The organism is Dickeya sp. Secpp 1600 (assembly GCF_003049805.1).
GTDB classification, from domain to species: domain Bacteria; phylum Pseudomonadota; class Gammaproteobacteria; order Enterobacterales; family Enterobacteriaceae; genus Dickeya; species Dickeya fangzhongdai.
Genome location: NZ_CP023484.1, coordinates 402,342 through 460,012, shown reverse-complemented (window position 1 = coordinate 460,012; position 57,671 = coordinate 402,342). Strand labels below are relative to the sequence as shown.

Genomic DNA, 57,671 nt, shown 5'->3' with positions numbered 1-57,671 from the left:
ACGAACTGCTGGGCGCGTCGGAACAAGCGGGCGACCGCGCCTGGCGCCTGCCGCTGGGCGATGAGTACCAGGAACAGTTGGACTCCAACTTCGCCGACATGGCCAATATCGGCGGCCGTCCGGGCGGGGCAATCACCGCCGCCTGTTTCCTGTCGCGCTTTACCCGCAAGTACAGTTGGGCGCATCTGGATATCGCCGGCACCGCCTGGCGTTCCGGCAAAGCTAAAGGCGCGACCGGTCGCCCGGTGGCGCTGCTGTCGCAGTTCCTGCTGAACCGCGCCGGGTTGAATGACGCCGAGTAATCATCGGCAATCGCCACCGTCGGCCGGTGGCGCATTCATCCCTTTCCGGCCTGATCCCCGCGCTTGCGGGGATTTGTTATTCTGTCTGTGACCCTCATCGGTATGCGGAGCACCATGAAAAACGCGACCTTCTATCTTATTGATCACGAAAGCCTTATTGATCACGACCGCCCCGGCGGCGAACTGAACGCCTGCGAGGCGCTGGCCTGCTCCCTGGCGGCGGCGCGCTGGCGTGCCGGCCAGCGCGTGCTGATCGCCTGCGAGGACGAGCAGCAGGCATTAAGGCTGGACGAGGCGTTGTGGCAACGCGAACCTCACGCGTTCGTGCCGCATAATCTGGCGGGAGAAGGGCCGCGCCAAGGCGCGCCGGTGGAACTGGCATGGCCGCAGAAGCGTGGCAACGCGCCGCGCGACGTGCTGATCAGCCTGCAGCCGCAGTTCGCAGATTTTGCCACCGCTTTCCATGAAGTGATAGACTTCGTCCCTTACGAAGAATCTCTGAAACAGTTGGCGCGCGACCGCTACAAGTCCTATCGCAGCGTCGGCTTCCAATTGACCACGGCGACGCCGCCAACTCACTGACTTTTTGAGCATAATGGAAAAGACATACAACCCGCACGACATTGAGCAGCCGCTGTACGAGCACTGGGAAAAACAGGGCTACTTCAAGCCCAACGGCGACACCAGCCAGGAAAGCTTCAGCATCATGATCCCGCCGCCCAACGTCACCGGCAGCCTGCACATGGGTCATGCTTTCCAGCAAACCATTATGGATACGATGATCCGCTACCAGCGCATGCAGGGTAAAAACACCCTGTGGCAGGCCGGGACCGACCACGCCGGTATCGCCACCCAGATGGTAGTGGAGCGCAAGATCGCCGCCGAAGAGGGCAAAACCCGCCACGATTACGGCCGTGAAGCGTTCATCGATAAAATCTGGCAGTGGAAGGCGGAATCCGGCGGCACCATTACCCGCCAGATGCGCCGTCTGGGCAACTCGGTAGACTGGGATCGCGAGCGTTTCACCATGGACGACGGCTTGTCCAACGCGGTGAAGGAAGTGTTCGTCCGTCTGTATAAAGAAGACCTGATCTACCGCGGCAAACGCCTGGTGAACTGGGACCCGAAACTGCGCACCGCCATTTCCGATCTGGAAGTGGAAAACCGCGACGTCAAAGGCTCAATGTGGCACCTGCGCTACCCGCTGGCGGACGGCGCCAAAACCGCTGACGGCAACGACTATCTGGTGGTCGCCACCACCCGTCCGGAAACCGTGCTGGGCGATACCGGCGTGGCGGTCAACCCGGAAGATCCGCGCTACAAGGATCTGATCGGCAAATTCCTGATCCTGCCGCTGGTCGGCCGCCGCATTCCGATCGTCGGCGACGAACACGCCGATATGGAAAAAGGCACCGGCTGCGTGAAGATCACCCCGGCGCACGATTTCAACGACTACGAAGTCGGTAAGCGTCATCAGTTGCCGATGATCAACATCCTGACCTTTGACGGCGATATCCGTCAGGAAGCGGAAGTCTTCAGCACCAACGGTGAAGCCAGCAGCGCCTACAGCAGCGAAATTCCGGACGCTTTCCGCGGGCTGGAACGTTTTGCCGCCCGTAAAGCAGTCGTGACCGCCTTTGACGAACTGGGCCTGCTGGAAGAAATCAAAGCGCACGACCTGACGGTGCCGTACGGCGACCGCGGCGGCGTGGTTATCGAACCGATGCTGACCGACCAGTGGTACGTGCGCGCCGGCGTGCTGGCTAAGCCGGCCGTCGAAGCGGTGGAAGACGGCCGTATCCAGTTCGTGCCGAAACAGTACGAAAACATGTACTTCAGTTGGATGCGCGATATTCAGGACTGGTGTATCTCCCGCCAGCTGTGGTGGGGTCACCGTATCCCGGCGTGGTACGACGACAACGGCAAGGTGTATGTCGGCCGCGATGAAGCCGAAGTGCGCCGCGACAACAACCTGAGCGCCGATGTAGCGCTGCGTCAGGACGAAGACGTGCTGGACACCTGGTTCTCTTCCGGGCTGTGGACCTTCTCCACCCTGGGCTGGCCGGAGCAGACGCCGGAGCTGAAAGCCTTCCATCCGAGCAGCGTGATGGTCAGCGGCTTCGACATCATTTTCTTCTGGATTGCCCGCATGATCATGCTGACCATGCACTTCATCAAGGATGAAGACGGCAAGCCGCAGGTGCCGTTCCACACCGTGTACATGACCGGCCTGATCCGCGACGAGGAAGGCCAGAAGATGTCCAAATCCAAGGGCAACGTGATTGACCCGCTGGATATGGTGGACGGTATTTCGCTGGAAGCGTTGCTGGAAAAACGCACCGGCAACATGATGCAGCCGCAGTTGGCGGAAAAAATCCGCAAGCGCACCGAAAAACAGTTCCCGAACGGCATCGAGCCGCACGGCACCGATGCGCTGCGCTTTACGCTGGCGGCGCTGGCTTCCACCGGCCGCGACATCAACTGGGACATGAAACGTCTGGAAGGTTACCGCAACTTCTGCAACAAGCTGTGGAACGCCAGCCGCTTCGTACTGATGAATACCGAAGAACAAGATTGCGGTTTCAATGGCGGGGAGAAAGTACTGTCGCTGGCAGACCGCTGGATTCTGGCGGAATTCAACCGCACGGTGAAAACCTACCGCGAAGCGCTGGACGGCTACCGTTTCGACTTGGCCGCCAACGTGCTGTACGAGTTCACCTGGAACCAGTTCTGCGACTGGTATCTGGAACTGACCAAACCGGTGATGACCGGCGGCAGCGAAGCCGAACTGCGCGGCACCCGCCATACGCTGGTCACCGTGCTGGAAGCGCTGCTGCGTCTGGCGCACCCGATCATCCCGTTCATTACCGAAACCATCTGGCAACGGGTGAAAGTGCTGAAAGGCGTGACTGCCGACACCATTATGCTGCAGCCGTTCCCGGCCTTTGACGCTGCGCTGGACGACGAGCAGGCGTTCAACGATCTGGAGTGGATCAAACAGGCGATCGTCGCGGTGCGCAACATCCGTGCCGAAATGAACATCGCGCCCAGCAAGCCGCTGACGCTGCTGCTGCGTGATGCCTCCGCCGATGCCGCCCGCCGCGTACAGGACAACCTCGGCTTTATTCAGACGCTGGCGCGTCTGGAGAGCATCACGCTGCTGCCGGCTGGCGACAAAGGCCCGGTGTCCGTTACCAAACTGGTGGATGGCGCCGAGTTGCTGATCCCGATGGCGGGTCTGATCGACAAAGTGGCCGAGCTGGATCGCCTGGCAAAAGAAGTGGCGAAGCTCGAACTGGAAATCAGCCGCATCGACAGCAAGCTGTCCAACGAGGGTTTTGTCGCGCGCGCGCCGGAAGCGGTTGTCGCCAAAGAGCGCGAAAAACGCGACGGTTACGCGGTCGCCAAAGCCAAGCTGCTGGAACAACAGGCCACCATCGCCGCGCTGTAATCAGGTCATTGGCCGGCGCAGATAAACGCGGCGTCGGTCTTGATTGATTCAATAATCAGCCTCTCCCCAGTGGAGTTTAACGCTGACAGTAAAAAGCCCCGCTTTTCATCGCGGGGCTTTTTCATTGATGTTGATCCGTCCTGAATAGCGTTGACACGTTCCTGACTTAAATCTGGAGAACGTGATGATGACTGAGTTCAAACGTACCCAACGTGATTATCCTCTATCCTTTAAAATAGCCGTCGTTGAGCAAGTCGAAAAAGGCGAAATGACCTACAAACAGGCTCAGCAACGATACGGTATTCAGGGGCGCTCCACTGTCCTTGTCTGGCTGCGTAAATACGGCCGGCTTGACTGGAGCCCCGGACTTCCGAATTTGGTGAAGAGGAAATTGCTTGTGGCTCAGACAAATACCCCACTCACCCCCGAGCAAAGAATCAAAGAGCTTGAAGAACAGCTTGAGCTGGCGAACCAGAAGGCTGAGTTTTTTGAGTCGGTTATCAATGTCCTGAAAAATGATTACGGGGTGAGTGTCGTAAAAAAGCGGCCCGGCAAGTCCTTGCTCAAGGTCAGACCTCAAAAATAACCGTTACGCGCGCCTGCCAATTTCTGGGTCACAGCAGACAGGCATGGTATCAGTACAATGCCCGCTGCAATCAACGACATGCACACCATAGTAAGGTCCTTGATGTTATTGCCCGGATCCGGTGCCGCCAGCCGAGGATCGGCACACGTAAACTGCACCATCTATTGAACAGTCACCCGGACAAGACACTGAATATCGGTCGGGATAGCCTGTTCAGCCTGCTGGGTGAGCACCGGCTTCTGGTGCCCGTAAAACGGGGATACCACAAAACCACCAACAGCCACCATCGTTTTTACCGGCACCCGAACCTGCTGAAACCGGGTCCTGGACAGGTTACCGCTCTTGAGCCGGAACAGGTATGGGTGGCAGATATTACTTACCTGCCGATACGCAACGGCACGGTTTATCTGAGTCTGGTCACTGATGCCTGCTCAAGAAAAATCATGGGTTATCATGTGGATGAAAACCTGCACACTGAAAATGTAGTAAAAGCGTTCAAACAGGCACTGCGGCAAAGGCAAACAGAAGGCCCTCTGATACATCACTCAGACAGGGGGATACAATACTGTTCAGCACTTTATCAGTCAGTGCATAAAGAATACGGAATAACCTGTTCGATGACAGATGGTTACGACTGCTACCAGAATGCACTGGCGGAACGAATAAACGGGATCCTGAAGAGTGAATTTTTACTCTCACGTCCGGCCGATCTGGCACAGGCAAGGAAAATGGTGAAAGAGTCTGTAGCAATTTATAACCATGAACGGCCACATCTGGCCCTGAAATACAAAACGCCTGATGAAATTCATCAGGCGTTTTGCGGGCAAACAACTGTCAACCTATATCAGGACTAGTCATGTGATTCGACTTTATATCCAGCGTGGGTTACTGCGCGCCGACCAGCGCCACGCGCGGCTGCGCATTGAGGCTGCCGCCCAGCACCGGCTGCGTCTCATTGTCGAGACGGAAGCTGGCGATCGACTGTTGCAGATGCGTCACCTGCGCCTGCAGCGAACTGGCGGCGGTCGCCACTTCCGCCACCAGGCTGGCGTTCTGCTGGGTCACCCCGTCCATCTGGCTGATGGCGATATTGATCTGCGAAATGCCCCGGCTCTGCTCGCCGGAAGACAGCATGATTTCGCCCATAATATCCACCACCTTGCGGACATCCGACAGGATCTCATCCATCGTCTTGCCGGCCACTTCCACCAGCCCGGCGCCTTTTTCGATACGGCTCAGCGAGTTATCGATCATGTTGCCGATCTCTTTGGCGGCCGTGGCGCTGCGCTGCGCCAGCGTGCGCACTTCGGACGCCACCACCGCGAACCCTTTGCCCTGCTCACCCGCCCGCGCCGCTTCCACCGCCGCGTTCAGCGCCAGCAGGTTGGTCTGGAAAGCGATGCCGTCGATGACGCCCACGATGTCGGAAATGCGGGACGAACTCTGCTGGATAGAACGCATGGTATCCACCACTTCTGTCACCACATCGCCGCCGCGGGATGCGGAATCCGACGCTTTCTTCGCCAGATCGTTGGCCTTGCGGGTGTTGTCTTCGTTATTGCTCACCGTCGCCAGAATCTGTTCCATACTGGCGGCGGTTTCATCCAGCGATGCGGCCTGCTGCTCAGTACGACTGGACAGATCGATGTTGCCGGACGCGATCTCCTCGACGCCGACGCTGATGGCGTCGGTGCCGTTACGCACCGCAAGCACCATATCTTCCAGCCCGTCGCGCATATGCTGTACCGCGCCAAACAGCTGGGCGATTTCATTATTGCCGCGAATCTCAATTTTCGCGCGCAGGTCGCCTTCGGCAATCCGGTCAAACACGGTAATCGCCTGATTGAGCGGTTTTACCACCAGATTGGTCAGAATCGACCAGGCCAACGCCGCCAGCACCAGCGCGCACACAATCACCACGGTCAGAATGACCTGCATACGGCTAACGCGCGCATTAGAATCACTGTACGCCTCATCAATGCTCTGACGTTTGTACTGCACCAGCTTTTTCGCCGCGCCGTCAAAATTGGCGTACAGCGAAGTGGATTTACCCGCCCGCTGGCGATACTCATCCAGATTACCGGCTTCCAGCGCGATAAACGCCGGGTTGATGAATTCATTCATCAGGGTGTCGCGTTTGGTCGCCATATCGGAAGAAATGGCCTTTTCCTGTTCGAACTGCGGATACGTCAGATACTCCTGCCACTTCTTGCCGGCGTCATCGATTTTGCCTCTGGCGCGCTTGAGCGCCACCGTGGCGGCATCCTTATCTCCGTTGCTCATCAGCGACTCGTACAACCGTAAATCCAGACGGGCGCGCAATAACAATTCCGAGCTTTCATTCAGCGCCACCAGCCCCGGCAGCACCACATTATCCACATGCGCAAAAGATTTATTACCCGACTGGACGGCTACCAGCCCCAGGATGCCCACAATCAATGACAGCACCGCCAGAGAGAACACCATAATACTGAGCGTTGTGCGGATCTTTATCTTACGAAACATAATTGTCCCTGTTGTTTGGTAATGAAAACCATGAGCTTCAGCTCACACGTAAACCGCAACAAAAATGAAAAGGAAATATCATGAAAGGAAAAGGCCGGCGTTATTGTATAGACATCATTGTGTAGTAGTCGCCGGCCCAGTGTTTTCAATTTCCGTTATTTATTATGTGGCGGAACCGCCGCCAGGAATTCACCCAGCTTATTTTTGTAAAACTTCGCTGACATCATGGTGGCGTGTCCGCTGGTTTCTTTACTTGCCGGGATCAAAAACAGCTCGGCGCGCTTCACTTTTTTCAGCTCACTTTCCAGTATTCCTGTTTCAACCGGATTACGCTCATCGTCGGCGGAATTGATCACCAGCAGCGGCGCCTTGATGCGGTTTAATTCCGGCGAGGCGTTATAATCCGCCGAGGAATTCCAGATATAAATAAAGTCGTTGGCGTCGCTGGTTACCGGCGCGGCCAGACGCTCGTCCACCAGTTTGTCCGCCTGCGCGCGGGTCGGCGCTTTGCTCTGGTAGGCCAGCGTACCGCCCGTGGTGGCGATGCTGAACATGATGTTGGCGGTCTGCAACGACGGCGGCTGGCTAGTGTAATCGCCGTTTTTCCACGCCGGATCGCGCTTGATGGTCTCAATCAGCATGCGGCGTAGCATCCAGTTGCGGCCCGAGAGTTCGTTCGGCTGCGACGCCATCGGCACCAGCGCATCCATCATGTCCGGGTATTTTTCGCCCCACATCCAGGTATGCATACCGCCCATCGAATATCCCATCACCAGACGCAGATGCTTAATGCCAAGACCTTCGGTCAGCAGGCGATATTGCGCCAGCACCATGTCATCGTAGTTATATTGTGGGAATTTAGTACGCAGGCCGTCGGACGGCTTGGCGGATTTTCCGGAACCGATGCTTTCAGGAATGATGATGAAATATTTGCTGACGTCCAGCGGCTGGCCGGGGCCAAATAATTCACCGCCAAAACCGGCGGCCAATAAGGCGCTGATCGGCTGATTAGTGCCGTGCAGCAATAATACGGCCGGCTTTTTACTGTCGCCCAACGTGTAATAATGAATACGGAGATTGTTGACGGTTTCTCCGGTATGGAATCGGAATTCAGGCGCGGCCCAATTTCCTTCTTGTGGTTGTAGCGTTTGTGCAGTCGAAAAAGGGGATAAAACAAACAGAAAAACCAGACCAGCCAGTCCAGACAACAAGCGATTAACCATAGAACAACTCTTCCGTAATCATAGGCGGGGGACCCTGATGTTAATATTTCCTGTAAAATATCCCAATAATGCTCGCAGACTAATGATTGAAAAAATAATTATATGCCGCCAATTTTAGTTATCGCGGCATATAATTTAGTCCTGAACAATACTCATGAAATAATCCGTGTCCCAATTCTGTTCAGGCATACGCCGCTAACCGCAAAGGACGCCCGCCGTTACCCTCCGGTTGCCGATATTGTCGCCTGTGCGCAGCGGCAAAGAGATGAACCAAGCCGTCATTTACAGTGGCAGATGCAGGAACTGATTGAATTCGCTGGCTGTATACTCAGCGAACGCCTCGCCATTCACGAAACCCTGTTTACGATACAGCGCCAGCGCCGGTTCAAATGCCGGACCGCTACCGGTTTCCAGACTCAGGCGACGCAAGCCGCGCCGACGCGCTTCGGCCAGAATATGGGCCAGCAGACACGCGGCCACGCCCTGACGCAAACACTGCGGATGGGTGCGCATCGATTTCAGTTCTCCGCTGCCGTCCGGCAGCATTTTCAGCGCGCCGATACCGGCGATCTGCTCGCCGCGCCAGACGCTCCAGAATGTGATGTCCGGCGCCTGTAAACCGGACAAATCCAGCGCAAATACCTGCTCCGGCGGCGAATTATCGTGCATTCCAGTCAGATGCAGGGCCACCAGCGCTCGCGTGGCCTCGCCGGTCAAGTCATCGTTGCGGATCACCAGCGGATCCCGTGGGGATGTGTTTGTCATTATCATCAGCTCCGTTGCAAAAAAAGATCAGGGGGCGCAGATAGCAATCAGGTAGCGAACCGGACCCGGACCGGGATTATGGAAACCGGACGCGCCATACAGGCGATAGCGCAGGCTGTCCCGCGGGCCAAGCGTGTGCGCCACGCCTTCCAGCGTCATAACCAGTTGGCCATCGAGCACATACAGATGATGTTCCAGGCCCGCCAGCGGCGGCGCGGCGTAATCGATACGCACGCCGGCCGGCAGCTCGCCGTGGATCATTTCGGCGCGAAACCCGGCGGAAGGGGGAGAAATACTGCGCCGGACAAACCCGGTTTCCGGGTCAATCCATACCGGTTGTTGCGCTTCGCTCAGCTTCTGCGGCAACTGAGTTTCCACCTCGGCCAGCAGGCACGATAGGGTACAGCCATACACCGCACACAGGCGGCCCAGCAACGCCGCCGTTGGGCTGGACTCCATACGTTCCAGCCGGGATAAGGTTGCGCGGCTGATGCCGCTGTTCTGCGCCAGTTCGTCCAGCGACCAGCCGCGTTCACGTCGCAGCCCCGCCAGCCGCCCGGCCAACCGACGATCGGTTTCGGAAAGACGATCGGTTTCAGAAATGGAAGGTTCCATCGCGTCTCCTGAAATATCAATTTTGATAAAAAATCTCATAAATGAGAAAATAGATCAAGATATGTTCAGAGTGAAACGCAGTGGGAACGGATTATTCAGCTGTATGTTTAACGCGGGATCCACATCATTGTCGGGCAATTACCGCTGCGCTAATCCGCTGTTGCGCTTTTTGTTACGCGCCTTTATCAATAACAGGGTTTTGAGCCGGCGCGTCGGTACGTATAATCGGTGATACGTGTAAACGACGGTACGTATCACCGACAGTACGTATCATCGGGAAACGCCAGCCGATTACCGACGTTTTCGATCTGACAGGATTCTGCCGACAAGAGTGAGCAACATGACAACTTCAGCGTCCACACCACTGCTGACCCGCCCGATTACGGCCGCGGATAACGCGGCGATTGCCAGCGTGATACGCCGGGTTTCCGCTGAATTCGGCCTGACGGCCGACAAGGGATATACCGTGTCCGACCCGGATCTGGACCGGTTGTTCGAACTCTACTATCGCCCCGCCAGCGCTTACTGGGTGGTGGAATGCAACGGCGAAGTGGTGGGCGGCGGCGGTCTGGCCCCGCTGTCCGGCGGCGAGCCGGATATTTGTGAATTGCAAAAAATGTATTTTCTGCCGCTGGCGCGCGGCCAGGGCATTGCCCGGCAACTGGCGGAACTGGCGCTGACGTTTGGCCGCGAGCAGGGGTTTCGCCGCTGCTATCTGGAAACCACCGCGCACCTGACCAGCGCCATCCACCTGTATGAAAGACTCGGCTTCGAGCATATCCCGCATGCCATGGGCAACACAGGTCATGTGGACTGTGAAGTCAGAATGCTGAAAACGCTGTAAGGGCGCAGGCGCCGTCATTGCGCTGCGTAGAAAACACATCGCCCGGCGGGTGCCGGGCGATAGATAACACGAGAATCAGTGACGTTTGCCGTCGTCATCCTCATCGTAAAAGTCTTCGTCTTCCCCGAATTCGTCTTCATCCTCGCCGTCCGGGTCTTCGAAATAGGTGCCCCAGCCGTCGTAGTTGACGCCATGACGCTCGGCCAGCGACAGCAGTTGTTCCACCTGCTGATCGATCAGCTCGGCGCTCAACGCCACCTCGCTGATAGCATCACAGCACATCAGCACCACGCCGTCTTCCATTTCCATTTCTTCGGCGTCGGTAACTTCGTAACCCAGTTTGAACGCATCCACCGCCACTTTTTCCAGATCTTCAAACTTCTCGGCGGAGAAATGGTGTTCGATGGTGTAGAGCGCATCGGGATCGCTGCCGTCCTCCAGCAATTCCTCAATGATCAGACGGGTCTCTTCACGTTGTTCTTCCAGCAGTTCGCGGTTTGCCATGTCTCAGTCCTCATAAAAGCGGCAAAGATAGGGTTATTTTCCCACAGGCTAGCCTCTCTCTCCACCATAAAGTTTGAACGCGGCACTTGAATTTGAATATTTACACATATAAAGTGAATTTTAATTCAACCTTCAGTGTTGAGCCACATGGAGAAGACAACGATGAACCCGTTCTACAAACGCCATTTTTTACGGCTGATGGATTTCACGCCGGCTGAAATCAGCAGCCTTCTGGCTCTCGCCGCCACGCTCAAAACCAATAAGAAAAACGGCGCCGAAGCCCGCTACCTGCAAGGTAAAAACATCGCACTCATCTTCGAAAAAGATTCGACCCGCACTCGTTGCTCTTTCGAAGTTGCTGCATACGATCAGGGCGCGCAAGTCACCTACCTCGGCCCCAGCGGCAGCCAGATCGGTCATAAAGAATCAATGAAAGACACCGCCCGGGTGCTGGGCCGCATGTACGACGGCATCCAGTACCGCGGTTACGGTCAGGAGTTGGTGGAAACGCTGGCCGAGTTTTCCGGCGTGCCGGTCTGGAACGGCCTGACCAACGAATTTCACCCGACCCAGTTACTGGCGGACCTGCTGACCATGCAGGAGCACCTGCCGGGTAAATCGCTGTCGGGCATGAAGCTGGCCTACGTGGGCGACACCCGCAACAATATGGGCAACAGCATGCTGGAAGCCGCCGCCATCACCGGGCTGGATCTGCGATTAATCGCCCCGAAAGCCTGCTGGCCGGATGCCGGTCTGGTGGCGGAGTGTCAGGCGGCGGCAGCCAAAACCGGCGGTTCGATTACGCTGACAGAAGACGTGGCGGCCGGGGTGAACGGTGTGGACTTCATCTATACCGATGTGTGGGTTTCGATGGGGGAACCGAAAGAAGTGTGGCAGCAGCGTATCGACCTGCTGCGGCCGTATCAGGTTAACGCCGCGATGATCGCCGCTACCGGCAACCCGCAGGTGAAATTCCTCCACTGCCTGCCGGCGTTTCACGACGATCAGACTACGCTCGGCAAACAGATGGCGGAGCAATACGGCCTGCACAACGGTATGGAAGTCACCAACGATGTGTTTGAATCCGCCCACAGCATTGTGTTCGATCAGGCGGAAAACCGCATGCACACCATCAAAGCGGTGATGGTGGCGACACTGAGCCAGAGCGTCGAGATTTAAGTAGCGAGAATATGAGCCAAATCCACAGGTGATTTGGCTCAGCGTATGGGCCGGATAAACCAACGTTATCGGCCCAGTCACAAATCCCGGCGCTTCCGGCCCGGCTTACAGTTCTTCGCCGTTCGAGGTAATCACCCGCTGATACCAGTGGAAGGATTTCTTCGGCGTACGTTTTAACGTCCCGGTGCCGTCGTCATGCTTGTCGACGTGGATGAAACCGTAACGCTTCGCCATTTCACCCGTCGTGAACGACACCAGATCGATGCAGCCCCACGGCGTATAACCCATCAGGTCGACGCCATCTTCCCACACCGCCGCCTTCATGGCTTCAATATGGGAACGCAGATAATCGATACGGTAGTCATCCTGACACACGCCGCTCGCGTCCGGCTTATCGACGGCGCCCAGCCCGTTTTCCACGATAAACAGCGGCACTTCATAACGTTCATACAACGTCACCAGCGCATAGCGCAGCCCGGTCGGATCGATCTGCCAGCCCCAGTCGCTGGCTTTCAGGTGCGGGTTGGCAATCGAATGTTCGGAACTGCCGTCCATGCTGGCGTCAATATCGTTCTGCACATCGTGTTTCACCACGTTCGACATGTAATAGCTAAAGCCGATGTAGTCCGCCTTACCTTCCTGCAGAATCCGCTCGTCCTCCGGCTCCATATGGATGTGGTAGCCCTTGAGCGCCCACTCGCGTTTCGCATAGGCCGGATAGTGGCCACGCACGTGCACATCGGTGAAGTAGAAACGGTCATGCATCGAACGCGCCGCCAGCATCACGTCTTCCGGATGGCAGGAATACGGGTAGTACGGCACAAACGAGCACATGCAACCCACTTTGATATCCGGGTTGATGTCATGCGCGGTTTTCACCACCAGCGCGCTGGCGACAAACTGATGATGCACCGCCTGATACATCGCTTCTTCCGGTTTTTCCTTCTGCGGGAACTTCACCCCGGAACACATCCAGCCGAAAATCTCGGCCGACACGTTCTTCTGGTTGTTGATCTCGTTGAAGGTCATCCAGTACTTCACTTTGTGCTGATAACGTTCGATCACCGTGGCGGCGAAATGCACGAAGCAGTCCAGCGTCTTGCGGCTCATCCAACCGTCGTACTGCTGCACCAGATGCAGCGGCATCTCGAAATGGCTGAGGGTCAGCACCGGCTCGATACCGTGTTTGAGCAGTTCGTCGATCAGGTCATCGTAAAACTTCAGCCCTGCTTCGCACGGCTCCGTTTCGTCGCCGTTGGGGAAAATACGCGTCCAGGCGATGCTGGTGCGAAAACATTTGAAACCCATTTCCGCAAACAGCGCGATATCGTCCTTATAACGATGATAAAAGTCGATTGCCTCATGGTTCGGGTAGGACTCGCCAGGAATCACGCCGTCGGTAATGCGCCGCAGTTTGCCGTGCGCGCCGGCGGTCAGCACATCCACCACGCTGACGCCCTTGCCGCCTTCATTCCAGCCGCCTTCCAGCTGATGCGCAGCCACCGCGCCCCCCCATAAGAACCCTGCGGGTAATTGACTCATACTCTCCACCTCCTCTTTAAATGCCGTCATACGCCGACGGCAAGGCACTCAATATTCACAGTCATATCAAACCGATGCGCTGGTCCGGGTCGACGCCGCCTCCGCTGGCGCCGCGGCCGTTTCCTCCACCGGATCGTCAAACCCCACCACCATCACCAACCCGATAGTCAACACGATTGCCACGCCGCAGCCGGCCAGCTCGCCGATAAACGACATCGGTGCGGACGGGCTGATGGCGTTGATCACCGTCAGCACGCCCGGCAATGCGGCATAGGCGTAATACAGCGATCCGAACAGGCTGGCGACGACCGCCCCCACCGCACCGCCGATGCAGCCGCAGATAAAGGGTTTCTTGTAGCGCAGCGTCACCCCGTAAATAGCCGGTTCGGTGATGCCGAAAATCGCCGTTACCCCCGCCGACATCGAGCGCGCTTTCAGTTCACGGTTGCGCGTTTTCAAAAAACAGCCGAAAGCGGCCGCCATCTGAGCGACCACGGCGACGGTCTGGAACGCCTGAAACGAGTCGTAACCGTTCAGATCAAAGTTGGCGACCACTACCGGCGTGATGCCCCAGTGCACGCCGAAGATCACAATGATCTGCCACACGCCGCCAATAATCGCGGCCGCCAGCGCCGGGAAAGCATTGAACAACGCGTTGTAGCCGGCGGCGATCCCGGTGGCGACCCAGGTACTGGCCGGGCCGATCAACAGCAGCGTCAGCGGCACCACAATCACAAAGCAGATCAACGGGGTAAACAGCGCGCTGACGATATCCGGCAATCGCTTTTCCACCCGGCGCTCCACCCACGCCAGCACCCACACCAGAAACAGCGGCGGCAACACCGACGCGGTATACACCGTCTTCGCCAGCGGCAGCCCCAACAGAGTGATCGACTCGCCGGCGGCGATTTTCCCCGCCATCGCCGTCCATTCCGGGTTGATCAGCGCGCAGCAGCACAGCACCGCGATATAGGTATTACAGCGAAAATGACGGGAAGCCGTCAGGGCGATAAACACCGGCAGAAAGGCAAACGGCGTCCAGGACATGAAATTGAGCACACGATAGGTGCCGGTCAGCGTAAAACCGGCGGAGAACTGCTGAATAACGATCAGTATGCCCTGCAGTATCCCTGCCGCCGCCAGAATATACACAATCGGCGCGAACACCGCCGACATGGTGGCGATCACCGTATCCAGTACGCGCCGACGGGGCTCTTCGCCGCGCTTTGCGCCTTCGCCGAGCAACGCCGCCATCTGGCTGTACACTTCCGCCACATGCACGCCGATGACAACCTGAAACTGACCAGCGCTCTCCACCACCGCAATCACGCCGGGCAGGCTCTGAACGCGCGCTTTCGCGTTATCAGGCGTTTGCGCCAGTATCAGGCGTAGCCGGGTGGCGCAGCGGGAAAAATCGACAATATTCGGTTGACCACCCACTTCCTGCAGAATGCTTTGCGCTAATTTCGCGTAATCTCGAATCCCTGACATGGCGCTACCTCACGTTGATATTCGGTAACCACTTCGTTGATCGGCTACAACTGAAACCGGTTTCAGACTGCATGAAAGCCATGATTACTGCAACCGGTTTCATAAAGCCTTACGTCGGTTTTACGGGCGGGATCACATCAGATACGCTGTTAACAGAAGGGATATCAGGAGAAAAAACGAGGCCGGTCAAAATACAAAAGGCGCTGCTGCGCCTTTTGTCATGAATAGCAGATTACAGCACCAGCGAGGCGTCGATCTTCACCACCGCCTTGCGCACGTGGGCCGGGGCGCCGACCGCGCACAACGGTTTGTGCACTTCACCGGGGAAGAACACCACGAAGTCGCCTTTATGCAGCACAAACTGTTTTTCCTGTTCGCCGGCCGGCAGGAACGCGATGTCCTTGTCCGCCAGCCAGTCCACGTCCGGTTTGCCCGCCGGCAGGTTGCTGAAGGTCATGCCTTCGGTGCCGTTCAGCACAATCTGGATATCCAGGTATTTGGCGTGATACTCGGCGCGGCGTTTCTCAAACAGATCCGTGCTGTCGTTCGACACCAGCACAAACACCTTATTGCCGTCGATATCGTGCTTACCCAGCGGAGTATCGGCGTTGATATGCTGCTTCACATACTCAATCGCCTCGCGCAGTTTAATGGGCAGATAGGGAACCAGCTCCAGATGGTCGACATTACCGGTAATCATGATCGCTCCTTAAATAAATAAACTGAAACAACGTTTTGATTCCTTATACTCCTGTCGGCATCGGGTCGCCAGCCAGCGATAGTAAAAAAGTGATCCGAACGATGCGTTTCTTCTTACTGTGAAACAATCAACCGCAACCGATTGCCTATCGCGAAAAGACAGCGTTTTTCTGCTTGAATTCACCTCTTCGGCGCGTATAATTCCGGACAATTTGCCGGGAGGGAACATGTCTGACGCTGCTGTTTTTGTGAGTGCCGAACCGCAACTGCCTGTTGGCGGCATGACAGCGTTTTTCCTTCCGTTGCCTGACAGATTCGTAAAAAAAGCCCCTCGTTGAGGGGCTTTTTTTTGCCTGTCGCCGCCAGTCATACCGTTTGTTTACCGGGCCTAACCGAGGGGAGCATAGCCAAATGGTCAATCCGCTATATAAAAGACACATCATCTCAATCAACGATCTCAGCCGGGACGATCTGGAACTGACGCTCAAGGTGGCGGCCAGCCTGAAAGCCCGTCCGCAGCCGGAACTGCTGAAGCACAAAGTGATTGCCAGCTGTTTCTTTGAAGCCTCCACCCGTACCCGCCTGTCGTTTGAAACCGCCATTCACCGGCTGGGCGCGTCGGTGGTCGGGTTTGCCGACAGCAACAACACCTCGCTCGGCAAGAAAGGCGAAACCCTGGCGGACACCATTTCGGTCATCAGCAACTATGTGGACGCCATCGTGATGCGCCACCCGCAGGAAGGCGCGGCGCGACTGGCGACCGAGTTCTCCGGCGGCGTACCGGTGTTCAACGCCGGCGACGGCGCCAACCAGCACCCGTCCCAGACGCTGCTGGACCTGTTCACCATTCAGGAAACCCAGGGCCGTCTGAACAACATCAATATCGCCATGGTCGGCGACCTGAAGTACGGCCGCACCGTACACTCGCTGACCCAGGCGCTGGCCAAGTTCGACGGCAACCGCTTCTACTTCATCTCCCCGGACGCGCTGGCGATGCCGGATTACATCCTCAATATGCTGAAAGAGAAAGATATCCCCTACAGCCTGCACACCAGCATTGAGGAAGTGGCGCCGCAACTGGACATTCTGTACATGACTCGCGTGCAGAAAGAACGGCTGGACCCGTCGGAGTACATCAATATCAAGTCGCAGTTTATCCTGCGCGCCGCCGACCTCGGCAGCGCCCGCGACAATCTGAAAGTATTGCACCCGCTGCCGCGCATCGATGAAATCACCACCGACGTGGACAGCACCCCTTACGCCTACTACTTCCAGCAGGCGGGCAACGGTATTTACGCGCGCCAGGCTCTGCTGGCGCTGGTTCTGAACAGCGAACTGGTTCTGTGAGAGAGGAGCATACAGCATGACTCACGACAATAAATTGCAGGTAGAAGCCATCAAACGCGGCACCGTGATCGACCATATTCCGGCGCAGGTGGGCTTCAAGTTACTGACACTGTTCAAACTGACCGCCACCGACCAGCGCATCACCATCGGCCTGAACCTGCCGTCCAACCATCTGGGCCGCAAGGATCTGATCAAGATCGAAAACATCTTCCTGACCGAAGAACAGGCCAACCAGCTGGCGATGTACGCCCCGCAGGCCACCGTTAACCAGATCGACAATTACGAAGTGGTGCGCAAGCTGCACCCGCAATTGCCGTCGCACATCGAAGGCGTACTGACCTGCCCCAACAGCAACTGCATCAGCCGCAGCGAGCCGGTCAACTCCTCCTTCGGCGTGAAACAGCGCGGCGACGACGTGCAACTGAAATGCAAATACTGCGAGAAAGAGTTTGAACGTCAGGCGGTGCTGAACAGCCACTGATACGCGGCTGCCGTCAGGAAAACGCCGCCTATCGGATTGCGGTATTGGCCTGACGGCGGGCTTTTTGGAATAATGCGGAAGTCGCATCATTTCAGACATAATCAGGAGAAAACATGTCACGCATTATCAGTACGGAACAGGCTCCGGCCGCCATCGGCCCTTATGTTCAGGGTGTTGACCTGGGCAGCATGATCATCACCTCCGGTCAGATCCCGGTGGATCCGAAAACCGGTCTGGTGCCGGACGACGTCACCGCACAGGCCCGTCAGTCGCTGGAAAACGTGAAAGCCATCGTGGAAGCGGCCGGTCTGAAAGTGGGCAACATCGTCAAAACCACGGTGTTCGTGAAAGATCTGAACGACTTCGCCACGGTTAACGCTGCGTACGAAGCCTTCTTCACCGAGCACAACGCGCCGTTCCCGGCTCGCTCCTGCGTGGAAGTGGCCCGCCTGCCGAAAGATGTGAAAATCGAGATCGAAGCTATCGCGGTTCGGGGTTAAAAACCAACCGGCATCTCTGCAATAACGACAGATTGCGAATAGAGTTATTGTTAAATGACGAACCCCGGTTAGTACCGGGGTTTCATTTACCTGATGAGTTTTAAATCTGACTTTCTCATCCTTTTCTGTTCCTGATAAAAGTTCTCATGAGAACCCAAACTTAACAGGTGGATGATAAGCTGGTTCTGGTTCCAACTGTATCCCAGCAATATTAACTGGTTGTTCAGCTTGAACTTATGAACTCTTAAATAACTCAAGTCGCCTTTCTTGAGCTCACCCAGTTCAGGGTTTTCAACAATCAAATCAATCTCATCTTCAACAACGGTTCTGAACTGCTGCGGCAATTTGTCCAATGCTTTTTCAAACCGGTTGGTCTGATAAACCTCAATCTCTGCTCGGTTTTGTTCTTCGGACATAACGAGAAACCTTACCATTCTCTGCTTCGCTTCGGGCGAGCAAAGTTTCCATAATAAATTCGTATGTCAGATCGGGATTATCCTCAGCAATCCTGCCGATTCTGGCCCAGTGTTCTATCTGCTTGGGCACACTACGGCTGGATGCTTCTGCATACACCTTTACTTCGGTGACAAAATCTTCATCCAATCGAATGCTGATAGCCATACTGTTGATACCTATATGAATTCGTAGTGTTCGTAGTGTTCGTAGTGTTCGTAGTGTTCGTAGTGTTCGTAGTGTTCGTAGTGTTCGTAGTGTTCGTAGTGTTCGTAGTGTTCACTGTAGCCGCAGGCATTTTGCTATAGCGTATTAAGATACTAGGACATTAAATCGCAATACGCAACATTTTGTCGCATCGAAGTATCTATCCAATATTAATGGTGCTTACCCAAATAGGTGCGCCCGCCTCCGCTATCGCACCATTCTCTCTCGTTATTTTCGCTGCATCACCCCGCTATAGCGCACCGTTCGTCGTCATTTGCACCAGCGAAGTGCAGTTTTTCCTCGCCGCCAGCAATAAGCAGCTCATTTACCACGCTGGCATGTTTTCTGCATTTTTCTCAGTATCTTCCATCAAGCGGAATGCAGGGGACGACAATGATAAAAATGACGCTTCCGACCGCGCCTTACTACGATGAGATGCTCAACGCAGAAGGCGGGCAACGCCAGCACTACGACGCCTACTGGCAATGGTTGCAACAGACCGACCAGCACGCTATCCGCCAGAAGAAAGAACAGGCGGAATTGCTGTTCCACCGGGTGGGGATTACCTTTAACGTGTATGGCGAAGAAGGCGGTACCGAGCGCCTGATTCCTTTTGACAGCGTGCCGCGCATCATTCCGGCCCATGAATGGCGCATGCTTGACCTTGGCATCCGCCAGCGCGTCAAAGCCCTCAATGCTTTCCTCTACGACATCTACCATCAGCAACACATTCTCAACGCCGGCATCGTGCCCCGCGAACAGGTGCTCGCCAACGAGCAGTATCAGCCGTGCATGCAGGGCGTCGACTTGCACAACAATATCTACGCCCACATCACCGGCATCGACATGGTGCGCAACAGCGACGGCCACTATTACGTGCTGGAAGACAATCTGCGCACGCCATCCGGCGTGTCGTATATGCTGGAAAACCGCAAGATGATGATGCGGCTCTACCCGGACCTGTTCGCCAGCCAGCACATCGCGCCGGTGGAGCGTTACCCCAGCTACCTGTTGCAGACGCTGCGGGAAAGTACCCATGTCGACGACCCGACGGTGGTGGTAATGACGCCGGGCCGCTTCAACAGCGCCTATTTCGAGCACAGTTTCCTCGCCCAGCAAATGGGGGTGGAACTGGTGGAAAGCGCCGATCTGTTTGTCAAAGAAGGCGCGGTGTATATGCGCACCACCGAAGGCCCGTGCCGGGTGGATGTGATCTACCGCCGCATCGACGACGCCTTTCTTGACCCGCTGGCGTTCCGCGCCGATTCGATGCTCGGCGTGCCGGGGCTGCTGTCGGTGTACCGCAGCGGCGGCGTGGTGCTGGCGAACGCCATCGGTACCGGCGTGGCGGACGACAAATCCATCTACCCTTACGTGCCGGAGATGATCCGCTTTTACCTGTCCGAAGAGCCGATTCTCGGCAATATTCCCACCTGGCAGTGCCGCAAGCCCGACGATCTCAGCTACGTGCTGGCTCATCTGGGCAGCATGGTTGTGAAAGAGGTTCACGGCGCGGGCGGCTACGGCATGCTGGTCGGCCCCAAATCCACCCGCCAGCAAATCGAGGATTTCCGCCAGCGATTGCTGGCTAACCCCGGCAACTATATTGCTCAGGACACGCTGGCGCTCTCCACCTGCCCGACGTTTGTCGAGGAAGGACTGGCGCCGCGCCACATCGACCTGCGCCCGTTCGTGCTGTACGGCGAGGAGATCCGGCTGGTGCCCGGCGGGCTGACCCGCGTAGCGCTGACCGAAGGCTCGCTGGTGGTGAACTCCTCGCAAGGAGGCGGCACCAAGGACACCTGGGTGATGGAGGAGGACGAATCATGCTAAGCCGTACCGCCAGCGAACTGTACTGGATGGCCCGTTATCTGGAACGGGCGGAGAGTTTTGCCCGCGTGCTGGACGTCACCTACAAGCTGTCGATGATGCCGCGTCACAACCAGCAGCAGCATGACCTGTCGCTGCCGCTCAACCTGACGTTTACTCACGAGCTGTTTCAGCAGCGCTACGCCCGCTTCACCATGAACAACCTGCTGAACTTCTTTGCGCTGGACAGCCACAACCCCAGCAGCATCTACAGTTGCATCGAAATGGCGTGGAATAACGCCCACGCGGTGCGCGGCAGTCTGTCGTCCGAAGTGTGGGAATGCATCAACACCACCCGCATCGACATCCGTAATCTACGGCAGTCCGGGGTGGACAAGATCGGCATCGACGCCTTTTTCGACTGGGTGAAAGAGCGTGCGCACCTGTTTCGCGGCGCCATGTTCGGCACCCTGCTGCGCAACGACGCCCAGTGTTTTATCCGCATCGGCACCCTGATCGAACGGGCGTTCGCTACCGCGCAATTGCTGGCGGTCAAGGATCAGCAGCTCAACAACGACCCGGACCCGGTGCGTGAATACTACCGGCTCGACACCCTGCTGCGCGCGGTGAGCGCCCGCGAGGCATACCACAGTATTTATCGCCAACCCATCAGCCGGGAAACCGTCACCGAATTGCTGGTGCTGCGCAACGACGTGCCGCGCTCGCTGCACGCCTGCGTGGGCGATCTGGTGCAACAGCTGGAGATGATCGGCAGCGAGCGGGCGCGCATCCCGCAGCGGCTGGCCCACCTGCTGCACGTGGAGCTGCGCTTCGGCTCGATCGACGACGTACTGGCTGACGACCTGCAACATTACCTCAGTCGTTTCCTCATCAAAATCAATGAACTGGCTGACAGTATCCGTCATACCTATCTGGAGGCGCTATGAAACTCACCATCAATCACCTGACCCACTACCGTTACGATGAAGAAGTGAAGTTCAGCACCCAGTACCTGCGGCTCACGCCGCAGAGTTCCGCCCGCCAGCGCATCCGCGACTGGAAGCTGACGCTGCCGGCCTCGGCGGTCGCCACCGTCGACGCCTACGGCAACCTGATGCACGTGCTGACGCTGGACCATCCTCATCACGACATTCTGATCCACGCTCAGGGTGTGGTGGAAATCGCCGATAATGGAGAAGAGCAGCCCGAGGAGAGCAGCGAGTCGCTGTCGCCGCTGGTGTTCCTGCGCGGCACCGAGCTGACCGAGGCGGACGAGCCGATCCGCGAGTTTGCCCGGCGCTATTACCGCGAGGCCGATCCGGCGGGCAGCCTGGAAACGCTGATGGCGGAACTGCGGCTGAAAATGCCGTATACTCCCGGCGCCACCCGGGTGCACGATACCGCGGCGGCGGCTTTTGCCAAAGGCAAAGGGGTGTGTCAGGATCACACCCACGTGTTCCTGGCCTGCTGTCGCAGCCTGCGCATTCCGGCGCGCTACGTCAGCGGCTACGTCTACAGCCGGGATACCGAGCACGTGGCGATGCACGCCTGGGCCGAAGCCTGGCTGAACGAGCGCTGGCACAGTTTTGATATCACCAACAATACTCGCCGGCTCAATCAGCACTTGCGGCTGGCGGTGGGGATGGATTATCTGGATGCCTGCCCGGTGCGCGGCAGCCGCCTCGGCGGTGGTTGTGAAGAGATGTTTTCCGAGGCTGAAGTGAGCCTGTTTGAGCGACAGCAGCAGGTGCAACAACAGCAATAGTGAGCACTGTTTAACTCAAAAGGTGTTGTATGACCTACTGTGTGGCCATGCGTCTGTCTGACGGTCTGGTTTTCGCTTCCGACTCCCGTACCAACGCGGGGGTCGACCACATCGCAACCTTCAGAAAGCTCCATGTGTTCCGTCAGGAAGGCGAACGGGTGCTGGTGCTGCAGTCCGCCGGCAATCTCGCCACCACCCAGAGCATCATCAGCCTGCTGAACGCTCGCATTCAGGACCAGCACACGCCGAACCTGATGCAGGTCAGCACGCTGTACGACGCCGCCACGCTGGTGGGCGAAACCGTGCGCGAGGTCATTCACCGCGACAGCCAGGCCCAGCAAAACGGCAGCAGCACCAATTTCGGCTGCAACCTGCTGCTGGGCGGTCAGATTGGCGACGAAACGCCGCGGCTGTTCCACATCTATCCGGAAGGCAATTTTATCGAAGCCACCGTCGACACCCCCTACTTTCAGATCGGCGAAAGCAAGTACGGCAAACCGATTATCGACCGGGTACTGACGGCGGACACCTCGCTGGAACAGGCGATGTGCTGCGCGCTGATTTCCATCGACTCCACGCTGCGCAGCAACCTGTCGGTCGGCCTGCCGCTGGACGTGATGATTTATCGCACCGGCAGCTTCGATGCCAGCGAACAGCACCGCATCACCGAAAGCGACCCTTACTTCGTCGCCATCCGCAAAGCCTGGTCGGAAGGCCTATTGAATACCTTTCGGCAACTACCGCCGTTTCCGGCGCAGGGCATGCCGCCAAAACAGTAAACGTCGGGATGTTTGATGCGAATACCGGGCCGACAACAACACGTGCCCGGTAGAAACGGATGATTCCGCCCGCGCCAATCAGTACCCCTTATCCATCACTTCCCGCAGCCAGCCGCAGCGCATTTCCGGCACCGCCAGCAGCAGTTGCTGCGTGTAGTCGTCCAGCGGCGGCGACAGCGCTTGCGCTACCGGCCCTTGCCGGACAATGCGCCCCTGGCGCAGCACCGCCACGGTATCGGCCACTTCCCGCACCACGTGTAAATCGTGGGTGATGAACAGATAGGCGACGCCGGTTTCCTGCTGGATCTGGCGCAGTAGCGAGAGCACGTCGCGCGCCACCAGCGGGTCCAACGCCGATGTCGGTTCGTCGCAGACGATAAGCGACGGCTGCGCCGCCAGCGCGCGGGCGATACATACCCGCTGTTTTTGACCGCCGGACAGCGCGGTGGGATAACGCTGCGCCATCTCCGGCGGCAATCCGACCTGATGCAGCAGGTCGTTCACGCGTGAACGTCGCGTCGCGGCGTCCAGTTGAGTCAGGCACACCATCGCCCGCTCAATCTGCACGCCGATCGGCAGACGCGGGTTGAGCGCGGTATCCGGGTGCTGGTGAATCATCTGAACAGCTTGCAACTGGGCGCGACTGCGCTGCGCCAGTCGCGGCGGCAAGGCGTCGCCATTCAGTCGAATCTCGCCGCCCGCCGGAGCCAGCAGCCCGCACAGGGTACGCCCAAGCGTCGATTTGCCGGAGCCGGATTCGCCGATCACCGCCAGTGTGCGTCCGCGCGCCAGTTGCAGCGACACGTCCTGCAATACCGGCTGTTGCTGGTAACGGGCATCAAGATGGCGGATATCCAGCAGGACGTCGCCGGTCGCCGGTTGCGGCGTTTTCGGCTCGCCGCGCGCCTGTAGCAGCGCGCGGGTGTACGCTTCGGTTGGGTTTTCCAGCAATGGCGCGGTGTCGCCGGTTTCCACCTGACGGCCGTGACGCAGCACCATGATGCGGTGGCTGATTTGCGCCACCACCGCCAGATCGTGACTGATATACAGCGCAGCCACGCCGGTCAGGCGGATAATATCATCGATGGCGTTGAGCACCCCGAGTTGGGTGGTGACGTCCAGCGCGGTGGTCGGCTCGTCAAAAATAATCAGGTCGGGGCCGGCGCACATCGCCATCGCGATCATCGCCCGCTGCAACTGCCCGCCGGAAACCTGATGCGGGTAGCGCTGGAAAAAGATCTGCGGTTCCGGCAGCGACAGCTGTGCAAACAGTTCGATCGCCCGCGTGATGGCCTGCTGACGCGACAGCACGCCGTGGCGTACCGCCGTTTCAATCACCTGCTCGCCGATGCGCTGCGCCGGGTTGAACGACGCGCTGGCCGACTGCGCCACATACGCGATGCGCGCGCCGCGCACCCGCCGTAACTGCCGCTCCGATAACGCCGCCAGGTCGCTGTTGTTATCGCCGTTCTGAAACCAGATATGCCCGCTGTCGATACGCATGCCGTGACGGCAGTGGCCGAGAATCGCCTGGCCGATGGTGGACTTGCCCGCGCCGGACTCGCCAATCAGCCCCAGCACTTCGCCTTTATTGAGGGTAAAGCTGATGTCCTGCACCAGCGCCCGACCGCCCGCCGTGACGCGCAGATGTTCAACCCGCAGCAACTCACTCATGACGGCCTCCGCGCCAGTTACGCCCATCGCGGCTCAGCAGCCAGTCGGCCACCACATTGAGCGACACCGCCAGCAGGGCGATAGCCGCCCCCGGCACCAGCGCCGCCCATACGCCAAACAGAATGCCGTCTTTGTTGTCGCGCGCCAGCCCGCCCCAGTCGGCGGTCGGCGGCTGGATCCCCAGCCCCAGAAACGACAGCGCCGACAGAAACAGCAGGATGAAGATGAAGCGCAGCGCGAACTCCGCCACCAGCGTGTTGCGCGCGTTCGGCAAAATTTCGCGCCACAGAATCCAGCCCATCGACTCGCCGCGCATGCGCGCCGCTTCGATGAACTCCTGCGTGGCGATATCCACCGCCAGCGCGCGCGAAACGCGCAGCACGCGGGTGGCCTCCAGCACGCCCAGCACCAGAATGATGATCAGCGTGCTTTTCGGCAGCATAGCCAATACCACCAACGCCAGAATCAGCGTCGGGATCGCCATCAGCACGTCGTTAACGCGGGAAATCAGTTGGTCGACCCAGCCGCCGCACACCCCGGCCAGAAACCCCAGCCCGGCGCCCAGCACAAACGCCAATGCGGCCGCCAGCGCGGTCACCGCCAGCGAAGTGCGGGTACCCCAGACTAAACGGGAGAACAGATCGCGCCCGATATTGTCGGTGCCGAGCCAGACCTGCGGCATTGGCCCCAGCCAGGCGCCGCCGACCACCTTGTCGGCCGGGTAAGGCGCAATCCAGGGCGCAAACAGCGCCACCCCAATAAACAGGCCCAGCCCCAGCAGGCCGAACGCCACGGAAGGTTTCACAGCAGGCATGTACAGATATCCATTCGGTTGACGGTATTACCGCCGGGCATGGCGCAAACGCGGATTCGCCATCAGCGATACCACGTCCGCCAGCAGATTAAGCAGGATGTAAATCGTCGCCAGCACCAGCGCGCAGCCCTGAATCACCGGCATGTCGCGCTTGCTGATGCTGTCGACCATGTACTGCCCCAGCCCTGGGTAAACAAACACGCTTTCGACGATCACTACCCCCACCATCAGATACGCCAGGTTGAGCACGATAACGTTGATGATCGGCCCCCAGGCGTTGGGCAGCACGTGGCGCAGCAGGATAGCGGAAGGCGACATCCCTTTCAGCAACGCCGTGTCGACATAGGCCGCGTTTTGCGCGCCGATCAACGCCGCGCGGGTCATGTTGCTCATGTGGCCCAGCACCGCCAGCACCAGCGTCAGGCACGGCAGCGCGATGGCGGTCAGATGCGCGCCGAGCGGCATACCATCGCTGACGCTGCTGTTGCTCGGCAGCCAGAACAGGGTGATGGAAAAAATCAGAATCAGCAGGTAGCCGGAGAAAAACTCCGGCAGCGCCACCGCGACGCGGGTAAACAGGTTCAGTAGCCTGTCCAGCCAACTGCCCTGATAACGCACCGACAGAAAGCCGATCAGCAGCGCCAGCGGCACCGCAATCACCGCCGTGCACCCGGCCAGAAACAGCGTGTTTTCCAGCCGCCAGGCCAGCACCGGCGCAATGCTCTGACGGCTGGTGAAGCTGTGGCCGAAATCGCCGCCCAGCACGCCCCACAGCCAGCCGAGATAGCGCGAAACCGCCGGCTGATCCAACCCCAGTTGGGCGTTCAGCGCCCGCACCGCTTCCGGCGTCGCCGTCTGCCCCAGAATGGCGGTGGCGGCGTTGCCCGGCAACAGTTGGATACCGGCGAAAATCAGCGCCGATACCACCGCGATCATCGCTACGCCCGCCAGCAGACGCCGCAGAATCAGCGTCAGCAGCGGGTAGCGCTCGGTCCATCGGTAAAGATCGGTCCATCGGTGAAGAATCGTCACGTTACCCGCCTCAGGCCAGCCACACTTTTTCCGCCGCGCGGTTGCCGCTCAGCGGGAAGCCCGGAATGGCGGTCAGCCCTTTCACCTTATTGCTGCAGGCATCGAGCGCGTCAGCGTATAGCGGGATGATTTCGCTGCCCTTGTCCACCAACATCACCTGAATGTCGTGGTAGATCTGACGACGCTTTTCTTCGTTCACTTCACCGCGCGCCGCCTGCACCAGTTGGTCGAAGCCGGCGTCTTTCCAGGCGGACTCGTTCCACGGCGCCTGACTGGTGAACACCAGCGACAGCAGTGCATCGGCGGTCGGACGCACCGACCAGTTGGAGGAGACGAACGGTTTTTTCATCCACACATTGTCCCAGAAAGCGTCGTCCGGCACGCGCTCCACATTCAGCGGAATACCGGCTTTCTGCGCAGACGCCTGATACAGCTGGCCGGCGTCCACCGCGCCGGGGAAACCGGCATCGGCGACCGACAGCGTCAGCGGGCCGCTGAAGCCGGCTTTCTGCCAGTGCCATTTGGCTTTTTCCGGATCGTACGGACGCTGGGGAATGTCTTTGGCGAAATAACGGTTGGACGGGAAAATCGGGTTGTCGTTGGCTACGCTGGCGTAGCCGCCCAGCACGGTGTCGATGATCTGCTGGCGATCGATGGCGTATTTCAGCGCCAGCCGGCCGTCTTCGGTGTTGAACGGCGCCACATTGCCGAGGCCGGGGAACGTGAAAATCTGGCTGTCGCGCGAGCGCAGCAGTTGCAGGGTCGGCATGTTCTGGATACGGCCGACGATGCGCGGGTTAACGCGGTTAATGATGTGCGCCGAGCCGCTCACCAGCGCCGCCACGCGGGCGGTGGAGTCGTTCATCGCCAGCGTTTCGACCGAGTCGACGTGGCCGCGTTCGCTGTTCCAGTGATTCGGGTTACGTTTCACCAGCGTGCGCACGCCCGGCTGGAAGCTCTCCAGAATAAAGGCGCCGGTGCCGATGCCCTTGTCGAAGCTCTCGTTTTCCGGGGTAATGGCAAAGTGCACGTCGCTCAGCAGCGCGACGAATTCCACGTTCGGTTCGCTCAGGCGGATAGTCACTTCATGGCTGCCGGTGGCGTCCATCGCCATCACCGGGTCCAGATAGCCTTTCACCGACGAACTGGATTTCTCGCCGCGGTGATGGTTGAGCGAGTAGATCACGTCTTTGGCGCCGAGCGCACGGCCATCGTGGAACTGCACGCCTTTGCGGATGTGCAGCACCCAGGTGCGGCCGCCGTCTTTGCTGTCCCAGGATTCGGCCAGCGATGGCGCCAGTTCGCCTTTTTCGTCCAGTTCCAGCAGGTTGTTGAACAGTTGGGAACCCACGAAGTACATATAAGTCTCGAACCAGAACGCCGGGTCGAGGCGGTCGGTGCTGGAGGCGTTGTCCACGCCGACAATCAGGTGACCGCCCTTTTTCGGTTGTTCACCGCCTTCCGCCCCCCAGGCGGCGCTCAACGGCCAGCCGGTAGCGGCCGCGGCGACAGACAGGGCACAGGCGCTCTTGATAAAATGACGACGATTCATGTTGTGTTCCCTTCGTGAGTGCTCATCCGTTACGGATGATTATTATCCCCGTCATACTTCAAGTTGCAGGTGCGTTGGCTTTCCTCGCTCACCCCAGTCACTTACTAAAGTAAGCTCCTGGGGATTCGCTGCGTCGCCGCCTTCCTGCAGCTCGAATTATTTAGGGGACATATCGTTATATTTTTCGCCGCCATCAGGACTGACGGTGAAATGCCTGCGCCAGACGGGCGATGTGCTCCGGGCCGATGCCGCAACAGCCGCCGACCAGCGACGCCCCCTGCGCCACCCATTCCTGCGCCCATTGCAGGTATCCTTCCGGGTGCGTGTCGGTACGTAAACGGCTCAGCCCTTCGTTGGCGCCGCGCTGGTTATCTTCCGGCTCGAAGGCGTTGGCATACACGCCCACGCCGATATTGGCGGACTGCGCTTGCAGCACCGCGCTCGCCTGCGCCACCGCCGGCGCCATCACTTCCGGCCGACTACAGTTAAACAGCACATTGGCGGCGTGCAGGCGGGCAGCCGTTTGCGCCGCGTCCGTCACGGTTTCGCCGGAACGCAGGCGGGCGTGGCCGTCGGCATCCAGTTCATCCTGCAACGTAAACGACAGCCACAGCTCGCGCGGATCGCTCGCCAGCAGCTCGCGCACCAGCGTCACCTCCGCCAGCGAACTCTGGGTTTCCGCCAGCCACACATCCACGTAGGGATTCAGGGCGTCGATGAGCGTTTTCAGAATCGGCGTCGCCGCGGCGGCGTCGAACAGATCCGGACGATAAGAACCCAGCACCGGCGGCAGCGAACCGGCGACGCGCACCGAATGCGCAGCGGCATCCGCTGCCTGACGGGCCAGTTGCCCGGCCAGCGCCGCCAGCGCCTGACCGCGCGCGTTGAACACCGCCTCGCTGATATGGAAAGGCACCACGGCGTAGCTATTGGTGGTAATCACCTGCGCGCCGGCGGCAATAAAGCTGTCATGCACCTGCCGCACATGCTGCGGCGACTCCATCAGCGCCAACGCCGACCACTCCGGCTGGCGAAAAGGCGCGCCGATGCGTGCCAGTTCACGCCCCATTCCCCCGTCCAGAATCAGAACGTTGTCTGCCATCGTCTTTCCTTATCGCGTAAAAAAATTTCCCGCCACCATACAAAAAACCCTATATGGATGTCTAGATGCCTTGATAGCCAAAAAGCACAGACTGTCGTCAGGCCAGTGATGACGGGGCTGCATCACGGCCGGTCACTTTTGTGCGTTATTTGTACAAGACTGATTTATCTACGATGCCGGAATTTCCTTGAGCCAGGTCAATTTCGGCGCAATAAAACCGGGTCCCCTCCCAGGCGAATTCAATATATAGTGTCTATCCTTTTACAAGAACCTACATATTGTGTTTATCCACAAGAACATCCACAGCCTCCGCATCCGTTGTCAGCCGCGGCTTCCGCCTGTGGATAACATCAACAAAGGAAGAACACCGAGGAACAACATGAAACCAGTAGTGATTAAACGGGACGGATGTCAGGTACCTTTTGACGAAAACCGAATCAATGACGCAGTCATCAAAGCGGCAAAAGCTGCCGGCGTGGATGATGCGGACTACTGTGCCACCGTCGCCGGCGCCGTCGCTCAGCAGGTGCAGGGAAAAGCGCGCGTTGATATTCGCGAGATTCAGAACGTGGTGGAAAACCTGCTGATGTCCGGCAAGTACAAGCAACTGGCGCGTACCTATATCGAATACCGCCACGACCGCGATGTGGCTCGTGAGCGTCAGGGGCGGTTGAATCAGGAAATCCGCGGACTGGTGGAGCAAAGCAACGTCGCCCTGCTCAACGAAAACGCCAACAAGGACAGCAAGGTCATCCCCACCCAGCGCGACCTGCTGGCGGGGATTGTCGCCAAACATTACGCCAAACAGCACATCCTGCCGCGCGACGTGGTGCTGGCTCACGAACGCGGCGAGATCCATTACCACGACCTCGACTACTCGCCGTTCTTCCCCATGTTCAACTGCATGCTGATCGACCTCAACGGCATGCTGACGCAGGGTTTCAAGATGGGCAACGCGGAAATCGAGCCGCCCAAGTCCATCTCCACCGCCACCGCGGTCACCGCGCAGATCATCGCGCAGGTCGCCAGCCATATCTACGGCGGCACCACCATCAACCGTATCGATGAAATTCTGGCGCCGTTCGTCACCGCCAGCCACGAGAAGCACTGCGCCGTGGCGCGCGAATGGCAGATTCCGGACGCCGAAGGCTACGCGCTCAGCCGTACCGAGAAAGAGTGCTACGACGCTTTCCAGTCGCTGGAGTACGAAGTCAACACCCTGCACACCGCCAACGGCCAGACGCCGTTCGTCACCTTCGGTTTTGGGCTTGGCACCAGTTGGCAATCGCGGCTGATTCAGCAGTCGATCCTGCGCAACCGTATCGCCGGACTGGGCAAAAACCACAAGACGGCGGTGTTCCCGAAACTGGTGTTCGCCATCCGTGACGGCGTTAACCACAAACCGGGCGACGCGAATTACGACATCAAGCAACTGGCTCTGGAGTGCGCCAGCAAGCGCATGTACCCGGATATTCTCAATTACGATCAGGTGGTGGAAGTCACCGGCTCGTTCAAGACGCCGATGGGCTGCCGCAGTTTCCTGGGGATATACGAAGAAAACGGCGAACAGATCCACGACGGCCGCAACAACCTGGGCGTCATCAGCCTGAACCTGCCGCGCATCGCGCTGGAAGCCCACGGCGACGAAGCCCGCTTCTGGCAATTGCTGGACCAGCGGCTGCTGCTGGCGAAAAAGGCGCTGATGACGCGTATCGCGCGGCTGGAAAATGTAAAAGCCCGTGTAGCGCCTATACTTTATATGGAAGGGGCATGCGGAGTACGCCTGAAGGCGGACGACAATATCGCCGAGATTTTCAAGAACGGCCGCGCTTCCATTTCGCTGGGTTATATCGGGGTGCATGAGACCATCAACGCCCTGTTCGGCAATCAGGTTCATGTGTTCGATGATGAAACCCTGCGGCAGAAAGCGGTGGCGATTATCGCCCGTTTGAAGGCCGCGACCGAAAGCTGGAAGGAAGAGACCGGTTATGGTTTCAGCCTGTACAGTACGCCAAGCGAAAACCTGTGCGACCGCTTCTGCCGTCTGGATACCGCTGAATTCGGCGTAGTGGCCGGCGTCACCGACAAAGGCTACTACACCAACAGCTTCCATCTCGACGTGGAGAAAAAGGTCAATCCGTACCAGAAGATCGATTTTGAGGCCCCTTATCCGCCGCTGGCGAATGGCGGTTTTATCTGTTACGGCGAGTATCCCAACCTGCAGCACAACCTCAGGGCGCTGGAAGACGTATGGGACTACAGCTACACCCGAGTCCCCTATTACGGCACCAACACGCCGATCGACGAGTGCTACGAGTGCGGCTTTACCGGCGAGTTCGACTGCACCAGCAAAGGCTTTACCTGCCCGCAGTGCGGTAACCACGACTCCTCGCGCGTCTCGGTGACGCGGCGGGTGTGCGGCTACCTGGGTAGCCCGGATGCGCGTCCGTTCAACGCCGGCAAGCAGGAAGAGGTCAAACGCCGGGTAAAACACCTTGCCAGCGGACAACTGGGCTGACAGTCTGCGCCGCGCTCCTTCTGGGCGCGCGGCCTCATGCACGACTGCGGCGTTAGGCTGATGCCGCCCGGTGGGCGGCCTTTTGGACGGTAATCGCTATGAACTACCATCAATACTACCCGGTGGATGTGGTCAACGGTCCGGGAACGCGCTGTACGCTGTTTGTGGCAGGCTGCGAGCACCAGTGCGCCGGCTGCTATAACCAGAGCACCTGGCGAGTGAACTCCGGGCACCCTTTCACGCAGGAAATGGAAGATCGCATCATCGCCGATCTGCAAAACACCGACGTACCGTTGCAGGGACTGTCGCTGTCGGGCGGCGACCCGCTGCACCCGCAAAACGTGCCCGATATCCTGCGGCTGGTGAAACGGGTGCATGACGAATGCCCCGGTAAGAATATCTGGATGTGGACCGGTTATCGGCTGGATGAACTGACGTCGGAACAGCGCGACATAGTGGATCTGATCAACGTGCTGGTGGACGGCCGGTTCGTGCAGGAACAGCGGGATTTGACGCTGATATGGCGCGGCAGCCGCAATCAGGTGATTCACCATCTGCGCTGAGCCGGCGGCGGGTACAGACACACCGCGTGGCGCAGGCATCGCTCCACGCGGATACCGTTAGATGAAAACGGCACATATATGGAAAACCGGCACACGGAAAACCGACGTCGGTTACATCGGTTCCGTCACCGTATCACGACGCCAAAGGTGCTTTTTTCCAAACCCCAGCGCGTTATCGGTCATTTTCATTTCTTTGAGCGACAGCTTCCAGACCGGCGCGCCGCTGCTGCGGGCAATCGGAAAGCGAACGTTATAGCGACTGCGCGCCTGCGCTTCTTCATCGCCGCTCAATCGGCTGATCTCGCCCAGAAACTGCACGCCTTTAATCAGCAGCACGCTCTTCGGCTGACCATTGACCGTGCCCGCCACCTGTGGGCATCGCCGCATAATCTCGCCATGCCTCGTATCCGGTTCCGTCATCAGATAAAAGGCGATCTGTTCATCATCAAACACATAAAAGCAGTTAGCACACCATAAATCGTCATCGTCGCTGACACACAGCGTCAGCACATGCAATTTCTTCAGATAGCGGGAAATAACTCCCAGGGTATTCTCTGCCTCCACGGCCCCTCTCCCGGTAGAACGTCGTTAATCCTTGCCTGACCGGATAGCATCAGTCCCTGTTATCACGAACTGCACATAATGCCACTTCCCGGGCAAAATACAGACCTGTTGCGCCGATATTTTGCCCGAGATTGATAGAAAAAACGGATAACGTCTTCACAGAAAGGGAAATTTTGGTGATGTTGGCGGTGGGTTGGATTGTCCGCTATGGTCACCAAGCAGACTAAATCAGGGCGTGGAATTTACTCAATTCTTTTACTGTTTGCGGTAAGCTCTGCCGGAGTAACGCATCAAGATACTCATCAACCGATTTAGGCGGTTTTCTCATGCTGTGACGCTGCCTGCTTACTGCGGATAACACAAGCGCCTGATTCAAATCGAGCAGGTCTGTGATGAAATCATCCGGGTGTAGCGCTTCAATGCCAAAGTTATCGATCTCGGGATGGGGAAAATCTTTCAGGTTAAACGTAACGATGATTTCAGCGTTACTGCGAATGGCGGCTGCAACCACATGCTGATCATCAGGATCAGGGAGCGTGATGCCTGGAATGAGCGCTTCAAACCCAGTAATCATCGCATCAGGAATAGCCTGATTCATCAGCTCGCGTGTCCGCGAGATTTGCTCCGGGGTTAAATCAGGTCTATTCAGCAGTAGATTGCGTTGCCATTCATCCTCGATGATGGCCGTCCACTTAGGCTGATACAGCCCTGTTAGTCCTAAGTGGATTAATAAATCCCGCAGGAGAGATGGATAAATTACGCACGCATCTAGCACGACAGGATAAGGTGTATGGGTCATTAGTACAATCCAAGCTCTTGGCTATGATCTGCCAACGCCTGCATTGCTCTACTGCTTTCATTATCCCTCTGGTGTTTATAGTCCATCAGGTCAGCGAAAAGCACACGGCGGTGGCGACCGGTTTTATGAAAAGGTAGTTTCCCATCCTCCAGAAGCTTCACCATGTGAGGGCGTGAAACATTCAGAATGTTGGCTGCCTCCTGTGTCGTTAATTCAGCATGAACAGGAACAACCTGAACCGCGTTACCCACAGCCAGCTCGCCTAAAATCGACATCAATAATGTCAGTGCCGACGTCGGTAATTCGACCTGACGAGTGTTGTTATCTGCGTCCTGAATCGAGATTTTTTGTGTTTCCATCTTTGTGGAGAGATAGGCAGCAAGCTCCCTTTGTCCACGAACAGCCGCCTCAATCTCCCCTGGTGCCGGAAGGCTCAGGCTATCAAGAATTGAGTTTGTCATTTTGGGTATTCCATTTTCAGTTTGAGGTCTAGTGATAACCGTAACGGTTGCAATCAGACTATACGAAATAAACGAAAAGCACAACAAACGAAATAAACGAAAAAACGCCGAGTTCGACAAGCAACCGCAGAGGTGCATGGTTTATCCCCGCTGGCGCGGGGAACACCTCGGCGGTAGGGTCGTCACGGGGGCGCTCAGCAGCCAAAGAACCCTGGCTTATTTTCAGCAGCACAGACGAGTTTAAGCCACGTGAAGTGATGAAAAATTAGCGGAGAATGTCCTGCGACACTCTCCGCTAATGTTAAGACGAACGGTGCTGAACACCGTTCTTAACCACCTCGCCAACACCTACTGGAGTATGGTGTTGGTTTATTAGCGCTGATTTTATGGGGATCCCTCAGGACCCCCGTGGGGAAAAAGAGTCAACACAAATCCGGCGAGCCTGCTGCACACCTGAGAATATCTGCTATACAAATCACTGAGCATATCCGTTACGTCGAACATAAGAAAATCTGACAAACAGCGACAGAGAAACCCAGGAGTAAAAATGAAAAACTACAACATTGGTATTCGGCTATCCATAGGGTTTGGGATACTTATCGCATTTTCGTTAACCATGCTTGCCAGCGGCATCTATCAACTCCGCCAGATTAGCCAAAACGCGGAACAGATTATGCAAATACCGCTGCGCAAAGAACGGCTGGTGGCGGACTGGGGCGCGGCTCTCGCCGCCGGCATACAACGGGCCACCGCCACCGCGCGCAGCAGTGATGCCTCACTGGCGCAGGTGTTCGCGGCGGATAACGCCAACGCCACCAAAGAGAACAATGAGCGTGCGGCGCAATTTACCGCGCTGGTGTCTTCGAGTGAAGAAAAGGCCCTGCTGGATAACTTAAACACCAACCGTCAGGCGTACATCAAAGCGCGGGATGACATTTTCGCCGCCAAGTCAGCGGGAAACTCGGAACAGGCCAAGCAATTCTTTGAACAAAGATTGCAGCCTATCGCCGTCGAGTACCAAAAAAGCATGAACATCTTGCGCGACTACCAGCGCACCAGCATTGACCGGATGCGGATGGACATTGCCGAACGCGCCAGTAACAGCTATTTCTTTCTCGGCGGGCTGGGGGTGTTGATTACCGTCATCGGTTCGCTGCTCGCCTGGATGCTGACCCGCAGCATTGTGCGCCCGCTGCAAAAAGCGGTACTGATAACGCATGCCGTCGCCAAAGGCGATCTCACCGCAGAGATCTCCCCGCAAGGCCGCGATGAACTGGCGCAGCTGCAATTCGCGCTAAAAGCCATGATCGCCCAGTTACGGACGGTGGTCGGAGAGGTGCGCGAAGGGGCGGAAGCCATCGCCGGCGCATCATCGCAGCTCTCAGCGGGCAACCTGGACCTCTCAAGCCGTACCGAAGAGCAGTCCGGCGCGCTGCAAGAAACAGCGTCCTCGATCGAACAGCTCACCTCGACCGTTCGGCACAATGCCGATAACGCCAGACAAGCCAGCCAGTTGGCGCAAGATACCGCCATTCAGGCGCAATCCGGCGGGCAACTGGTCAGCGAAGTGGTGCAAACCATGGGCGCTATCGATAGCTCTTCCAAAAAAATCGTCGATATCATCGGCGTCATCGACAGCATCGCGTTTCAGACCAATATCCTGGCGCTCAATGCAGCGGTTGAAGCGGCTCGCGCCGGCGAGCAAGGCCGGGGGTTTGCGGTGGTGGCAAGCGAAGTGCGCAGTCTGGCCCAACGCAGCGCCTCGGCCGCCAGAGAAATCAAAGAGCTTATCGGTCATTCGGTACAAACGGTGGACGCCGGGAACCAACTGGTGGAAAAAGCCGGCGCCTCAATTCAGGGAATTGTGGATGGCGTGCGCAAAGTGAGCGAGTTGGTGGGGGAAATCAGCGTCGCCAGTCAGGAGCAGTCGCTTGGCATCGAACAGGTGAATATGGCGATCAATAAGATGGAGCAAACCACCTTGCAAAATGCCTCGCTGGTCAGAGAAGGCAACACCGCCACGCAAGCCTTGCAACAGCAGGCCGAACAGTTAAAACAGGTGGTCAGCATCTTCCATCAGGAAGAAACCAGCCACCGCGCTTATAGCGCACCCGGCAACAAACCCCGGCTTTCCGCCCCACCCGCCGCGAAAACACTGGCGTTAAAACCGGCGGCATCCTCGGGCAAAGCATCAGGCAGCGAGGACGACTAGCACTCGTTTTAACCCAAGCCTGGGTAGTGGCTTTTTCCGTAACCGGTCGCCGATCAGGCTATCTTAATCAACGGGTTATCCCCGCTGGCGCGGGGAACACGCCCTGTACAACCAGGTAAACGGCCGTCGTGTCGGTTTATCCCCGCTGGCGCGGGGAACACCGATTCCCATCCACTAAAGCCCGTTTCTGCACCGGTTTATCCCCGCTCTCGCGGGGAACACTTTTTTATCGCCTGCGACCCACTCCAGCCATTCGGTTTATCCCCGCTGGCGCGGGGAACACCGGTTCGTTCCAGTGCGGTCGTCATAGACCTCCGGTTTATCCCCGCTGACGCGGGGAACACATATCGCGAGTCAGGCGATAAATCAGCGCATTCGGTTTATCCCCGCTGGCGCGGGGAACACAGAGAGTTGCCGACGCTCCCGGCGCCTATGACCGGTTTATCCCCGCTCTCGCGGGGAACACGATGTCATACCAGTCGGAGTCCATGTAGCAGACGGTTTATCCCCGCTCTCGCGGGGAACACGGATAGCGGCCATCGTTGCGATCTGCGTTGTGCGGTTTATCCCCGCTCTCGCGGGGAACACTTTGGTGGAGACGATCATCGCCAGCCCACCTGCGGTTTATCCCCGCTGGCGCGGGGAACACTGCCGCCCCGTTGATGTGACAAACTGTTGAGCCGGTTTATCCCCGCTGGCGCGGGGAACACCCGAGAGTTGCACGTAGAGTTTCGCGCTGTTTCGGTTTATCCCCGCTGGCGCGGGGAACACATGCCCTCTTCGATCAACGTGCCGGGCTGGCCCGGTTTATCCCCGCTCTCGCGGGGAACACCTTATCCAGCTTTCCCCACTCTTTAAGCGCATCGGTTTATCCCCGCTGGCGCGGGGAACACGCGCCCGACGCCGAGAAATCTAGAGGTGACGGCGGTTTATCCCCGCTGGCGCGGGGAACACATGCGCTCATTCAGTGTGTCTGTTCTCATGCGCGGTTTATCCCCGCTGGCGCGGGGAACACCTGGCATCGCATAGCCGTATGGTCCGGCCATCCGGTTTATCCCCGCTGGCGCGGGGAACACTACGAAACGCTCAGCAGCAGCCAGGCCAACAACGGTTTATCCCCGCTGGCGCGGGGAACACGTTTTCAGACGAGCCTGGTCGGCCGCGATGAGCGGTTTATCCCCGCTGGCGCGGGGAACACCCGCCTGGTCCAGTTTGCCTTTTTCGTTGACACGGTTTATCCCCGCTGGCGCGGGGAACACGGGCTTAACGCTAGGCAGCCTGGCCCGGCGCTCGGTTTATCCCCGCTGGCGCGGGGAACACAAATTTACATTGAAGACGAAATTTTTACGCAACGGTTTATCCCCGCTGGCGCGGGGAACACATCTGGCTCGGCCTCGGCACCGTCAGCCGCCTCGGTTTATCCCCGCTGGCGCGGGGAACACGGACCGGATGGCAAATGGTCTGGCCCGACAGACGGTTTATCCCCGCTGGCGCGGGGAACACGCCAGGAACGGAACGATTAGGAAAAGCGCAGACGGTTTATCCCCGCTGGCGCGGGGAACACTCCTCCGCCAGTCTGATACTGGGTCCTGTTACCGGTTTATCCCCGCTGGCGCGGGGAACACCCAAAGCCGCTTTAAATCGAAATAGTGAATGTCGGTTTATCCCCGCTGGCGCGGGGAACACTCTAAAAATATATACCTGTTTTATAAGGCATTTTAAAGGCAGGAAAATTCCACCGATTTTTTCCGGTTGTTAAAGAACATTAACCTATTGATTTTCAACAGGGTGAAATGAGACTAACCGCAGTCCGTCGAGGTCCACCGGCATCCGGCGGTTTTCACCGAAGGTTTGAAACTCAAAACCGGATTCGGTATTGGTGGCCCAGGCCATCACCACGTTGCCCTGCTCCGCCAGTTCCACCACCTGCTGCCAGATCATTTCCCGCACCCGACGCGAGGTGTCGCCCACATATACGCCGGCGCGCACCTCCAGCAGCCAGATCGCCAGCCGACCACGCAGGCGCGGCGGCACGTTCTCGGTGACCACCACCAGCATACTCATCCGCCATGCCCCCGGTGACCGGCGTCGCCAAACGGCGTCGGCTCAGGAATGGCCGGCGGTTGCGCGTCCGGCGGTGCCTGTGGCGGCGCGATCTCGCCGGCGGCCAGCACGTCTTCAATCAGCGGAATCAGTTTGGCCAACGTCTGCTGGCTGCGGAAAATATCGCGACACGCCACCCGCACGTCGCGATCCGGTTCCAGCGGATTACGGGCGGCAATCTCGAACGCTTTAGGCACCACGCCCTCGAACTTGATGATGTCGGCGATATCGTAGACAAACGATAACGGCTTGCCGCTGTGGACAAAACCGATGGCAGGCGCGTAGCCTGCCGCCAGTACCGCCGCCTCGGTAATACCGTACAGGCAGGCGGTGGCGGCGCTGATGCACTGGTTGACTTTGTCGCCGCGTTCCCAATCTTTCGGGTCGTAGCGGCGGCCCTGCCATTTCACGCCGTACTGCTTCGCCAGCAGGCTGTAGGTCTGCCGTACCCGCGCGCCTTCAATGCCGCGCAGTTGATCCACCGAGCGTCGACTCGGCGCCGGTTCGCCAAAGCGCAGCTCAAACATGCGCCGCACCACCTTCAGCCGCAATTCTTCATCCAGCGCCAGCTTCGCCTGATACAGCAACCGGTCGGAACGCGCCCCGCCCGGCTGCCCGGCGGCGTACAGCCGCACCCCGGCCTCGCCCACCCACACCAGCAACGTGCCGACGGTAGCCGCCAGCTTTGCCGCCGCGTGGGAAATGCGGGTGCCCGGCTCCAGCATAATGCAGGCCACCGAGCCGACCGGGATATGGGTGCGCACACCGTTTTTGTCGATCAGCACAAAAGCGCCGTCGATAACGTCAATCTGCCCGTATTGCAGGAAGATCATCGAGGTACGGTCTTTTAGCGGCAGCGGGTTAAGCGGAACAAACGACATTCACCCTCCCGTTCAGGCGCGTCGCAACAGCAGCAGCCCACACCCCAGCGACCGGCTTTTGCCCAGCCCCTGACTGACCGCCTGGGCAAAACGCCCGGCGTCGGTGATACGCAACAGGCCGTCGAAATCCACCGAACTGAAGCTGACCGGCGCGGTCTGCTGCGGTTTATACAGCCGATGACGCTGATAACCGTCAACGCGACAGGCGTTCACCTCAAACCCGCAGCGCTCGCCCTGACGCGCCAGCCAGTCAGCGGCGGCCTGTTGCTGGCGCGGCCAGATCTCCGCCTTGTCCGCCCCTTGCGCTTTGGCGTGGTATTTGGCGTCCATCAGCACATCACTCCGCTGCCGTTGGCGCGTCACCACCGGATTGGCGCGCAGGGAAAACGCCAGTTGCATCCCGACGCTCAGCTGTGGCTGCCAGGGTTTGGTTTCCACCACAAACAGGTTGTGATCCTGCCGGGGCGCGCAGGCCGAGAGCAGGTAATAGCGGCTAAGCGTCGCATGGTCGTCCTGCCGAAACAGAAAACCGCGTTGCGCTTCCTGCGGGAACAGTTGCCACAACCACTGATGGCTGGCGTAGACCGGCGAGGTCTGCCACTTGTCCGCCATCACCGATGACAGCGCCGCTGGTTGCAGCGTCACCCGGGAAAAGAACATCACTGACCTCCTTTCAGCACGCCGCGATACTGTACCCGCGTGGTAAATTGCCAGCGCCGACGGCTGGCGGGCTGATCGCCGCGCAACACCTGCATCACCCCGTCCGCCGCCACATCCTCACCCGCTTCCCAGTAGCAGGTGCCGTCCGGCTGGTTGATGAACTGCAGATCGGGGTCGTTTAGCAACGGCGCCCCGTCAACCTGTTGCCATACCTCAGGGAGCGAGCCGCTGAACAGGTGCGGCGCCAGCGGCAACGCCAGCGGGCAGCTTTTGCGGCCGAGATACAGCGGGAACACCGGCGTGCGCAGCGCGTCGGCCAGTTGCGCGAGCGTGACCGGCGCGCCGTCGGTGGCGCTCACCGCCACGTGGTAGTAGGCGTCGCAGCGGTATTCGCGGGCGGTCAGCAGCGTTTCCAGCCCTTGCGCCGGGTCTGAACACAGCTCATCGCGACGGGTGTGGCGCACCCGCTTGCGTTCTTCACGCGGCATTTGCACGGTATGGTAGTCACGCAGCCAGCCCTCCCGGCGGGAAAGCGGCCTGACCGCGAAGCGGTAGTGGGCGTTGAATTGCGTCAGCCGTTCTTCGTCGTCGCGCCGGATGCCGAGCGCCGCCGCCAGCAGCCCCAGCAGCGCGGAACGGCTGGGCACCGGCGAGGTATGGCGCACCTCGCCCACCGCCGGTTCCCCCCAGGATGCCAGCGGCGCGTAAAGCTGAAACACCAGATACTCAGTCATGCCGCCCTCACTGGCTGATGAAATCCAACAGTTGCGGCAGGCTGCCGGCTCCGGCTTCCACATCCAGCACATAGTCGGTCATGCCGTCGGCGCCGTAGGCGCGATTGAACTTCTCCTGCTGGTTTTTCAGCGCGCTAATCGCCGTTTCCAGCGGTTCGGCGCTGCGCACCGGTTTGAAAAACGCCACCGACAGCGCGCGCGGCTGCGCCGAGCCCCGTTCCGCCAACACGTAAGAGGCATACGCGCGGGAGGCGAAACTGTTCTGCTTGCCGGTGGGCGACACGGTGAGCGCGGTTTCCCCCAGCGCCCGCAGCGTGCGCTGCACCAGCACCTCGTCACCGCCGAGGTTTTCCCGCAGCCGGTCGCGGTCGATGCAGATATATTGATAGAACAGCGCCGAGGCAAAGCCTTGCTCGCCCATATGGCCGGAGCCGCTGTTGTCCTCGCCGGTGTTGAGGTCATCCACCGCGGTGAAGAAATCGTCTTCTACCGTCACCGCGCTGACGCCCAGCGCGTGCGCCACCTGACAGGCGGCCTCCACGTTAAATTCCGGGCTGGACGCCAGCATACGGCCGAACAGCGCGATATCGACGCTCGCCACCTCTTTGCGCAGCAGTTTCAGCTCTTCGCTGTTGGGTTCGCGGGATTCGGCAATCAGCGCATCCACCAGTTGATCCACCCGCGCCCGCTCCGGCACGCTGACGTGCGCCAGTTGTTCGATGTCGAACTTCTCCAGCGGGTCGGGGCTGTTTTTCTCTTCTTTTTTCAGCTTGCCGAACTGCCCGGCAATTTTCTTCGCGGCTTCCTCCGCGGTTTTGGTCGCCACGCCGCCGTCGGTAAGCGCCTTATACACCACTCGCCCCAATTGGCGGGTACGTTTGCCTATGTGCTCGCCCAAGGCGGTTTCAAACACCTCGGAGGTGCGCCAGGCGCGTTTGAGACTTTGTGACGACACCCGCAACCGCTCCACCCCGCCGACGATGGCGGTTTTCGGGCGGCCGGTGTCGTCCCGGTTCAGGTTGGCTGGCGCGTAGGCGGTCAAAAAATGCAGTTGAATAAAGGTGGTCATGCCGGTTCCTTGTTGTCGGTCGGGTGATTTCCGGTCGGTTCGTTGGCGGTATGGGCTGATGGCGTATCGTCCGGTGCGGGCTCCAGCGACGTCTGGTTGTATTCGCAAGCCCAGCGCACTGCGTTGCGTTTTAACGGATTGGGTTGTGCCGGTAGGTTGTGCTGTCGGTCGTACCATTCGTCCATCCACAGCAGGATGCCGTCGGCCAGCGACGGCAGATTCACCCCGTCGCTGCCGCGAATCGTGACGGCGCGGATCAGCAGGCGACACAGCTCCTCCGGCGTCTGCGCCCGCAGCAGGCGTTCAAAACGCAGTTCGGACAGGTAGCGCCGGTCGCTGCCGGCAGTGACCTTTTCCCCCAGTTGCGCGGCGAAACTTTTCTTGCCGTTATGCTCGTCCGCATGAACCGCCACCGCCGCGAATATCGCCACCGCCAGCAGGCGATGTTCCTTATCGCCGATTTGCGACGCCAGTATTCGCGCAATCCGTTGAAATCCCGGACAGGTCAGCGCGCCATAAGGGGCGGCGGCGCGCCGCAACGCCGCCCGATCCGCCCGCCCGTTGTAGTTGTCGTTATGCCGGTTCTGTAATGCGTAAAACCAGGCACTGATTTTCGCCGCCGCCGGCGCGTCTATCACCAGCAACGTTGCGGTATTACCCATTCACCGCCTCCTCCTGAGGTTGCATTTGTTTAAACTGCTTCATCGATTTCTGACCGTAGAACAGCTTCACCATGTCGCTGCGTGCTTTCACCGCCTGCGTCAGGTCGCCCAGTTGGTCCGGGTTGCCGAACGTCAACCGGTCAAAGGTGCCGAGCAGGTATAAGTAGAGCTGGTTCTGCCAGGCTTTCAGCGCGCTGATGGCGCACTTGCCGCTGGCGATGGAACGGTAAAGCTGGCGGAAAAACTGTTCGGTTTCCTGCCAGAACGACACATCGATAATACTGAAATCGCCGCCCACCTCTTTCGGCCGTCGGAACCAGGCCGCCTTCACCGACTGGCGCAGCAGTTGCTGAGCCTCGTGGGCCATCTGCAAGCCCAGCGGCAGGTAGTCGTGCACCGCCGGGGGGATCTCTTTCCACACCGGCACATGGTGTTCGTACCAGCAGCGCGCCTTCATGTTGTCCATGTCGTAGCCGAAGCACCACAGCCCGACCTTGTGCAACAACGACGCTCGTTGCTGGTTGAGGCTCACCACACGAGCGGGCAATGTCTGGCTGAGCGCATCCTGCGTGCCGATCACCAGCCCCAGCCAGTCGCGGTACGACAACCCGCCCGGCTGGCCTTTCACCGACAGCAACATGCCGTCTTTGTTCGACAGGCGATACGGCGTCAGCGGGTGCTGCCAGTGTTCGTACTGTACGCCGTAGTTTTTGGTGCGGTAGTGCGTCAGCAGTTGCTCCGACTTATCGCCGCACAGGTCGCAATGCCCGGCCTCGGTGTGGCCGAAATCCAGTTCAATGCGACGCGGCATACCCCAGAACGCCTGCAACCGGTGTGCGTTTTCCGGCGTCACCTTGTCTTTATCGCCTTCGCTGGTGCGGGTGGCCGCCAGCCAGGGGAACACCGCCGCCACGCAGTCGCCGCGCTCGCCGGGCGTGACGTTGGCCCACAGCTTGCGCCACAGCGGCACCGGGTTTTGCGCGTCGTAAGGCATCAGCAGGGTGGTGATCGGCCCGCCGCCGCGCACGCCGACCCGGTGCCCCACCCCGCCCGACGGCGCGTTGGTTTGCAGCGTGTACAGCGCCAGCGCGGCGCAATGCGGGCAGATGGCGTTCACCGTGCCGCGTTTGACGAAGTGGTCTTTATTGAGCTTGAGGGTATTGCCGCCCGGCGCATCGATCAGCAAACCGGAAATCGGGCTGTCATCGGCATCCAGTGGGGAAAAGTCCTGCATAAACGAGGGCTTGTCGGCACCGAAATTGAGCGCCGGCGCCAGCGTGTCGAGCGCGCGCACCCAGCCGTCGCCCAGCCCGTCGCGCCAGATGTCCTCCCAGTCTTCCTCATCCGAGGGAGCGTACGCGGTTTGCAACAGGCCGATCAGCAGTTGCCAGGCCGCGCCCTGAAAATCGGGCCGTGGACACGCCAGATCGATAATCCGGTCGTCGGCCAATTGCCGTGGAGAAATGTGGGTGCGGTGTCCGTCCGCGCCCACTACGGGTAACCAGGGTGTGTCAATCAGTGAAAACATGAACCTACCTCTTCAGTAAGGCCTCATCCGTGAGGTCGTCATGATTCCTGTTATTGTTTTCTGCCCCGGCGCGGCCAGAGTTCGCGCCAGTGGCACCGATGTTTCCCGGTGGACAAAACTGCTAACGCAGTAAAAAGACTATGGAAAAACAGTCGTATTACCTTGAGGCTGTGGACAAACAGCTCCATGGTCGGATTACAGACAAATTTATGTTGGAACAGTGAAACGTTTCGTGCGTGATAACCGGATTGCTCCTTTGCAACCCCGCCGCACGCCCAACAAGGAGAGGCTCAAACGCCGCCTCTCCTTGACCTCTGGCTGGTGGCTAAACTGTGGCGCTACGCGCTACCTTCGGCGTTCGACTTCGCTGTCCGGGCCGCCAGTGACGCGGTTACTCGCCCCATCCCTGGGGCTCGCCCTTCGGGCCAGCGTAAACGCTGTTCAAAAACGCTCCTGGCGTTTTTGTCCGGCGCGACACTGGCTTTCGCCGCGTCCATGCGGCTCACCCGGCGAAGTCGCCCACCTCAGCACAGTTTTGATACGCCACAAAAGGCTATGGCGCGCAACCAGAAGGGTTCTCAACAATCTGATTACCTGGCTATCAAATTCATCATGCACTGACTACCGTGCAACTAGTCCCATATCTGCATGGTAGTAATCTGCCGCTTCACCCGGCACCAGCAACAGCACTTCGGCGCCGGGGCGGTGCAGTTGTTGTCGAAAGCGGTCCAGCGCGTCGCCCTGTAAGGTCGGCCACTGTTTTTCGTGCTGCTGCCACCAGCGCTGGCGCACCGACAGGCGGCTTTTCTCCCAGCCAAACTCCCCCTCACCGGCATAGGGCTGCGGTAAAGCGTCGTCGCTGTCCGCCCGCCATGCCAGATAGACATCCTGCGATGCCTCGCCTGAACGGGTGAACAGCTCGGCGTCATCGCGCCAGCCGCGCTGACCGGCGGCGGCGCAATACCCCAGTTCAAACGCCAGTGACGACTGCGACGCGACGGTACGATCGCCCAGACTTTTCCCTTCAGCCTGATAGCCGCGCTCCTCCAGCGCCGCCGGTGCCGGTATGCGTTGTTCATAAACGCTGTCTATCAGCAAACGCGCCTCTTCCGGCATGCGCAGCGCGCCCGCATCTCACAACATCGCCTGCGTGCGCCACAGCACCGCATGATGCTGATACACCGCGCCGGTGCCGCTCAGCTCCACTCCCAGCCAGTCAGGACCGGCCTCGGGCTGCCATTGCGGCGCCAGAACCCACAGCACCGGCGGGGCGCGGTCATCCTGCTGCGGCGCAGCGTCGTCCAGCTGTTTACAACGACCATCTGCCCGGCGGATATGACGTTGCAGGCGCCCGGCGCGCTGGATCAGCAAATCCACCGGCGCCAGATCGCTTATCATCACATCCACATCAATATCCAGCGACTGTTCCACCACCTGGGTGGCGATCAGCACCTTGCCGCGCCGCTGTGCGCCTGTGCTGTGTTTGCCAAAGCGCTCAATCGCCGTGTCTTCAATCACCATGCGGTCGCAAAACGCAAACCGGCTGTGGAACAGCAGCACATCGTCCGCTGTTATCTCGCTGCACTGGCGCAACTGCCGCCAGGCGTCAATCGCCTCATCCACCGTGTTGCGAATCCAGCAGACGCACTGCCCGGCGGCCACCGCCTGACGAATCAACGCGATGGCTTCCGACCGGCGAGACAGCCAGTCAACCGTCACCGTGCGCCGGACCTCGGCGCGGGTTTCCACCGGCCACTCCCGCAGCGCCTGCGCGTTCACCTGGGTAAACCACGGGTATCCGGCCTGCTCCGCCAGACGGCCGGGCGGTTGCTGCATCCCCCGACAGAACGCCTGCACCAGCCGCTCCCGCTGAGACGCCGCCAGCGTGGCGGTAAGAATAATCGCGCTGCCGCCCTGACTGGCGTGGAAGGTCAGCAGGCTTTCCAGCAGACGGCCGGTGTAGGCATCGTAGGCGTGCACTTCATCCAGCAGCAGAATTTTGCCGCCCAGCCCTAACAGCCGCAGCGACTGGTGGCGAAACGCCATCACCGCCATCAGCGCCTGATCGAGCGTACCGACGCCGACATCCGCCAGCAGCGCTTTCTTGCGCGAGTCGGCAAACCACTGATTGCACGCGGCGCTGGCGCTGTCTTCGTTATCCGGCCCGTACCGCATCTGCCCCGCCTGCGCTGGCCCCCATAGCGACAGGCGGAAATCCGTCACCATGTCGCGCGCGCCGTGCGCCAGCATCAGCGATGGCGCATCCCTTTCGTCAAACAAGGCGCGATATGCCTTCGCCAACCGCCGGTACATGGCGTTGGCGGTCGCCATCGTCGGCAGGCCGACATACAGCCCGTCGCCGCGACCGGCGCTCATCAGCCGGTGCGCCAGCGCCAGCGCGGCTTCGGTTTTGCCCGCCCCGGTGACATCCTCCAGCACAAACAGCTGCGGGCCGGGCGCATCAATCTCGACCGCCATCGCCTGCTGCTGCAACGGCGTCGGCCGGGTGATAAAGGGAAAGAGGTTGCGCATTCCCGTAAACGGCGCAGCCACAGCAGCGGCCGGCAGGCGAGACACCGACTGCTCGGCATGCGGCAACGCGCATTGCCGCCAGTATTGCGCCAGCGTCAGCGTCGGCTCCGCCCGATAGGGGAAATCGTCCTGCGATGAGCCAAGCCAGTCCGCCAGTACCACGCCGCCAGCCAGCGGCCAGCTTTTCTGTTGCAACAACACCCGCCAGTTTTTGTCGCTAAAACTATCGGGAAATGCCGTTAGTTCAGGAAACACGGCGTGCAAATCGGTCAGATAAGCCTGTGCGGCCAGAATATCGTCAGGGTGGAAAGCCAGCGCGCCGTTGCCCTCTTCCCGCGGCGGCTGTCCATGATGGCCGCATACCAGCCGCAGCCATACATCCATCGCGTAATGCAGTTTCTCCGGTCGGGATGTGGCGGGCAGCCAGTCCGTTTGCTCTCGCCAGTTGTCATGCAGCTTAAAACGCCACAACCACAACCCCAGCGAGTCATGGCGCATTGAATAAGCCTGCCCCGCCCCATGCACCAGCGGCGCGGCTGGGTTCTGGTAGAGCTGTTGAAAACCACGGGCGAACTTGCCGATATCGTGCCAGGCCAGAAACCAGGCCAGCCATAACGCGGCGCACTCTTCATCCAGTCCCAACGCCTGCAAATGGTCACGGACATGAAAACGGTTATTTTTCACCAGCCAATAGCCACAGGCCGCCACATCCAGACAGTGATAAGGCAATAAATGATAAGGCGCGCCGTTTTCGTTATTGGAAAACGTTCGGGCTTTTCCCCAGTAACGAAAATAGGACTCAGACAACAGTTCCGAATGGACTGCCTCGGGCATCGGCTTACCTCACCACTAAAAACACGTGACTATTTATTAAGTATGGAAAACAAATAGGCGGTGACAAGATAATTTTTATAAATAAAAAAGCGACTTATCACATATGTGACATTCATTAGCCGATGAATAGCATTTGAGAATAAATATAACGTCATCCCAATAATAATTATTGGAAATTATTTCTCATTCCGGCGAGATAATTATTTTTTATGATCTCAGTTCCGGCTTTTTTATTGTCATAAATTCAACCAGCTGCCATTAGCGACTTCCCCGGATTACGCCGCTATACAATCATTCTTCAAGTTGCAGGTGCGTCGGCTTTACTACACTACTCCGCTCATCCCTGAGCCTCTCCCCGCGGGCTGGATACCCACAAAATCAGTTAGAGAATGAGAGGCGTCCATATAATACATGACTTCATGACTTAACTTCACTTATGGTGGTTTTGATAATGACTTCAGGAAGTGACGTTGTGAGGCGAGGGAATGAAAGAGCAGGTTTCATCACTACGGAAGAGGCAAAAAAGTACGCTTGAACAGGTGTTTAAATCGCCCGTCCAGTCAGGCATCAAATGGGCCGATATCGAGTCACTGATAAAGGCGCAGTAGCCAACCTGCGCGACTGGCTTGAAAGCATAGGAGTGAAGCCATGAGCAAACCATCCACACCAAACACCATTGAGATAGCCAGACAACTGGCTGTTATCAGTTATGTGCCGGAACTTGGCGCATTTCGTGGCAAGTTTCTGGGTCTGACCGGCTATTGTGATTTTGTGTCGGACAGCATTCAGGGGCTGAAAAAAGAAGGTGAAATCTCACTGCGCGAGTATCTGGATGACTGCAGCGCAGCGGGCATTGAGCCATACGTCCGCCAGGAAAGGATTAAAACATTTACGTTACGCTACCCTGAGTCGTTCGGGGAACGTTTGAATCAAGCTGCTGCCGAGCAGGGAACCTCTGTCAACGCCTTCATCATCGAGACGCTAAACGAGAGAATGAAACACGCATGACGGCGGTTTCAAACTGCTTAGGGTATACACCACAACCATAAACCGCGTTCCTGATGAGCTTTTCATGCCCCTCGCCGATCAACGAGTTGATTAGCTAAACCGTTTCTTCTATTTTAGCCAACAGTTTAACTATCCCCGATAAAGAGTGTAATTATGTCTCACAAAGTATGGGTAATGGGCGATGCGGTGGTCGACCTCATTCCGGAAGGCGAGGAGCGCTATCTGAAATGTCCGGGGGGCGCGCCCGCCAACGTCGCCGTGGGCGTCGCCCGATTGGGCGGACACAGCGGCTTTATTGGCCGCGTCGGCGAGGACGCGTTCGGTCACTTCCTGCGCGACGTACTGGCCCGCGAGCAGGTGGATGTCCGTCACATGCAACCGGATGCGGAACACCGCACCTCCACCGTGGTGGTGAGTCTGGATGCCCAGGGTGAGCGCACCTTCACGTTTATGGTGCGCCCCAGCGCCGACCTGTTCCTGCAACCGTCCGACCTGCCGGCGTTTCAGCGCAGCGAATGGCTGCACCTGTGCTCCATCGCCCTGTCGCGCGAACCGTCGCGCAGCACGGCGCTGGAAGCGATAACGCGGATTCGCGCCGCCCAAGGGTGGGTCAGTTTTGACCCGAATATCCGCGCCGACCTGTGGCACAGCGAGCAGGAGTTGAGAACCTGTCTGGATCAGGTGCTGGCGCTGGCGGACGTAGTGAAACTGTCGGAAGAGGAATTCCGGTTTCTCAGCGGCAGCGAGGACATTCGTCAGGGCAGCGCCAACCTGATGGCCCGATACCCCATCAAGCGGTTGCTGATTACTCAGGGCGGCGACGGCGTCTGGCTGCATGACGGCCATCAGTTGCGCCATTTCCTGGCGCACCGCGTCATCCCGGTCGACACCACCGGCGCGGGCGACGCCTTTGTCGCCGGCATGCTCGCCGCACTGGCCGGCTACGATAGCCTGTACCAGATTGACGACTGGCATACCGTACTCACGCAGGCGCAGCGCTGCGGCGCGCTGGCGACCACCGCCAAAGGCGCGATGACGGCGCTGCCGTTCGCCCATCAACTCACCGCCTCGCTATAGCCTTTCAGAGCCTGTTCCCGACGACCGCATTGCACCGCCGGGAGCGGGTTTTGTTGTCATGATCACAGTTAGCACAGCAAGAAAACAAAATTCCTTGCCAACCCCTTCGACCCCATTTAGCTTTCGCTGCATAACCGGTTTAGCAATTTAGCAAAACAAAAAAAACCATCTGACCATCCAAGGGAAAACCCAACATGATAAAGCCAGGTTATCTTGCCGCCGCCGTGGGACTCGCACTCTGTACCTCTCAGGCGCTGGCAGCCCCTTCTGATAGCATTGAAGCGCGCCTGAACGCGCTGGAGCAGCGTCTGTTGCAGGCGGAACAACGCGCGAAGCAAGCGGAAGCCCGCGCCGACGCCGCCGAAAAACAAGCTAAACAACTGGCGGCCCGCACTGCGCAGGTCGAGCAGAAAACCCAGCAGGTGGAACAAACCACCCAGCAAGTGGCGCAGCAAACCCAACAGGTCGCGGCGCGCGCCACGCAAAACGAACAGCAGACCCAGCAGGTAGCGCTGAAAACCGACTCGCTGGCCAGCAAGCGCAGTATCGCCGATGGCTTTGAGTTCCACGGTTATGCCCGTTCCGGCCTGGCTATCCACGATTCCGTCACCAGTTCGAAGGCGAACATCGGCCCCAGTATGACGCCGGCCGGTGAAACCGGCGGCCATGTCGGCCGTCTGGGCAACGAAGACGACACCTACCTGGAACTGAAGCTGGAACACCGCACCAAACTGGATAACGGCGCCACCACCCGTTTCAAAGTGATGATGGCGGACGGCCAGCGCAGCTATAACGACTGGACCGCCAGCACCAGCGACCTGAACGTGCGCGAAGCGTTTGTGGAGTTGGGCTCGCTGCCGACGTTCACCGGCGCCTTCAAGGACACCACGCTGTGGGCAGGTAAGCGTTTTGACCGCGACAACTTCGATATCCACTGGATCGACTCCGACGTGGTGTTCCTGGCAGGGACCGGCGGCGGTATCTACGACGTAAAACCGGCGGATGGCTGGAAAACCAACTTCTCCCTGTACGGCCGCAGCCTCGGCGAGATCACCACGCTGGACAACGAGATCCAGAACTACATCGTCACCAGCAATAACTTCGTCGGCCCGTTCCAGTTCATGCTGAGCGGCCTGCGCGCCCGCAACAACGACATAAAAGAAAATACCGGGCGCAACAACGCCAACAACGTCACCAACACCAATGCCGGCGACAGCGGTTATCACGCGCTGGCCGCCTGGCACGGCGACAGCTTCTACGGTCTGCGCGACGGGACGTCCAAAGTGGCGCTGCTGTACGGCCACGGCCTCGGCGGCGAAGTTAAATCCATCGGTTCCGACGGCAACCTGACCCAGAACGCCAGTACCTGGCGCCTGGCGACCTACGGCACTACCGCGCTGAATAAAACCTGGAGCTTCGCCCCGGCGATTCTGGCGCAAAGCAGCAAAGATCGTTACGTTCAGGGGGATGACTATCGCTGGGTGACATTTAATGCGCGCTTTATTCAGGAAATCACCGAAAACTTCGCACTGGCCTATGAAGGCAGCTATCAATATATGAATCTGGATCCTCAGGGATACTTATCGCGTAATCAGGTAAGCGGCGGGTTCTACAAGCTGACTTTCGCCCCGACGTTCAAAGTGGGCGATATCTCCAATTTATTAAGCCGTCCGGAACTGCGCGTCTTCGCCAGTTACATGGATTGGGACAAGCGGCTGGATAACTACGCCAGCGACGACGCCTTCGGCTCCACCGGCTTCAAAGCCGGCGGCGAATGGACCTTCGGCGTCCAGATGGAAACCTGGTTTTAACGGTTAACGCGGCCGTCACCGGCAAGGCTTATGCTACCGGTGACGGGTGACCGCACACCTGTTATTGATAAAAGAGGAATACTATGGATATTCATGCCACTGCGGCATCCCTGATTCCCTTGCTGGGCGGCAGGGAAAATATCGCCAGCGCCGCGCACTGCGCCACCCGCCTGCGGCTGGTGCTCAACGATGACAGCCTGGCCGATAAAACCGCCATCGAAAGCGTCGAGGGCGTCAAAGGGTGTTTCCAGAATGCCGGCCAGATGCAGATCATTTTTGGCTCCGGGCTGGTGAACAAGGTCTACGCCGAGTTCATCAAGGCCGCCGGCATCAGCGAAACCAGCACCGCCGAAACCGCCACGCTGGCGGCGCAAAAGCTCAATCCACTGCAACGGCTGGCGCGCTTACTGTCGAACATTTTCGTACCGATTATCCCGGCGATTGTCGCCTCCGGCCTGCTGATGGGCCTGCTCGGCATGATCAAAACCTACGGCTGGGTCGACGCCGGCAGCGCTATTTTCGTGATGCTGGATATGTTCAGCTCCGCCGCTTTCATCATTCTGCCGATTCTGATCGGCTTTACCGCCGCGCGTGAATTCGGCGGCAACCCTTATCTGGGCGCGACGCTGGGCGGCATCCTCACCCACCCGGCGCTGACCAACGCCTGGGGCGTAGCCGGCGGTTTCAAGACCATGCACCTGTTCGGTCTGGAATTCGCCATGATCGGCTATCAGGGCACCGTGTTCCCGGTATTGCTGGCGGTCTGGTTCATGAGTCTGGTGGAAAAGCGCCTGCGCAAGGTGGTGCCGAACGCGCTGGATATCATCGTGACGCCGTTCCTGACCGTGATCATTTCCGGCTTCGTCGCCATGCTGGTGATTGGTCCGGCGGGCCGTATGCTGGGCGACGGCATTTCCTTAGTGCTGAGCACCCTGATTGCCCACGCCGGCTGGCTGGCCGGGCTGCTGTTCGGCGGGCTTTATTCGGCTATCGTCATCACCGGCGTGCACCACAGCTTCCACGCTATTGAAGCCGGGCTGCTGGGTAACCCGTCCATCGGCGTTAACTTCCTGCTGCCGATCTGGGCGATGGCTAACGTAGCGCAGGGCGGCGCCTGTCTGGCGGTGTACTTCAAAACCCGCGACGCTAAAATCAGAGCCATCGCCGTGCCGTCGTCGCTTTCCTGTCTGCTCGGCATTACCGAAGCGGCAATCTTCGGGATTAACCTGCGCTTCATCAAACCGTTTCTGGCCGGGCTGGCGGGCGGCGCACTGGGCGGCGCCTGGGTCGTCGCCAACCACGTCAACATGACGGCGGTCGGGCTGACCGGCATTCCGGGCCTTGCCATCGTACAGGCAGGCTCAATCCTGAATTATCTGATTGGCATGTTGATCGCCTTTGGCGCAGCCTTCCTGATCTCTCTGTTGCTGAAATACAAAACGGACAACGCATAATGAAGGAAATCCATCTGTTAAAACGCATGGCCTACGCCCTGATGTCCGGACCGTCACGGCAAACCTATGACCCGCATCGTCCGCAGTGGCACCTGTCGCCGCTGGTCGGGCTGCTGAACGATCCGAATGGCTTCGTGCAGCATAAGGGGCGTTACCATCTGTTTTATCAGTGGAATCCGCAGGCCTGCGCCCACGGCGCCAAGTTCTGGGGGCACTGGAGCTCCGCCGATCTGGTGCACTGGCGTCACGAACCGGTGGCGCTGGTGCCATCAGAAAGCTATGAAAGCCACGGCTGCTACTCTGGCTCCGCCGTGGTGGACAACGACGCTCTGGCGCTGATTTATACCGGCAACGTGAAATACGACGACGGCTCACGCACCGCGTATCAGTGCCTGGCGCGCGCCAACGACGACGGCGAATTCGACAAGGCCGGCCCGGTGCTGTCATTGCCGGAAGGGTACACCGGCCACGTCCGCGACCCGAAGGTCTGGCGTCATCAGGACAACTGGTACATGGTGCTGGGCGCACAGGATGCGGATTTACAGGGCAAAGTGCTGCTGTATCGGTCATCCGACCTGCTGCAATGGCATTCTCTGGGTGAAATCGCCGGCTCCCGCCTCAACGGGCTGGGCGATTTCGGTTACATGTGGGAATGCCCGGACCTGTTCGCACTAGAAAACCATGAGGTGTTGATCTGCTGTCCGCAAGGGCTGCCTGCCGAAGAAGAGCGCTACCTGAATACCCATCAGTCCGGTTATTTCATCGGCTCGCTCGACTACGACAACGGCAGTTTCCCCCATCAGGCGTTCCACGAACTGGATCTGGGCTTCGAATTTTACGCGCCGCAAACCACGCAGAGCGAAGATGGCCGCCGTCTGCTGTTCGGCTGGATGGGCGTGCCGGATCAGGACGAATTCTTTCAACCGACCATCACCCACGGCTGGATCCATACCATGACCTGCCCGCGCGAACTGACGCTGCGCGATGATCGGATTTATCAGCAACCGGCGCGCGAGCTGCAAAGCCTGCGTCATCTGGAACATCTGTGGCAGGGCGTCGCCAACTACGCGCCCGCGCTGCCCGCCAGCAGCGCGGAACTCATGCTGGACACACAGGGCGAATTTCAGATCAACTTCGCCGGGGTGATGGTGTTGTGCTGGGACGGCGAACGCCTGACGCTAAGCCGTCGCAATCGCCGCACCAACGAGCCGGAACACCGTTACTGGCATGACGGCCCGCTGCACCACTTGCAGATTCTGTGCGACCGCTCCAGCGTGGAAATTTTTATCAACCACGGGCAGGCGGTGATGTCATCACGCTATTTCCCCACCAGCGACGCCATGGTCAGCTTCAGCGGCTCGGGTCGCATCACGTTGCAACACTGGCTGTTGGCACCGTGCGTGATAGAATAAGGTTCCTTTTCATGCCATTAAAGGCACATTGTTCTCTAAAGATACCACGGTGAAACAGAGCAAACGCGTCACAATCAGCGACATCGCACGACTGGCGGGAGTATCCAAATCCACCGCCAGTCTGGTTCTCAATGGCCGCAGCAAAGAGTTCCGCGTTTCGGACGAAACCCGTGACCGGGTGCTGGCGCTGGCGCAGCAGCAACGCTATCAACCCAGCATCCACGCCCGCTCTTTGCGCTCCAGCCGCAGCAATACGCTGGGGCTGGTGGTGCCGGAAATGACCAACTACGGTTTTGCGGTGATCTCCCGCGAACTGGAGTGCCTGTGTCGGGAAGCCGGGTTGCAATTGCTGATTGCCTGTACCGATGAGAACGCCAGCCAGGAAATGATGGCGGTCAACAGCCTGATTCAGCGTCAGGTGGATGGCCTGATCGTCGCGTCCAGCATGCTGAGCGATGTCGAATACCAGAAGATTAACCAGCAGTTGCCGGTGTTGCAGTTCGACCGGGTGATCGGCGAGTCCGACCTGCCGATGGTGGTCTCCGAGGCGGTGGAATCGACCGCCACGCTGGTGGAAAACATCGCCCGTCAGCATCCGGACGAATTCTATTTCATCGGCGGTCAGCCGCGCATTTCTCCCACCCGCGATCGACTGGCCGGTTTTCAGCTCGGGCTGGAGCGCGCCGGCGTCGAGTGCCACCCGGAATGGATTATCCACGGCAACTATCATTCCAGCGCCGGCTACGAGATGTTCGCCCAACTGTGCGCCCGCCTCGGCCGCCCGCCCAAGGCGCTGTTTACCGCCGCCTGCGGCCTGCTGGAAGGGGTGCTGCGCTACCTGAACCAGCACAACCTGATGGACTGCGACATGCGGCTGTGCAGTTTTGACGATCACTATCTGTTTGATTGCCTGCCGATGAAGATCGATACCGTGGCGCAGGATTGCGAAACGCTGGCGCGCAACAGCTTCGAGATGATCAACGCGCTGATTGAAGGGCAACCGTTGCAGGAAAGCCGCGTGTATGTGCCGACCCGCCTGCACTGGCGTCACCCGGACTCCCGCGCCTGAAGGCGATGCATCTGGAAGACCTCACTGAAGAGATAGCGTGACAAAAAGAGAAGCGCGACAAAAAGAGAAGCGCGACAAAAAGTAGCTTGCGAGGCTGGCGACCGGTAAGATAACCGACAACTGGTTATATTTACAGGTGTGATAATGAATGCCCAGACCTTTGAAGAGCAAAAGTTTAGTGCGGATCGCTTCACCCATCAGCGCGTCGAAAACTGTAAATTCCATAATTGCGACTTTGCCGGCTGCGATTTAACTGATACCCAGTTTTTGGATTGCCAGTTTTTCGATCAAGAAAGCCAAATGGGCTGTAATTTTTATAGAGCGACGTTGAAAGACGCCAGCTTTAAAAACTGTGATTTGTCGCTGTGCAATTTCCGCTCGGTGAAGGCTCTGGGCATTGAAATACGCGACTGCCGGGCGCAGGGCGCTGACTTCCGGGACGCCAGCTTCATGAACAGGATTACCGCCCGCACATGGTTTTGCAGCGCCTACATCACGAAATCAAATTTAAGTTACGCCAACCTGTCGGGCGTCATACTGGAAAAGTGTGAGCTTTGGGAAAACCGCTGGACGGGCGCGAATGTCAACGGCGCCAGCTTTGTCGGCTCCGATTTATCAGGGGGAGAGTTTACTTCTTTTGACTGGCGTTCCGCCGACTTTACGCAATGCGATTTAATCAACTCAGAGTTGGGGGAGCTTGATGTGCGCTCGACAAACCTCGAAGGCGTGAAGTTAGATAATTATCAGATAAATACGTTGATGGAGCGTCTTGGAATAATCGTGATTGAACAATAGTTGAAAGCCGCAAGAATTCGTCAGGTGCCGCCAGCGCTCCCGGTTTATTCGCGGCAGCGTGCAAAAAACCAGACGCCCATAAAAAAACCACCGCCGGAGCGGTGGTTCAGTGCAGGCAGCAAACCGCGACTCAGCGTGCTTTCTCCGCGCCCATCAGGCCAATTTTGAGATAGCCCGACTCACGCAGCGAATCCATCACCCGCATCAGGGTTTCATAATCCACACTCTTGTCTGCCTGAAAGAAAATGGTGGTGTCTTTATTGCCCAGGGTTTTGGCTTCCAGCGCCTGAGCCAGCGTCGCTTCGGTGATCGCATCGTCGCCCAGATAGAGCTGTTTATCGGCCTTCACCGTCAGGAACACCGGTTTTTCCGGGCGCGGCTGCGGCGTGGCGCTGGAGGCAGGCAGGTTGACCCGCACATCCACCGTCGCCAGCGGCGCCGCCACCATGAAGATGATCAGCAGCACCAGCATAACGTCGATAAACGGCGTCACGTTGATGTCATGCATTTCACCGTTTTCACTCTGCCCGTCGTTCAGATGCATCGCCATCGACTTACCCTACCCGCAGTTTCTGCGCCGGTGAAGAAGAGGCGTTGCCGGTACTGGCTGCAATATCCAGATCGCGGCTCTGCAACAGCAGAATCTGCGCGGCCACATCGCCCACTATCGCCTTGTAGCTGGCCGTCCAGCGCGCGAACACGTTATAGATCACCACCGCCGGAATCGCCGCGACCAGACCGATGGCCGTCGCCAGCAGCGCTTCGGCGATACCCGGCGCCACCACCGCCAGATTGGTGGTCTGCGACTGGGCGATGCCGATAAAGCTGTTCATGATGCCCCAGACGGTACCGAACAGACCGATAAACGGCGCGATAGCGCCCACCGTCGCCAGATAACCGGTGCCGCGCCCCATCTGACGCCCGGTAGCCGCCACCCGGCGTTCAAAACGAAACGCGGTGCGCTCTTTGATGCCGTTATTGTCGTCGGAACGTTCGGACAGCTCCTGCTCATTGCGGGCATCCGCCAGCAGTTGCAGCGAAACGCTGCCCGGCTTGAACACGCCGGCGATATCCGACGCGTCATCCAGCGAGCGGGCATCATCCAACGCCTGATACTCTCGACGGATGCGCTTTTTGGCGCTCATCAGGCTGGCGCTCTTGCCGAAGAAGATCGCCCAGGTAACCACGGATGCCAGCAACAGGCCGATCATCACCGTTTTTACCACCACGTCAGCGTGCTGATACATTCCCCAGACGGACAGATCCGTGCTCATCAGGCTGCTGACGGCTCCCGGCGGCGCGGACGGAGCAACCGTCGCCGCTGCCGTGCCGGTCGCGATCGGCGCCGACGTCGGCGCGGCCAATGCGCCGCCTGCCATGCCCAGCAACGCGAACGCCATCAGACGATGAGTAAAGCCCCCGAACACACGGCCGGACTTACGCCAGACTGATGATCCCCGTTGGTTAATATTCTTGTCAGCCGTATACACGCTGTGCCTCCACCAATCATTTTCATGCCACTTTAATCTGGCGAAAATGATACCAAACCCAGAATTAATTGATAGTCGTTCTCATTATTATTTACGCATTTTGCTGCACGCTTTACCTCTAACGCGCCGTTTCCCGGCACATTCGCTGCATCGCATCAACGACATATTCATCTTGATAAGAAAAGCCGCCCCCCTGTCATCCCAGCCGTGATAA

The 57,671-nt window shown here is 58.6% G+C and carries 51 protein-coding genes, 2 pseudogenes and 1 CRISPR repeat array (1 of these 54 only partly in view); of the genes and pseudogenes, 25 read left to right on the top strand and 28 right to left on the bottom strand.

Annotated elements, in window-relative coordinates; translation table 11 throughout:
- The 4 genes from pepA to CPA59_RS02100 form a co-directional block, all read left to right on the top strand.
- Positions 1 to 302: the 3' end of a leucyl aminopeptidase gene (pepA, locus tag CPA59_RS02115; protein ID WP_013316104.1), read on the top strand. 1,207 nt of this gene lie to the left of the window's left edge; 302 of the gene's 1,509 nt are visible here — the last part of the coding sequence; its start codon lies off the left edge, out of view; its stop codon occupies positions 300 to 302.
- 114 nt (positions 303 to 416) lie between these two features.
- Positions 417 to 884, top strand: coding sequence for a DNA polymerase III subunit chi (locus tag CPA59_RS02110; RefSeq protein WP_107758598.1), 468 nt, complete (start codon positions 417 to 419; stop codon positions 882 to 884).
- A gap of 13 nt (positions 885 to 897) precedes the next feature.
- A complete protein-coding gene (locus CPA59_RS02105) occupies positions 898 to 3,753 on the top strand; it encodes a valine--tRNA ligase (protein WP_107758597.1) in 2,856 nt (951 codons plus the stop codon).
- A gap of 184 nt (positions 3,754 to 3,937) precedes the next feature.
- Positions 3,938 to 5,193, top strand: a protein-coding gene (locus CPA59_RS02100) for an IS3 family transposase (RefSeq protein ID WP_107758483.1) whose coding sequence is annotated in 2 segments (ribosomal slippage) — positions 3,938 to 4,289 and positions 4,289 to 5,193 — 1,257 coding nt in all. Because the reading frame shifts where the segments join, the coding sequence is not laid out codon by codon here.
- Between the two features lie 31 nt (positions 5,194 to 5,224).
- Here the strand turns inward: CPA59_RS02100 and CPA59_RS02095 are convergent.
- The 4 genes from CPA59_RS02095 to CPA59_RS02080 form a co-directional block, all read right to left on the bottom strand.
- Positions 5,225 to 6,844 carry a methyl-accepting chemotaxis protein gene (locus CPA59_RS02095; RefSeq protein WP_038662925.1) on the bottom strand — a complete coding sequence of 540 codons (1,620 nt, stop codon included), beginning with the start codon at positions 6,842 to 6,844 and terminating at the stop codon, positions 5,225 to 5,227.
- A 155-nt stretch (positions 6,845 to 6,999) separates the two neighbouring features.
- A complete protein-coding gene (locus CPA59_RS02090) occupies positions 7,000 to 8,067 on the bottom strand; it encodes an alpha/beta fold hydrolase (protein ID WP_107758596.1) in 1,068 nt (355 codons plus the stop codon).
- 282 nt (positions 8,068 to 8,349) lie between these two features.
- Positions 8,350 to 8,832, bottom strand: coding sequence for a GNAT family N-acetyltransferase (locus CPA59_RS02085; protein ID WP_049855259.1), 483 nt, complete (start codon positions 8,830 to 8,832; stop codon positions 8,350 to 8,352).
- A 27-nt stretch (positions 8,833 to 8,859) separates the two neighbouring features.
- Positions 8,860 to 9,447 (bottom strand): helix-turn-helix domain-containing protein, encoded by a 588-nt coding sequence (locus CPA59_RS02080; RefSeq protein WP_107758595.1) that lies wholly within the window; start codon positions 9,445 to 9,447, stop codon positions 8,860 to 8,862.
- 340 nt (positions 9,448 to 9,787) lie between these two features.
- On the opposite strand from CPA59_RS02080, the gene CPA59_RS02075 reads away from it, so the two are divergent.
- The gene (locus tag CPA59_RS02075; protein WP_107758594.1) at positions 9,788 to 10,291 is read left to right on the top strand and encodes a GNAT family N-acetyltransferase; all 504 of its coding nucleotides are present in this window, start codon (positions 9,788 to 9,790) and stop codon (positions 10,289 to 10,291) included.
- Between the two features lie 75 nt (positions 10,292 to 10,366).
- Here the strand turns inward: CPA59_RS02075 and rraB are convergent, their stop codons facing one another.
- Positions 10,367 to 10,795: a ribonuclease E inhibitor RraB gene (gene rraB / locus CPA59_RS02070; protein ID WP_038917641.1), complete on the bottom strand. Its 429-nt coding sequence runs from the start codon at positions 10,793 to 10,795 to the stop codon at positions 10,367 to 10,369.
- Positions 10,796 to 10,957: 162 nt separating this feature from the next.
- Here rraB and argF point away from each other — a divergent pair, with 162 nt between their 5' ends.
- Complete coding sequence (argF, locus tag CPA59_RS02065) at positions 10,958 to 11,974, top strand: ornithine carbamoyltransferase (protein ID WP_038917640.1); 1,017 nt, start codon at positions 10,958 to 10,960, stop codon at positions 11,972 to 11,974.
- Positions 11,975 to 12,079: 105 nt separating this feature from the next.
- Here the strand turns inward: argF and CPA59_RS02060 are convergent, their stop codons facing one another.
- A complete protein-coding gene (locus tag CPA59_RS02060; RefSeq protein WP_107758593.1) occupies positions 12,080 to 13,516 on the bottom strand; it encodes a 6-phospho-beta-glucosidase in 1,437 nt (478 codons plus the stop codon).
- A gap of 66 nt (positions 13,517 to 13,582) precedes the next feature.
- Positions 13,583 to 15,007, bottom strand: a complete 1,425-nt coding sequence (locus CPA59_RS02055; RefSeq protein ID WP_038917638.1) for a PTS transporter subunit EIIC — start codon at positions 15,005 to 15,007, stop codon at positions 13,583 to 13,585.
- 71 nt (positions 15,008 to 15,078) lie between these two features.
- Between CPA59_RS02055 and CPA59_RS22790 the strand changes: the two genes are divergently transcribed.
- Positions 15,079 to 15,231 carry a hypothetical protein gene (locus CPA59_RS22790; RefSeq protein WP_157987366.1) on the top strand — a complete coding sequence of 51 codons (153 nt, stop codon included), beginning with the start codon at positions 15,079 to 15,081 and terminating at the stop codon, positions 15,229 to 15,231.
- Positions 15,232 to 15,239: 8 nt separating this feature from the next.
- Here CPA59_RS22790 and CPA59_RS02050 read toward each other — a convergent pair whose 3' ends face one another.
- Positions 15,240 to 15,707 (bottom strand): YhcH/YjgK/YiaL family protein, encoded by a 468-nt coding sequence (locus tag CPA59_RS02050; protein ID WP_038917637.1) that lies wholly within the window; start codon positions 15,705 to 15,707, stop codon positions 15,240 to 15,242.
- A gap of 410 nt (positions 15,708 to 16,117) precedes the next feature.
- Between CPA59_RS02050 and pyrB the strand changes: the two genes are divergently transcribed.
- The 3 genes from pyrB to ridA all read left to right on the top strand — a co-directional run bounded on the left by pyrB (position 16,118) and on the right by ridA (position 18,034).
- A complete protein-coding gene (gene pyrB, locus CPA59_RS02045; RefSeq protein ID WP_038662949.1) occupies positions 16,118 to 17,053 on the top strand; it encodes an aspartate carbamoyltransferase in 936 nt (311 codons plus the stop codon).
- Positions 17,054 to 17,069: 16 nt separating this feature from the next.
- A complete protein-coding gene (gene pyrI, locus CPA59_RS02040) occupies positions 17,070 to 17,534 on the top strand; it encodes an aspartate carbamoyltransferase regulatory subunit (RefSeq protein WP_038662952.1) in 465 nt (154 codons plus the stop codon).
- Positions 17,535 to 17,647: 113 nt separating this feature from the next.
- Positions 17,648 to 18,034: a 2-iminobutanoate/2-iminopropanoate deaminase gene (gene ridA / locus CPA59_RS02035; protein ID WP_033570393.1), complete on the top strand. Its 387-nt coding sequence runs from the start codon at positions 17,648 to 17,650 to the stop codon at positions 18,032 to 18,034.
- 86 nt (positions 18,035 to 18,120) lie between these two features.
- Here the strand turns inward: ridA and CPA59_RS02030 are convergent, their stop codons facing one another.
- Both CPA59_RS02030 and CPA59_RS02025 read right to left on the bottom strand, forming a co-directional pair.
- On the bottom strand, positions 18,121 to 18,450 hold the full coding sequence (locus CPA59_RS02030; RefSeq protein ID WP_038920775.1) for a type II toxin-antitoxin system RelE/ParE family toxin: 330 nt from the start codon (positions 18,448 to 18,450) through the stop codon (positions 18,121 to 18,123).
- The gene (locus CPA59_RS02025; protein ID WP_071605140.1) at positions 18,419 to 18,655 is read right to left on the bottom strand and encodes a ParD-like family protein; all 237 of its coding nucleotides are present in this window, start codon (positions 18,653 to 18,655) and stop codon (positions 18,419 to 18,421) included. The genes CPA59_RS02030 and CPA59_RS02025 overlap by 32 nt, the downstream gene beginning before the upstream one ends.
- 432 nt (positions 18,656 to 19,087) lie before the next feature.
- Between CPA59_RS02025 and CPA59_RS02015 the strand changes: the two genes are divergently transcribed.
- The 4 genes from CPA59_RS02015 to CPA59_RS02000 are packed head-to-tail and all read left to right on the top strand — an operon-like array spanning position 19,088 to position 23,047.
- Complete coding sequence (locus CPA59_RS02015; protein ID WP_107758592.1) at positions 19,088 to 20,527, top strand: circularly permuted type 2 ATP-grasp protein; 1,440 nt, start codon at positions 19,088 to 19,090, stop codon at positions 20,525 to 20,527.
- Positions 20,521 to 21,450 carry an alpha-E domain-containing protein gene (locus CPA59_RS02010; protein ID WP_042858413.1) on the top strand — a complete coding sequence of 310 codons (930 nt, stop codon included), beginning with the start codon at positions 20,521 to 20,523 and terminating at the stop codon, positions 21,448 to 21,450. The genes CPA59_RS02015 and CPA59_RS02010 overlap by 7 nt, the downstream gene beginning before the upstream one ends.
- Entirely contained in the window at positions 21,447 to 22,268 is an 822-nt protein-coding gene (locus CPA59_RS02005; RefSeq protein WP_107758591.1) for a transglutaminase family protein, read from the top strand. Before CPA59_RS02010 ends, CPA59_RS02005 begins: the two co-directional genes overlap by 4 nt.
- Positions 22,269 to 22,297: 29 nt before the next feature.
- A complete protein-coding gene (locus tag CPA59_RS02000; RefSeq protein WP_038917631.1) occupies positions 22,298 to 23,047 on the top strand; it encodes a proteasome-type protease in 750 nt (249 codons plus the stop codon).
- 78 nt (positions 23,048 to 23,125) lie between these two features.
- On the opposite strand, the gene CPA59_RS01995 is transcribed toward CPA59_RS02000, so the two are convergent.
- From CPA59_RS01995 to CPA59_RS01975, 5 genes are all read right to left on the bottom strand, one after another.
- Positions 23,126 to 24,721 carry an ABC transporter ATP-binding protein gene (locus tag CPA59_RS01995; RefSeq protein WP_107758590.1) on the bottom strand — a complete coding sequence of 532 codons (1,596 nt, stop codon included), beginning with the start codon at positions 24,719 to 24,721 and terminating at the stop codon, positions 23,126 to 23,128.
- Positions 24,714 to 25,535, bottom strand: a complete 822-nt coding sequence (locus CPA59_RS01990) for an ABC transporter permease (RefSeq protein WP_038917627.1) — start codon at positions 25,533 to 25,535, stop codon at positions 24,714 to 24,716. The genes CPA59_RS01995 and CPA59_RS01990 overlap by 8 nt, the downstream gene beginning before the upstream one ends.
- A gap of 27 nt (positions 25,536 to 25,562) precedes the next feature.
- Positions 25,563 to 26,561 (bottom strand): ABC transporter permease, encoded by a 999-nt coding sequence (locus tag CPA59_RS01985; protein WP_049855272.1) that lies wholly within the window; start codon positions 26,559 to 26,561, stop codon positions 25,563 to 25,565.
- 16 nt (positions 26,562 to 26,577) lie between these two features.
- The gene (locus CPA59_RS01980) at positions 26,578 to 28,119 is read right to left on the bottom strand and encodes an ABC transporter substrate-binding protein (protein WP_107758589.1); all 1,542 of its coding nucleotides are present in this window, start codon (positions 28,117 to 28,119) and stop codon (positions 26,578 to 26,580) included.
- 193 nt (positions 28,120 to 28,312) lie between these two features.
- Entirely contained in the window at positions 28,313 to 29,221 is a 909-nt protein-coding gene (locus CPA59_RS01975) for a homocysteine S-methyltransferase family protein (protein ID WP_107758588.1), read from the bottom strand.
- 379 nt (positions 29,222 to 29,600) lie between these two features.
- On the opposite strand from CPA59_RS01975, the gene nrdD reads away from it, so the two are divergent.
- Both nrdD and nrdG read left to right on the top strand, forming a co-directional pair.
- A complete protein-coding gene (gene nrdD / locus CPA59_RS01970; RefSeq protein WP_100848752.1) occupies positions 29,601 to 31,739 on the top strand; it encodes an anaerobic ribonucleoside-triphosphate reductase in 2,139 nt (712 codons plus the stop codon).
- 98 nt (positions 31,740 to 31,837) lie between these two features.
- Positions 31,838 to 32,302 carry an anaerobic ribonucleoside-triphosphate reductase-activating protein gene (gene nrdG / locus CPA59_RS01965; RefSeq protein WP_107758587.1) on the top strand — a complete coding sequence of 155 codons (465 nt, stop codon included), beginning with the start codon at positions 31,838 to 31,840 and terminating at the stop codon, positions 32,300 to 32,302.
- Between the two features lie 111 nt (positions 32,303 to 32,413).
- Here nrdG and CPA59_RS01960 read toward each other — a convergent pair whose 3' ends face one another.
- The 3 genes from CPA59_RS01960 to CPA59_RS01950 all read right to left on the bottom strand — a co-directional run bounded on the left by CPA59_RS01960 (position 32,414) and on the right by CPA59_RS01950 (position 34,126).
- Entirely contained in the window at positions 32,414 to 32,866 is a 453-nt protein-coding gene (locus CPA59_RS01960; protein ID WP_107758586.1) for a YhbP family protein, read from the bottom strand.
- Positions 32,867 to 33,089: 223 nt separating this feature from the next.
- Positions 33,090 to 33,665, bottom strand: coding sequence for a putative toxin-antitoxin system toxin component, PIN family (locus tag CPA59_RS01955; RefSeq protein WP_038917617.1), 576 nt, complete (start codon positions 33,663 to 33,665; stop codon positions 33,090 to 33,092).
- A complete protein-coding gene (locus tag CPA59_RS01950) occupies positions 33,665 to 34,126 on the bottom strand; it encodes a helix-turn-helix domain-containing protein (RefSeq protein ID WP_038917616.1) in 462 nt (153 codons plus the stop codon). Before CPA59_RS01950 ends, CPA59_RS01955 begins: the two co-directional genes overlap by 1 nt.
- Positions 34,127 to 34,673: 547 nt before the next feature.
- Between CPA59_RS01950 and CPA59_RS01945 the strand changes: the two genes are divergently transcribed.
- On the top strand, positions 34,674 to 36,338 hold the full coding sequence (locus CPA59_RS01945; RefSeq protein WP_107758585.1) for a methyl-accepting chemotaxis protein: 1,665 nt from the start codon (positions 34,674 to 34,676) through the stop codon (positions 36,336 to 36,338).
- A 71-nt stretch (positions 36,339 to 36,409) separates the two neighbouring features.
- Positions 36,410 to 38,024: a CRISPR direct-repeat array (repeat unit 29 nt; unit sequence CGGTTTATCCCCGCTGGCGCGGGGAACAC).
- An 84-nt stretch (positions 38,025 to 38,108) separates the two neighbouring features.
- On the opposite strand, the gene cas2e is transcribed toward CPA59_RS01945, so the two are convergent.
- The 8 genes and pseudogenes from cas2e to cas3 all read right to left on the bottom strand — a co-directional run bounded on the left by cas2e (position 38,109) and on the right by cas3 (position 47,341).
- Positions 38,109 to 38,402 (bottom strand): type I-E CRISPR-associated endoribonuclease Cas2e, encoded by a 294-nt coding sequence (cas2e, locus tag CPA59_RS01940; RefSeq protein ID WP_038917614.1) that lies wholly within the window; start codon positions 38,400 to 38,402, stop codon positions 38,109 to 38,111.
- Positions 38,399 to 39,322, bottom strand: a complete 924-nt coding sequence (cas1e, locus tag CPA59_RS01935; protein WP_107758584.1) for a type I-E CRISPR-associated endonuclease Cas1e — start codon at positions 39,320 to 39,322, stop codon at positions 38,399 to 38,401. Before cas1e ends, cas2e begins: the two co-directional genes overlap by 4 nt.
- A 12-nt stretch (positions 39,323 to 39,334) precedes the next feature.
- The gene (gene cas6e / locus CPA59_RS01930) at positions 39,335 to 39,982 is read right to left on the bottom strand and encodes a type I-E CRISPR-associated protein Cas6/Cse3/CasE (protein WP_049855240.1); all 648 of its coding nucleotides are present in this window, start codon (positions 39,980 to 39,982) and stop codon (positions 39,335 to 39,337) included.
- Positions 39,982 to 40,716, bottom strand: a complete 735-nt coding sequence (cas5e, locus tag CPA59_RS01925; RefSeq protein ID WP_107758583.1) for a type I-E CRISPR-associated protein Cas5/CasD — start codon at positions 40,714 to 40,716, stop codon at positions 39,982 to 39,984. Before cas5e ends, cas6e begins: the two co-directional genes overlap by 1 nt.
- Before the next feature lie 7 nt (positions 40,717 to 40,723).
- Positions 40,724 to 41,785, bottom strand: coding sequence for a type I-E CRISPR-associated protein Cas7/Cse4/CasC (gene cas7e, locus CPA59_RS01920; protein ID WP_100848744.1), 1,062 nt, complete (start codon positions 41,783 to 41,785; stop codon positions 40,724 to 40,726).
- Positions 41,782 to 42,447, bottom strand: a complete 666-nt coding sequence (gene casB, locus CPA59_RS01915; protein WP_107758582.1) for a type I-E CRISPR-associated protein Cse2/CasB — start codon at positions 42,445 to 42,447, stop codon at positions 41,782 to 41,784. The genes cas7e and casB overlap by 4 nt, the downstream gene beginning before the upstream one ends.
- Positions 42,440 to 43,975, bottom strand: coding sequence for a type I-E CRISPR-associated protein Cse1/CasA (gene casA / locus CPA59_RS01910; protein ID WP_107758581.1), 1,536 nt, complete (start codon positions 43,973 to 43,975; stop codon positions 42,440 to 42,442). Before casA ends, casB begins: the two co-directional genes overlap by 8 nt.
- A gap of 621 nt (positions 43,976 to 44,596) precedes the next feature.
- Positions 44,597 to 47,341, bottom strand: a pseudogene (gene cas3, locus CPA59_RS01900) (CRISPR-associated helicase Cas3').
- A gap of 485 nt (positions 47,342 to 47,826) precedes the next feature.
- On the opposite strand from cas3, the pseudogene CPA59_RS23020 reads away from it, so the two are divergent.
- The 8 genes and pseudogenes from CPA59_RS23020 to CPA59_RS01865 all read left to right on the top strand — a co-directional run.
- Positions 47,827 to 47,943, top strand: a pseudogene (locus CPA59_RS23020) (hexulose-6-phosphate synthase); the annotation flags it as partial.
- 46 nt (positions 47,944 to 47,989) lie between these two features.
- Positions 47,990 to 48,349: a type II toxin-antitoxin system HicB family antitoxin gene (locus tag CPA59_RS01895; RefSeq protein ID WP_107758580.1), complete on the top strand. Its 360-nt coding sequence runs from the start codon at positions 47,990 to 47,992 to the stop codon at positions 48,347 to 48,349.
- 153 nt (positions 48,350 to 48,502) lie between these two features.
- Complete coding sequence (locus CPA59_RS01890; protein WP_107758579.1) at positions 48,503 to 49,426, top strand: aminoimidazole riboside kinase; 924 nt, start codon at positions 48,503 to 48,505, stop codon at positions 49,424 to 49,426.
- 194 nt (positions 49,427 to 49,620) lie between these two features.
- Positions 49,621 to 51,237 (top strand): carbohydrate porin, encoded by a 1,617-nt coding sequence (locus CPA59_RS01885; RefSeq protein WP_084682746.1) that lies wholly within the window; start codon positions 49,621 to 49,623, stop codon positions 51,235 to 51,237.
- 83 nt (positions 51,238 to 51,320) lie between these two features.
- Positions 51,321 to 52,691: a sucrose-specific PTS transporter subunit IIBC gene (locus CPA59_RS01880; protein ID WP_038663021.1), complete on the top strand. Its 1,371-nt coding sequence runs from the start codon at positions 51,321 to 51,323 to the stop codon at positions 52,689 to 52,691.
- Positions 52,691 to 54,103: a sucrose-6-phosphate hydrolase gene (locus CPA59_RS01875; protein WP_107758578.1), complete on the top strand. Its 1,413-nt coding sequence runs from the start codon at positions 52,691 to 52,693 to the stop codon at positions 54,101 to 54,103. The genes CPA59_RS01880 and CPA59_RS01875 overlap by 1 nt, the downstream gene beginning before the upstream one ends.
- Positions 54,104 to 54,152: 49 nt before the next feature.
- Positions 54,153 to 55,172, top strand: a complete 1,020-nt coding sequence (locus CPA59_RS01870) for a substrate-binding domain-containing protein (RefSeq protein ID WP_107760755.1) — start codon at positions 54,153 to 54,155, stop codon at positions 55,170 to 55,172.
- Between the two features lie 144 nt (positions 55,173 to 55,316).
- Positions 55,317 to 55,967, top strand: a complete 651-nt coding sequence (locus tag CPA59_RS01865; protein WP_038917601.1) for a Qnr family pentapeptide repeat protein — start codon at positions 55,317 to 55,319, stop codon at positions 55,965 to 55,967.
- 130 nt (positions 55,968 to 56,097) lie between these two features.
- Here the strand turns inward: CPA59_RS01865 and exbD are convergent, their stop codons facing one another.
- Together exbD and exbB are read right to left on the bottom strand one after the other, a co-directional pair.
- Positions 56,098 to 56,517, bottom strand: coding sequence for a TonB system transport protein ExbD (exbD, locus tag CPA59_RS01860; protein WP_038663030.1), 420 nt, complete (start codon positions 56,515 to 56,517; stop codon positions 56,098 to 56,100).
- Between the two features lie 4 nt (positions 56,518 to 56,521).
- Positions 56,522 to 57,457, bottom strand: a complete 936-nt coding sequence (gene exbB, locus CPA59_RS01855) for a tol-pal system-associated acyl-CoA thioesterase (protein ID WP_072093960.1) — start codon at positions 57,455 to 57,457, stop codon at positions 56,522 to 56,524.
- Between the last annotated feature and the right edge of the window lie 214 nt (positions 57,458 to 57,671).

Coding starts and splice junctions, on each gene's coding strand:
- CPA59_RS02110 (WP_107758598.1), top strand. CDS start 417: ATGAAAAACGCGACCTTCTATCTTATTGATCACGAAAGCCTTATTGAT.
- CPA59_RS02055 (WP_038917638.1), bottom strand. CDS start 15,007: ATGTCAGGGATTCGAGATTACGCGAAATTAGCGCAAAGCATTCTGCAG.
- CPA59_RS02060 (WP_107758593.1), bottom strand. CDS start 13,516: ATGAGTCAATTACCCGCAGGGTTCTTATGGGGGGGCGCGGTGGCTGCG.
- CPA59_RS01885 (WP_084682746.1), top strand. CDS start 49,621: ATGATAAAGCCAGGTTATCTTGCCGCCGCCGTGGGACTCGCACTCTGT.
- CPA59_RS02025 (WP_071605140.1), bottom strand. CDS start 18,655: ATGGCTATCAGCATTCGATTGGATGAAGATTTTGTCACCGAAGTAAAG.
- CPA59_RS02030 (WP_038920775.1), bottom strand. CDS start 18,450: ATGTCCGAAGAACAAAACCGAGCAGAGATTGAGGTTTATCAGACCAAC.
- pyrB (WP_038662949.1), top strand. CDS start 16,118: ATGGTCAATCCGCTATATAAAAGACACATCATCTCAATCAACGATCTC.
- nrdG (WP_107758587.1), top strand. CDS start 31,838: ATGAACTACCATCAATACTACCCGGTGGATGTGGTCAACGGTCCGGGA.
- casA (WP_107758581.1), bottom strand. CDS start 43,975: ATGTTTTCACTGATTGACACACCCTGGTTACCCGTAGTGGGCGCGGAC.
- exbD (WP_038663030.1), bottom strand. CDS start 56,517: ATGGCGATGCATCTGAACGACGGGCAGAGTGAAAACGGTGAAATGCAT.
- cas6e (WP_049855240.1), bottom strand. CDS start 39,982: ATGTTCTTTTCCCGGGTGACGCTGCAACCAGCGGCGCTGTCATCGGTG.
- cas1e (WP_107758584.1), bottom strand. CDS start 39,322: ATGTCGTTTGTTCCGCTTAACCCGCTGCCGCTAAAAGACCGTACCTCG.
- CPA59_RS02000 (WP_038917631.1), top strand. CDS start 22,298: ATGACCTACTGTGTGGCCATGCGTCTGTCTGACGGTCTGGTTTTCGCT.
- CPA59_RS01890 (WP_107758579.1), top strand. CDS start 48,503: ATGTCTCACAAAGTATGGGTAATGGGCGATGCGGTGGTCGACCTCATT.
- CPA59_RS01955 (WP_038917617.1), bottom strand. CDS start 33,665: ATGACCCATACACCTTATCCTGTCGTGCTAGATGCGTGCGTAATTTAT.
- ridA (WP_033570393.1), top strand. CDS start 17,648: ATGTCACGCATTATCAGTACGGAACAGGCTCCGGCCGCCATCGGCCCT.
- CPA59_RS01945 (WP_107758585.1), top strand. CDS start 34,674: ATGAAAAACTACAACATTGGTATTCGGCTATCCATAGGGTTTGGGATA.
- CPA59_RS02010 (WP_042858413.1), top strand. CDS start 20,521: ATGCTAAGCCGTACCGCCAGCGAACTGTACTGGATGGCCCGTTATCTG.
- CPA59_RS01950 (WP_038917616.1), bottom strand. CDS start 34,126: ATGACAAACTCAATTCTTGATAGCCTGAGCCTTCCGGCACCAGGGGAG.
- CPA59_RS02095 (WP_038662925.1), bottom strand. CDS start 6,844: ATGTTTCGTAAGATAAAGATCCGCACAACGCTCAGTATTATGGTGTTC.
- casB (WP_107758582.1), bottom strand. CDS start 42,447: ATGGGTAATACCGCAACGTTGCTGGTGATAGACGCGCCGGCGGCGGCG.
- cas2e (WP_038917614.1), bottom strand. CDS start 38,402: ATGAGTATGCTGGTGGTGGTCACCGAGAACGTGCCGCCGCGCCTGCGT.
- CPA59_RS01880 (WP_038663021.1), top strand. CDS start 51,321: ATGGATATTCATGCCACTGCGGCATCCCTGATTCCCTTGCTGGGCGGC.
- CPA59_RS02080 (WP_107758595.1), bottom strand. CDS start 9,447: ATGGAACCTTCCATTTCTGAAACCGATCGTCTTTCCGAAACCGATCGT.
- CPA59_RS01875 (WP_107758578.1), top strand. CDS start 52,691: ATGAAGGAAATCCATCTGTTAAAACGCATGGCCTACGCCCTGATGTCC.
- nrdD (WP_100848752.1), top strand. CDS start 29,601: ATGAAACCAGTAGTGATTAAACGGGACGGATGTCAGGTACCTTTTGAC.
- rraB (WP_038917641.1), bottom strand. CDS start 10,795: ATGGCAAACCGCGAACTGCTGGAAGAACAACGTGAAGAGACCCGTCTG.
- CPA59_RS02105 (WP_107758597.1), top strand. CDS start 898: ATGGAAAAGACATACAACCCGCACGACATTGAGCAGCCGCTGTACGAG.
- CPA59_RS02005 (WP_107758591.1), top strand. CDS start 21,447: ATGAAACTCACCATCAATCACCTGACCCACTACCGTTACGATGAAGAA.
- CPA59_RS02075 (WP_107758594.1), top strand. CDS start 9,788: ATGACAACTTCAGCGTCCACACCACTGCTGACCCGCCCGATTACGGCC.
- CPA59_RS02050 (WP_038917637.1), bottom strand. CDS start 15,707: ATGATTACCGGTAATGTCGACCATCTGGAGCTGGTTCCCTATCTGCCC.
- CPA59_RS02085 (WP_049855259.1), bottom strand. CDS start 8,832: ATGACAAACACATCCCCACGGGATCCGCTGGTGATCCGCAACGATGAC.
- CPA59_RS02090 (WP_107758596.1), bottom strand. CDS start 8,067: ATGGTTAATCGCTTGTTGTCTGGACTGGCTGGTCTGGTTTTTCTGTTT.
- CPA59_RS01895 (WP_107758580.1), top strand. CDS start 47,990: ATGAGCAAACCATCCACACCAAACACCATTGAGATAGCCAGACAACTG.
- pyrI (WP_038662952.1), top strand. CDS start 17,070: ATGACTCACGACAATAAATTGCAGGTAGAAGCCATCAAACGCGGCACC.
- CPA59_RS02015 (WP_107758592.1), top strand. CDS start 19,088: ATGATAAAAATGACGCTTCCGACCGCGCCTTACTACGATGAGATGCTC.
- CPA59_RS01990 (WP_038917627.1), bottom strand. CDS start 25,535: ATGCCTGCTGTGAAACCTTCCGTGGCGTTCGGCCTGCTGGGGCTGGGC.
- cas5e (WP_107758583.1), bottom strand. CDS start 40,716: ATGACTGAGTATCTGGTGTTTCAGCTTTACGCGCCGCTGGCATCCTGG.
- CPA59_RS01980 (WP_107758589.1), bottom strand. CDS start 28,119: ATGAATCGTCGTCATTTTATCAAGAGCGCCTGTGCCCTGTCTGTCGCC.
- CPA59_RS01995 (WP_107758590.1), bottom strand. CDS start 24,721: ATGAGTGAGTTGCTGCGGGTTGAACATCTGCGCGTCACGGCGGGCGGT.
- CPA59_RS01975 (WP_107758588.1), bottom strand. CDS start 29,221: ATGGCAGACAACGTTCTGATTCTGGACGGGGGAATGGGGCGTGAACTG.
- argF (WP_038917640.1), top strand. CDS start 10,958: ATGAACCCGTTCTACAAACGCCATTTTTTACGGCTGATGGATTTCACG.
- CPA59_RS01865 (WP_038917601.1), top strand. CDS start 55,317: ATGAATGCCCAGACCTTTGAAGAGCAAAAGTTTAGTGCGGATCGCTTC.
- cas7e (WP_100848744.1), bottom strand. CDS start 41,785: ATGACCACCTTTATTCAACTGCATTTTTTGACCGCCTACGCGCCAGCC.
- CPA59_RS22790 (WP_157987366.1), top strand. CDS start 15,079: ATGAAAGCCATGATTACTGCAACCGGTTTCATAAAGCCTTACGTCGGT.